Annotated in this window: 63 protein-coding genes and 1 tRNA gene (1 of these 64 cut by a window edge); 55 read left to right on the top strand and 9 right to left on the bottom strand. The window is 59.8% G+C overall.

The features are described from left to right. Positions 1–585, bottom strand: the 5' portion of a protein-coding gene (locus tag LHU53_RS18000) for a MarC family protein (protein WP_227334169.1). Its footprint begins 21 nt before the window's first position; only the first 585 of its 606 coding nucleotides appear in the window; the start codon lies at positions 583–585; its stop codon lies beyond the left edge, outside the window. 186 nt (positions 586–771) lie between these two features. On the opposite strand from LHU53_RS18000, the gene LHU53_RS17995 reads away from it, so the two are divergent. The 8 genes from LHU53_RS17995 to LHU53_RS17960 all read left to right on the top strand — a co-directional run bounded on the left by LHU53_RS17995 (position 772) and on the right by LHU53_RS17960 (position 8,246). Next, positions 772–1,953 (top strand): FAD-binding oxidoreductase, encoded by a 1,182-nt coding sequence (locus LHU53_RS17995; protein ID WP_227334168.1) that lies wholly within the window; start codon positions 772–774, stop codon positions 1,951–1,953. 73 nt (positions 1,954–2,026) lie between these two features. After that, entirely contained in the window at positions 2,027–2,311 is a 285-nt protein-coding gene (locus LHU53_RS17990) for a 2Fe-2S iron-sulfur cluster-binding protein (RefSeq protein ID WP_227334167.1), read from the top strand. Then, on the top strand, positions 2,308–3,639 hold the full coding sequence (locus tag LHU53_RS17985; RefSeq protein WP_227334166.1) for an FAD-dependent oxidoreductase: 1,332 nt from the start codon (positions 2,308–2,310) through the stop codon (positions 3,637–3,639). The genes LHU53_RS17990 and LHU53_RS17985 overlap by 4 nt, the downstream gene beginning before the upstream one ends. Positions 3,640–3,679: 40 nt before the next feature. Next, a complete protein-coding gene (locus tag LHU53_RS17980; RefSeq protein WP_227334165.1) occupies positions 3,680–4,525 on the top strand; it encodes a transporter substrate-binding domain-containing protein in 846 nt (281 codons plus the stop codon). Positions 4,526–4,574: 49 nt separating this feature from the next. Continuing rightward, positions 4,575–5,231, top strand: coding sequence for an amino acid ABC transporter permease (locus LHU53_RS17975; protein WP_227334164.1), 657 nt, complete (start codon positions 4,575–4,577; stop codon positions 5,229–5,231). Between the two features lie 11 nt (positions 5,232–5,242). After that, positions 5,243–6,028, top strand: coding sequence for an amino acid ABC transporter ATP-binding protein (locus LHU53_RS17970; protein WP_304621940.1), 786 nt, complete (start codon positions 5,243–5,245; stop codon positions 6,026–6,028). A gap of 118 nt (positions 6,029–6,146) precedes the next feature. Then, positions 6,147–6,929, top strand: a complete 783-nt coding sequence (locus LHU53_RS17965; RefSeq protein ID WP_227334163.1) for a PhaM family polyhydroxyalkanoate granule multifunctional regulatory protein — start codon at positions 6,147–6,149, stop codon at positions 6,927–6,929. 42 nt (positions 6,930–6,971) lie between these two features. After that, positions 6,972–8,246: an FIST N-terminal domain-containing protein gene (locus LHU53_RS17960; protein WP_227334162.1), complete on the top strand. Its 1,275-nt coding sequence runs from the start codon at positions 6,972–6,974 to the stop codon at positions 8,244–8,246. Between the two features lie 284 nt (positions 8,247–8,530). On the opposite strand, the gene tgt is transcribed toward LHU53_RS17960, so the two are convergent. Further along, on the bottom strand, positions 8,531–9,736 hold the full coding sequence (gene tgt / locus LHU53_RS17955) for a tRNA guanosine(34) transglycosylase Tgt (protein ID WP_227334161.1): 1,206 nt from the start codon (positions 9,734–9,736) through the stop codon (positions 8,531–8,533). Between the two features lie 152 nt (positions 9,737–9,888). Here tgt and LHU53_RS17950 point away from each other — a divergent pair, with 152 nt between their 5' ends. Continuing rightward, positions 9,889–12,123, top strand: a complete 2,235-nt coding sequence (locus LHU53_RS17950) for an esterase-like activity of phytase family protein (protein ID WP_227334160.1) — start codon at positions 9,889–9,891, stop codon at positions 12,121–12,123. Here the strand turns inward: LHU53_RS17950 and queA are convergent. Further along, on the bottom strand, positions 12,120–13,202 hold the full coding sequence (queA, locus tag LHU53_RS17945; RefSeq protein ID WP_227334159.1) for a tRNA preQ1(34) S-adenosylmethionine ribosyltransferase-isomerase QueA: 1,083 nt from the start codon (positions 13,200–13,202) through the stop codon (positions 12,120–12,122). The genes LHU53_RS17950 and queA overlap by 4 nt on opposite strands. Before the next feature lie 171 nt (positions 13,203–13,373). Between queA and LHU53_RS17940 the strand changes: the two genes are divergently transcribed. Further along, the gene (locus tag LHU53_RS17940) at positions 13,374–14,030 is read left to right on the top strand and encodes an OmpA family protein (RefSeq protein WP_227334158.1); all 657 of its coding nucleotides are present in this window, start codon (positions 13,374–13,376) and stop codon (positions 14,028–14,030) included. A gap of 48 nt (positions 14,031–14,078) precedes the next feature. On the opposite strand, the gene LHU53_RS17935 is transcribed toward LHU53_RS17940, so the two are convergent. Beyond that, on the bottom strand, positions 14,079–14,816 hold the full coding sequence (locus LHU53_RS17935; RefSeq protein WP_227334157.1) for a Crp/Fnr family transcriptional regulator: 738 nt from the start codon (positions 14,814–14,816) through the stop codon (positions 14,079–14,081). Positions 14,817–15,064: 248 nt separating this feature from the next. Between LHU53_RS17935 and LHU53_RS17930 the strand changes: the two genes are divergently transcribed. Next, a complete protein-coding gene (locus tag LHU53_RS17930) occupies positions 15,065–15,451 on the top strand; it encodes a response regulator (protein ID WP_227334156.1) in 387 nt (128 codons plus the stop codon). Between the two features lie 7 nt (positions 15,452–15,458). Here LHU53_RS17930 and LHU53_RS17925 read toward each other — a convergent pair whose 3' ends face one another. Continuing rightward, complete coding sequence (locus LHU53_RS17925) at positions 15,459–16,097, bottom strand: response regulator transcription factor (RefSeq protein WP_227334155.1); 639 nt, start codon at positions 16,095–16,097, stop codon at positions 15,459–15,461. Between the two features lie 98 nt (positions 16,098–16,195). Here LHU53_RS17925 and LHU53_RS17920 point away from each other — a divergent pair, with 98 nt between their 5' ends. From LHU53_RS17920 to LHU53_RS17895, 6 genes are all read left to right on the top strand, one after another. Continuing rightward, positions 16,196–17,638 carry a CHASE3 domain-containing protein gene (locus LHU53_RS17920; protein WP_227334154.1) on the top strand — a complete coding sequence of 481 codons (1,443 nt, stop codon included), beginning with the start codon at positions 16,196–16,198 and terminating at the stop codon, positions 17,636–17,638. Positions 17,639–17,903: 265 nt separating this feature from the next. Beyond that, on the top strand, positions 17,904–19,013 hold the full coding sequence (locus tag LHU53_RS17915; protein ID WP_227334153.1) for an acyltransferase: 1,110 nt from the start codon (positions 17,904–17,906) through the stop codon (positions 19,011–19,013). A gap of 78 nt (positions 19,014–19,091) precedes the next feature. Beyond that, a complete protein-coding gene (gene recG, locus LHU53_RS17910) occupies positions 19,092–21,233 on the top strand; it encodes an ATP-dependent DNA helicase RecG (RefSeq protein WP_227334152.1) in 2,142 nt (713 codons plus the stop codon). 67 nt (positions 21,234–21,300) lie between these two features. Beyond that, the gene (locus tag LHU53_RS17905; protein WP_227334151.1) at positions 21,301–22,254 is read left to right on the top strand and encodes a LysR substrate-binding domain-containing protein; all 954 of its coding nucleotides are present in this window, start codon (positions 21,301–21,303) and stop codon (positions 22,252–22,254) included. Positions 22,255–22,276: 22 nt separating this feature from the next. Beyond that, the gene (ubiA, locus tag LHU53_RS17900; RefSeq protein ID WP_227334150.1) at positions 22,277–23,143 is read left to right on the top strand and encodes a 4-hydroxybenzoate octaprenyltransferase; all 867 of its coding nucleotides are present in this window, start codon (positions 22,277–22,279) and stop codon (positions 23,141–23,143) included. Positions 23,144–23,202: 59 nt separating this feature from the next. Next, positions 23,203–23,583 carry a diacylglycerol kinase gene (locus tag LHU53_RS17895; RefSeq protein WP_227334149.1) on the top strand — a complete coding sequence of 127 codons (381 nt, stop codon included), beginning with the start codon at positions 23,203–23,205 and terminating at the stop codon, positions 23,581–23,583. A 1-nt stretch (position 23,584) separates the two neighbouring features. On the opposite strand, the gene proC is transcribed toward LHU53_RS17895, so the two are convergent. Continuing rightward, the gene (gene proC / locus LHU53_RS17890; RefSeq protein ID WP_227334148.1) at positions 23,585–24,400 is read right to left on the bottom strand and encodes a pyrroline-5-carboxylate reductase; all 816 of its coding nucleotides are present in this window, start codon (positions 24,398–24,400) and stop codon (positions 23,585–23,587) included. Positions 24,401–24,634: 234 nt separating this feature from the next. On the opposite strand from proC, the gene LHU53_RS17885 reads away from it, so the two are divergent. The 27 genes from LHU53_RS17885 (at position 24,635) to LHU53_RS17755 (ending at position 41,247) form a co-directional block, all read left to right on the top strand. Beyond that, positions 24,635–26,248, top strand: coding sequence for a glycerol-3-phosphate dehydrogenase/oxidase (locus LHU53_RS17885; protein ID WP_227334147.1), 1,614 nt, complete (start codon positions 24,635–24,637; stop codon positions 26,246–26,248). Between the two features lie 170 nt (positions 26,249–26,418). After that, positions 26,419–26,787 carry a 50S ribosomal protein L14 gene (rplN, locus tag LHU53_RS17880; RefSeq protein WP_075585457.1) on the top strand — a complete coding sequence of 123 codons (369 nt, stop codon included), beginning with the start codon at positions 26,419–26,421 and terminating at the stop codon, positions 26,785–26,787. Positions 26,788–26,796: 9 nt separating this feature from the next. Beyond that, on the top strand, positions 26,797–27,117 hold the full coding sequence (rplX, locus tag LHU53_RS17875; RefSeq protein ID WP_227334146.1) for a 50S ribosomal protein L24: 321 nt from the start codon (positions 26,797–26,799) through the stop codon (positions 27,115–27,117). Between the two features lie 2 nt (positions 27,118–27,119). Beyond that, a complete protein-coding gene (gene rplE, locus LHU53_RS17870) occupies positions 27,120–27,659 on the top strand; it encodes a 50S ribosomal protein L5 (RefSeq protein ID WP_227334145.1) in 540 nt (179 codons plus the stop codon). A gap of 8 nt (positions 27,660–27,667) precedes the next feature. Beyond that, entirely contained in the window at positions 27,668–27,973 is a 306-nt protein-coding gene (rpsN, locus tag LHU53_RS17865; RefSeq protein WP_227334144.1) for a 30S ribosomal protein S14, read from the top strand. 18 nt (positions 27,974–27,991) lie between these two features. After that, positions 27,992–28,387, top strand: coding sequence for a 30S ribosomal protein S8 (rpsH, locus tag LHU53_RS17860; RefSeq protein WP_227334143.1), 396 nt, complete (start codon positions 27,992–27,994; stop codon positions 28,385–28,387). A 26-nt stretch (positions 28,388–28,413) separates the two neighbouring features. Beyond that, positions 28,414–28,947, top strand: a complete 534-nt coding sequence (rplF, locus tag LHU53_RS17855; protein WP_227334142.1) for a 50S ribosomal protein L6 — start codon at positions 28,414–28,416, stop codon at positions 28,945–28,947. 11 nt (positions 28,948–28,958) lie between these two features. Beyond that, a complete protein-coding gene (gene rplR, locus LHU53_RS17850) occupies positions 28,959–29,324 on the top strand; it encodes a 50S ribosomal protein L18 (protein WP_227334141.1) in 366 nt (121 codons plus the stop codon). Between the two features lie 17 nt (positions 29,325–29,341). Further along, the gene (rpsE, locus tag LHU53_RS17845) at positions 29,342–29,866 is read left to right on the top strand and encodes a 30S ribosomal protein S5 (protein ID WP_227334140.1); all 525 of its coding nucleotides are present in this window, start codon (positions 29,342–29,344) and stop codon (positions 29,864–29,866) included. A 13-nt stretch (positions 29,867–29,879) separates the two neighbouring features. Continuing rightward, positions 29,880–30,062 (top strand): 50S ribosomal protein L30, encoded by a 183-nt coding sequence (gene rpmD, locus LHU53_RS17840; RefSeq protein ID WP_078365254.1) that lies wholly within the window; start codon positions 29,880–29,882, stop codon positions 30,060–30,062. 10 nt (positions 30,063–30,072) lie between these two features. Continuing rightward, entirely contained in the window at positions 30,073–30,504 is a 432-nt protein-coding gene (gene rplO / locus LHU53_RS17835; RefSeq protein ID WP_227334139.1) for a 50S ribosomal protein L15, read from the top strand. Between the two features lie 23 nt (positions 30,505–30,527). Continuing rightward, a complete protein-coding gene (gene secY, locus LHU53_RS17830) occupies positions 30,528–31,838 on the top strand; it encodes a preprotein translocase subunit SecY (protein ID WP_227334138.1) in 1,311 nt (436 codons plus the stop codon). Between the two features lie 11 nt (positions 31,839–31,849). Next, entirely contained in the window at positions 31,850–32,068 is a 219-nt protein-coding gene (infA, locus tag LHU53_RS17825; protein ID WP_223907181.1) for a translation initiation factor IF-1, read from the top strand. 34 nt (positions 32,069–32,102) lie between these two features. Then, positions 32,103–32,216 (top strand): 50S ribosomal protein L36, encoded by a 114-nt coding sequence (gene rpmJ / locus LHU53_RS17820; protein WP_012348927.1) that lies wholly within the window; start codon positions 32,103–32,105, stop codon positions 32,214–32,216. A gap of 24 nt (positions 32,217–32,240) precedes the next feature. After that, entirely contained in the window at positions 32,241–32,606 is a 366-nt protein-coding gene (gene rpsM, locus LHU53_RS17815) for a 30S ribosomal protein S13 (protein WP_227334137.1), read from the top strand. Between the two features lie 18 nt (positions 32,607–32,624). Continuing rightward, a complete protein-coding gene (gene rpsK, locus LHU53_RS17810) occupies positions 32,625–33,029 on the top strand; it encodes a 30S ribosomal protein S11 (protein WP_227334136.1) in 405 nt (134 codons plus the stop codon). Positions 33,030–33,106: 77 nt separating this feature from the next. Beyond that, entirely contained in the window at positions 33,107–33,730 is a 624-nt protein-coding gene (rpsD, locus tag LHU53_RS17805) for a 30S ribosomal protein S4 (RefSeq protein ID WP_227334135.1), read from the top strand. A 97-nt stretch (positions 33,731–33,827) separates the two neighbouring features. Then, positions 33,828–34,817 (top strand): DNA-directed RNA polymerase subunit alpha, encoded by a 990-nt coding sequence (gene rpoA / locus LHU53_RS17800; protein WP_227334134.1) that lies wholly within the window; start codon positions 33,828–33,830, stop codon positions 34,815–34,817. 61 nt (positions 34,818–34,878) lie between these two features. Continuing rightward, positions 34,879–35,271 (top strand): 50S ribosomal protein L17, encoded by a 393-nt coding sequence (rplQ, locus tag LHU53_RS17795; RefSeq protein WP_227334133.1) that lies wholly within the window; start codon positions 34,879–34,881, stop codon positions 35,269–35,271. 18 nt (positions 35,272–35,289) lie between these two features. Continuing rightward, positions 35,290–35,366: transfer RNA gene (locus LHU53_RS17790), tRNA-Met, on the top strand. 727 nt (positions 35,367–36,093) lie between these two features. Beyond that, positions 36,094–36,714 carry a flavin reductase family protein gene (locus LHU53_RS17785; RefSeq protein ID WP_227334132.1) on the top strand — a complete coding sequence of 207 codons (621 nt, stop codon included), beginning with the start codon at positions 36,094–36,096 and terminating at the stop codon, positions 36,712–36,714. 691 nt (positions 36,715–37,405) lie between these two features. Next, positions 37,406–37,822 carry a YccF domain-containing protein gene (locus LHU53_RS17780; protein ID WP_255632092.1) on the top strand — a complete coding sequence of 139 codons (417 nt, stop codon included), beginning with the start codon at positions 37,406–37,408 and terminating at the stop codon, positions 37,820–37,822. A gap of 180 nt (positions 37,823–38,002) precedes the next feature. Beyond that, entirely contained in the window at positions 38,003–38,569 is a 567-nt protein-coding gene (locus tag LHU53_RS17775) for a cysteine hydrolase family protein (RefSeq protein WP_227334131.1), read from the top strand. A 12-nt stretch (positions 38,570–38,581) separates the two neighbouring features. Further along, positions 38,582–38,851, top strand: a complete 270-nt coding sequence (locus LHU53_RS17770) for a DUF1272 domain-containing protein (RefSeq protein WP_227334130.1) — start codon at positions 38,582–38,584, stop codon at positions 38,849–38,851. Continuing rightward, the gene (locus tag LHU53_RS17765; RefSeq protein ID WP_227334129.1) at positions 38,848–39,759 is read left to right on the top strand and encodes an EamA family transporter; all 912 of its coding nucleotides are present in this window, start codon (positions 38,848–38,850) and stop codon (positions 39,757–39,759) included. Before LHU53_RS17770 ends, LHU53_RS17765 begins: the two co-directional genes overlap by 4 nt. After that, the gene (locus LHU53_RS17760) at positions 39,744–40,727 is read left to right on the top strand and encodes a GlxA family transcriptional regulator (RefSeq protein WP_227334128.1); all 984 of its coding nucleotides are present in this window, start codon (positions 39,744–39,746) and stop codon (positions 40,725–40,727) included. Before LHU53_RS17765 ends, LHU53_RS17760 begins: the two co-directional genes overlap by 16 nt. 49 nt (positions 40,728–40,776) lie before the next feature. Then, the gene (locus LHU53_RS17755; protein ID WP_227334127.1) at positions 40,777–41,247 is read left to right on the top strand and encodes an OsmC family protein; all 471 of its coding nucleotides are present in this window, start codon (positions 40,777–40,779) and stop codon (positions 41,245–41,247) included. Positions 41,248–41,395: 148 nt separating this feature from the next. Here LHU53_RS17755 and LHU53_RS17750 read toward each other — a convergent pair whose 3' ends face one another. Further along, positions 41,396–41,704, bottom strand: a complete 309-nt coding sequence (locus LHU53_RS17750) for a cupin domain-containing protein (protein WP_227334126.1) — start codon at positions 41,702–41,704, stop codon at positions 41,396–41,398. A 108-nt stretch (positions 41,705–41,812) separates the two neighbouring features. Between LHU53_RS17750 and LHU53_RS17745 the strand changes: the two genes are divergently transcribed. Both LHU53_RS17745 and LHU53_RS17740 read left to right on the top strand, forming a co-directional pair. Then, positions 41,813–42,475 (top strand): hypothetical protein, encoded by a 663-nt coding sequence (locus tag LHU53_RS17745; RefSeq protein ID WP_227334125.1) that lies wholly within the window; start codon positions 41,813–41,815, stop codon positions 42,473–42,475. A gap of 53 nt (positions 42,476–42,528) precedes the next feature. Continuing rightward, on the top strand, positions 42,529–43,635 hold the full coding sequence (locus LHU53_RS17740) for a low specificity L-threonine aldolase (protein ID WP_227334124.1): 1,107 nt from the start codon (positions 42,529–42,531) through the stop codon (positions 43,633–43,635). Positions 43,636–43,690: 55 nt separating this feature from the next. Here LHU53_RS17740 and LHU53_RS17735 read toward each other — a convergent pair whose 3' ends face one another. After that, positions 43,691–44,665 (bottom strand): YcjF family protein, encoded by a 975-nt coding sequence (locus LHU53_RS17735; protein WP_227334123.1) that lies wholly within the window; start codon positions 44,663–44,665, stop codon positions 43,691–43,693. Positions 44,666–44,967: 302 nt separating this feature from the next. Between LHU53_RS17735 and LHU53_RS17730 the strand changes: the two genes are divergently transcribed. From LHU53_RS17730 to LHU53_RS17690, 9 genes are all read left to right on the top strand, one after another. Then, positions 44,968–45,981: a sulfate ABC transporter substrate-binding protein gene (locus LHU53_RS17730; protein ID WP_370632344.1), complete on the top strand. Its 1,014-nt coding sequence runs from the start codon at positions 44,968–44,970 to the stop codon at positions 45,979–45,981. A gap of 53 nt (positions 45,982–46,034) precedes the next feature. Beyond that, the gene (gene ssuE / locus LHU53_RS17725; protein ID WP_227334122.1) at positions 46,035–46,625 is read left to right on the top strand and encodes an NADPH-dependent FMN reductase; all 591 of its coding nucleotides are present in this window, start codon (positions 46,035–46,037) and stop codon (positions 46,623–46,625) included. A 116-nt stretch (positions 46,626–46,741) separates the two neighbouring features. Then, positions 46,742–47,704 carry a sulfonate ABC transporter substrate-binding protein gene (locus LHU53_RS17720; protein WP_227334121.1) on the top strand — a complete coding sequence of 321 codons (963 nt, stop codon included), beginning with the start codon at positions 46,742–46,744 and terminating at the stop codon, positions 47,702–47,704. 17 nt (positions 47,705–47,721) lie between these two features. Then, positions 47,722–48,594, top strand: a complete 873-nt coding sequence (gene ssuC, locus LHU53_RS17715; RefSeq protein ID WP_227334120.1) for an aliphatic sulfonate ABC transporter permease SsuC — start codon at positions 47,722–47,724, stop codon at positions 48,592–48,594. 58 nt (positions 48,595–48,652) lie between these two features. Then, positions 48,653–49,549 (top strand): ATP-binding cassette domain-containing protein, encoded by an 897-nt coding sequence (locus tag LHU53_RS17710; RefSeq protein ID WP_227334119.1) that lies wholly within the window; start codon positions 48,653–48,655, stop codon positions 49,547–49,549. 59 nt (positions 49,550–49,608) lie between these two features. Beyond that, positions 49,609–49,824 carry a molybdopterin-binding protein gene (locus tag LHU53_RS17705; RefSeq protein ID WP_227334118.1) on the top strand — a complete coding sequence of 72 codons (216 nt, stop codon included), beginning with the start codon at positions 49,609–49,611 and terminating at the stop codon, positions 49,822–49,824. Between the two features lie 40 nt (positions 49,825–49,864). Then, positions 49,865–51,211, top strand: a complete 1,347-nt coding sequence (locus LHU53_RS17700; protein ID WP_227334117.1) for an LLM class flavin-dependent oxidoreductase — start codon at positions 49,865–49,867, stop codon at positions 51,209–51,211. 188 nt (positions 51,212–51,399) lie between these two features. Continuing rightward, the gene (locus LHU53_RS17695; protein ID WP_227334116.1) at positions 51,400–51,699 is read left to right on the top strand and encodes a helix-turn-helix domain-containing protein; all 300 of its coding nucleotides are present in this window, start codon (positions 51,400–51,402) and stop codon (positions 51,697–51,699) included. Between the two features lie 29 nt (positions 51,700–51,728). Next, positions 51,729–53,087 carry a type II toxin-antitoxin system HipA family toxin gene (locus LHU53_RS17690; RefSeq protein WP_227334115.1) on the top strand — a complete coding sequence of 453 codons (1,359 nt, stop codon included), beginning with the start codon at positions 51,729–51,731 and terminating at the stop codon, positions 53,085–53,087. A 72-nt stretch (positions 53,088–53,159) separates the two neighbouring features. Here the strand turns inward: LHU53_RS17690 and LHU53_RS17685 are convergent, their stop codons facing one another. After that, a complete protein-coding gene (locus tag LHU53_RS17685; RefSeq protein WP_227334114.1) occupies positions 53,160–53,885 on the bottom strand; it encodes a hypothetical protein in 726 nt (241 codons plus the stop codon). Between the last annotated feature and the right edge of the window lie 464 nt (positions 53,886–54,349).

Genomic DNA, 54,349 nt, shown 5'->3' with positions numbered 1-54,349 from the left:
GACGAAGGTGCGGATGCCGCGCAGCATCATCTCGATCGACAGCGCCACCAGCACCAGACCCATCAGCCGCTCCAGCGCCACCACAAAACGGTCACCCGCCACGCGCTGGATGCGTTCAGCCAGCACCAGCACCACCGCACTCACCGTCATGGTGACGCACAGCGCGGCGATCCAGGTCAGGCGCTTTTCAGGTGCTTGCGACACCAGCAGCAGCACGGTGGCCAGCGCTGACGGCCCGGCAATGGCCGGAATGGCCAGCGGCACGATCAGCGGCTCGGTTGGCGCCTCTGGGGTGTCGGTGCCCTTGGGTGGCGGAAAAATCATCCGCAGCGCTATCAAAAACAGGATCACCCCGCCGCCAATCTGCAAGGACAGTTCGCTCAGGTTCATCACGCGCAAAAAACTCTCGCCAACAAACATGAAGGTCAGCAGCAGCACAAACGCGATCAGCACCTCGCGCAGGATGACGCGGGCGCGCCGTTCGGGCGCCACGTGTTGGAGCGCGTTGGCAAAGATCGGGATGTTGCCGATCGGGTCGGTGATCAGGATCAGCAGGATCGTGGCCGAGACAAAGGTGTAGTTCATGTGGCGTGCACCGCCGCCCGCGCGGCCAGCCCGGTGACCGCGATCGGGTGGCGCAACGGGGCGCAGAAAAAGGGGATCAACAGGCGGTTCATGGCTCACAGGATAGCAGGGCAGCGGCCGGCCTGGCGGCGGGCCGGATGAGGCGCAAGCGGTTAAGCTTCGCCCACGTCAACGCTGCCATGTACCTTGCTTACCCCTGAAATCTCCCGCTCCCACGGCGCGCGCCATGTCATCGTCATCGGCGCGGGCATTGTGGGCGCGGCCACCGCGTTTTTCTTGAGCCGTGCCGGAGCCCACGTGACGGTGTTGGATACCAGCACCCCGGCGGCGGGTGCCTCGGGGGCGTCGGATGGCGCGGTGTCGGTGGCCAGCAAACGCCCCGGTCCGATGATGGAGTTGGCCTGCGCCTCGCGCGCCATTTACCGTCAGCTGGTGCAGCACGGCGTGCTCACCGACATCTACCACGCCCGCCCCACCTACCTGTTTGCCCGCACCGACGAAGAGGTGGCCGTGATTGCCCAGCAAGGCGCCGATTTGATGGAGCTTGGCGAGCGTGTTTTGCCGCTGACGCATGCGCAGCTGATGCAGCGCGTGCCGGGCTTGGGCCGCCATGTGCTGGCAGGCATGAAGGTGCCCGACGACGGCCATGCGCTGGGTTACCGCGTGGTGGACCGGTTGCTGCAGGTGGCGAATGCGCCGGTGCGCCGCTTCACGCCGGTGCAGCGGCTGGTGGTGTCGGGCGGGCGGGTGGTGGGGGTTTTGACGCCGGACGGTCCCTGGGTGGCCGATGCGGTGGTGGTGGCCGCTGGCCTGGGCACGGCGGCGCTGGTGGGGCTGGACAACATCCTGATCCCGCGCAAGGGGCAGCTCATCGTCACCGACCGGGCTTCGTTGTCGGGGGCCGCCCTGCCAGGGCCGCTGATGTCGGCGGGTTATCTGGCGGCCAAGCGTCGTATGGTGCTGAGCCAAAGCAGCGCCAGCCTGGTGATCGACCCGCTGGTCACCGGCCAGTTTTTGATTGGCAGCAGCCGCGAAACCGGTTTTGCCGACCGCCAGACCGACATCCACACCGTGTCCACCCTGCTGCGCGAGGCGCTTGCCGTGGTGCCGGCGCTGGCCCAGCGGCGGGTGATCCGCACCTTTGCCGGGATCCGCATCGGCACCCAGGATGGCCTGCCGATCGTCGGGCGGCACCCGACGTTGCCTGGCCTGTTCATCGCTACCGGCATGGAAGGCGACGGCATCTGCCTGGCGCCAGTGGTGGGCTCGGCGGTGGCCGACATGGTGCTGGGGTTGCCTGCCAAAGTGGATGTGTCGGTGCTGGACCCAGCGCGTTTTGGCGACTTGCCGCTGTCTGACCCGCTCTGATGCCTGCTAAAGCCGCCCGGTTGACGGGTGACGGCATGCTGTTATCCTTGCAAATAGATTTGTCCAAATGAACATGCCAGCCCCCACATCCCACACGCTGTACTGGAACCAGTTGCCCGTGCCGTTTCACCCGGGTGAAACCATCGCGGCGGTCTTGTCGCGCGGTGGTATCCGGCAGTGGGGTGAGGCGGTGGGTGGCTTGCAGGCGCGTTATTTCTGCGGCATTGGCAATTGCCAGGCCTGTCTGGTGTGTGTGGACGGCGCCAGCCCGGTCGAGGCTTGCCTGACGCCTGCGCAAGATGGCATGCGCCTGACGCCCGCGCTTGCCACCAGCGATGTGGTCTGGAGCGCCCGATGACCACCCAGCCGGAGGTGCTGATCGTCGGCGCCGGGCCCGCGGGTCTGGCCGCATCGGTTGAATTGGCCAGCCATGGCGTGACCAGCCTGCTGGTGGAGCAGCGTGACCAGGTGGGCGGCGCCATTTACCGGCGTCATGCCGGCACCGGCAGCGTCACGTTGGTGATGCCCGAGCACCACCGCCGCAGGCGGGACGGGCTGATGCAAGGCCTGACGGACGCTGGCGAGCGGGTCACGCGTTGGATGCAATCGGTGCTGCTGGGCGTGGACCGCGATGGGCGGTTTTTGATCGACAACCGGCGGCTGGGGCGGGTGCAAAGTGTTCGCCCCAAGGCTGTGATTCTGGCCGTGGGCTCGGTCGAGCAGGTGAACCCACGTGAGGGCTGGGAGCTGCCCGGCGTGGTGACGGTGGGTGGTTTGCAGGTGCAGTTCAAGGAAACCGGCCGGACGCCCACCGGCCCGATTCTGCTGGCGGGCAGCGGCCCGCTGCTGCTGGCGCTGGCCGCGCAGCTGGCTGCGGCGGGGAACCCGCCGCAGGCGGTGCTGGAGCACGCCCAGCCCCTGGCGTCGATGTGGTGGCAGGGGCGCGCGGTGGTGCAGGCGCTGCGCAGCTGGCCCCAATTGCAGGAGGCCGCGCTGTACGCCCGGGAGCTGTGGCGTGCCCGCGTGCCGTATTTGATGGGCTGGCAGGTGGCCTCGGTGCAGGCCAAAGGCGCCGGTCTGTGGGTGACCGGGCAACACCACAGCGGTTTGCGCCGCCAGTTCCAGGTGCAGCATCTGGGCTTGCATGACGGGCTGCGCCCCAACACCACCGGTTTGCCCGCAGCTGGGCAGACTGACGCGGCCTGCATCGTGTTTGCCGGGGATTGCCGCGAGGTGCTGGGCGCTGGCGCCGCGGTGGACGACGGCAGAAAAGCGGCGCAGCAGGTGCTGCGTTATTTGGGCCACGCGCTGGCGGATGACCTGCGGCTGGACCAGGCCATCGCGACCGCACGGCGCACGCAAAGCGCGCTGGCCGAGCTGTTTCAGGCGCCGTCCAACATGCCCACCGCCAACACCGTGGTGTGCCGCTGCGAGGGTTTGCAACGCGCTGACTTTGACCGCCTGCAGACGGCAGGCTCGGCGCGTGAGCTGCGTCTGGTGGGCCGTTTTGGCATGGGCGCCTGCCAGGGCCGTTACTGCGCTGGCGCGGTCAGCGCCCTGGCGCGTGAGCATGGCGTGGTGTTCGATCCGGGTGCGCTGCACGGTGACACGCCGCGCTGGCCGCTGCGCCCGGTGGCGTTGACGGCGCTGGCCGCGTACGCGGATGACGACGTTGTTTCAAGTTAACCCCCGGCATCAAGGTGCCTTTTTTGAGAAGGAGAGACTGATGAAGACACATCCACGCCGCCGCGTCGTTCTGGGCGCCGTCGCCCTGGCTGCTGCCGTGTGCGGCGCGCCCGCCTGGGCGCAAGGCACGGCCGACATGGCCACCTGGGACCGCATCGCCAGCACCAAAACCCTGCGCATCGCCGCGGTGGCCGGGGGCGCGCCGAACTACCACAAAGACCTGGCCTCCGGGCAGTGGAGCGGCATCATGATCGACCTGGCCAACAACCTGGCGACCAAACTGGGTGCCAGGCTGGTGATTTCCGAGACCACCTGGGGCAATGCGGTGCTGGACTTGCAGTCCAACAAGATCGACATCTTTTTTGGTCTGAACCCGACGCCGCAGCGCGAGAAAGTCATTGCTTTCTCACAACCGCTGTACAACAACGCCTACAGCCTGATCGCCAAAAAGAGCTACACCCCCAAGACCTGGGAAGAGATGGACACGCCGGAGGTGACCATCGCGGTGGATGTGGGGTCGTCCTACGACAACCTGGTGACCGCCATGTACAGCAAAGCGAAGATTTTGCGCTTTGACAAGTCGGCAGACGCCACGCTGGCGGTGCAGACCGGCCGCGCCGATGTGCAGCCGCTGGTGGTGACGCTCTCGGCTGGCATCGTCAAAAAGAACCCGGGGATCGGCCAGGTGGTGGTGCCCCAGCCCATCAAAGGCACGTCCACCAACGCCGGGCTGCGTTTGGAGCCTGACCAGCGCTGGCGCGCCTACGTGGATGAGTGGATCGCCGAACTGCGCCGCACCGACGCCATCAACCCGATCGTGCTGGGCAACCTGGACAAACTCATGAACATCAAGCGCGAAGAAATCCCGGCCAACGTGAGTTTTTGATGCACCACGTTGATGCGGCGTTGACACAGCACTGAAGCGAGGAATGGGCGTGTACGAGTGGAATTTTGCTTATCTCTGGCAATACCGCCAGCTGTTTGCCAATGGCTTGATGGTCACGGTGGGCTACAGCCTGCTGTGCATCGTGCTGGGCTTGGCCGTGGGTCTGGTGGCCGGTATCGGCGGGCTGACCAAATCGCGGCTGATCCACTTGCCGTTGAAGTGGTACGTGGAGCTGTTTCGCGCCACGCCGGTGCTGGTGCTGATCATCTGGTTTTACTACGCGCTGCCGGTGCTCATCGGCGTGACGATGACGGCCTCGGTGGCCGCGGTGCTGGCCTTGTCGCTGTATGGCGGGGCGTTTTATGCCGAGATCATCCGCGGCGGCATTGTCTCAATTGACCCCGGCCAAAGCGACGCCGCACGGGCCCTGGGCATGACGCGCTTTCAGGTGATGCGCCGGGTGGTGTTGCCGCAAGCGCTGCGCCGCATGACGCCGCCGTTGATGAACCAGTCCATCATGCAGCTGAAAAACACCTCGCTGCTGTCGGTGCTGGCGCTGCCGGATCTGGTCTACCAAGGCCAGGCAGTGGCGCATGAAACCTACCGCCCGCTGGAGGCCTACACGCTGATCGCGCTGATGTACATCGCCATTCTGTTGCCCGCCAGCAAGCTGGTGCGGCGTCTTGAATCCCGACGCGCCGAGTAGCAAGCCAGACAATGAAGCACGCGAGACGCAAAGCCATGATCGACATCCAGGGACTCCAAAAAAGCTTTGGCGACCATGTCGTCCTCAAAGACATCCACATGCACATCGACAAAGGCGCGGTGGTGGCGCTGCTGGGGCCGTCGGGCTCGGGCAAGTCCACGCTGCTGCGCTGTGTGAACCTGCTGACCCTTCCCGACAAGGGCAGCATCCGCGTCGGCACCCACGAGATGACGTATTCGGGCGACGCCACGCGCCTGCCAGGCGACCGCGCGCTGGCGCGTTTTCGGGCCAACACCGGCATGGTGTTCCAGCATTTCAACCTGTTCCCGCACATGACGGCGCTGCAAAACGTGATGGAAGGCCCGCTCACCGTGCTGCGCACCCCCAAGGCGCAAGCGCGCGAACAGGCCCTGGCGCTGCTGGCCAAAGTGGGCTTGCAGGACAAGGCCGAGCAACACCCGGCGCAGCTCTCGGGCGGGCAAAAGCAGCGCGTGGCCATTGCCCGGGCGCTGGCCATGCAGCCACAGGTGATGCTGTTTGACGAAGTCACCTCGGCGCTGGACCCCGAGCTGGTGGGTGAGGTGCTGGGCGTGATCCGCGACCTGGCGCTTGATGGCATGACCATGATCCTGGTCACCCACGAGATGTCGTTTGCCCGCGAGGTGGCGGACCAGGTGGTTTTCATGCGCGACGGCGTGGTGCTGGAAAGTGGCCCCGCCGCCGAGGTCATCGACCGCCCGCAACACGCTGCCACCCAACAGTTTTTTGCCAGATACCACGCCGGGATGGTGGCCTGAACCGGCGTCATGGTGGCACCGCGCAAACTTCGCTCGATCAGGGCGTGAATCGACGCACAGTGCGTGGCGCGTTGGGGTAAGCTGCTGGTTCTTCCAGCCACACCCACAGGAGACCTTCATGAGCGACACATCCAGCGCCGGTTTTGCCCAGTTTGTACCGGGCTTTGACTTTTTGCAGAACCTGGCCAAGAGCACCTCGCAGGCCATCCCGCAGATGCCCAACATGGCCAACTGGATTGCGCCCACCCTCAGTGTGGAGGAGCTGGATAAACGTATCTCCGAACTCAAGGCGGTGCACTTCTGGCTGGACCAGAATTCGCGCGCGCTGGCCGCCACCGTGCAGGCGCTGGAAGTGCAAAAGATGACCCTGGCCACCCTGAAGGGCATGAACTTCAGCATGACCGACATGGCCAACGCCTTCAAACTCAAGGCCGCCGATACCGTGGCGTCCAGCATGCAAAAAGTCTCCGACACCGCCGCCGCTGCGGTGCAGACGGTGAGTGACGTCGCTGGCAAAACCGAAGAGATCGCCAAAAGCGTCACCGACGTGGCCAAGCCCGCCGCCGCGGCAGCCGTGGCAGGCATGGCCGACCCGATGCAGCTGTGGACATCGCTCACCCACCAGTTCCAGTCGATTGCCGCCAGCGCCATGGCCGAGGCTGGCAAGGTCAGCGCCATGGACATGGGCAAGAATATGCTCAAAGGGGCTGCCGCAGGGGCAGCCAAGGGCCTGGCCAAGCCAGCGGGCAAAGCGGCTCCCGCGCCGCGGGCCGCAGCCAAAAAAAGTGCGTCCAGAAGTGCACTGACCCCCACTGCCGCCCAACCTTCGGCCAAAACCGCGGCCAAAACGGCGACCAAAAAAGCAGCCACCGCAGCACCCAAGGCGGCCCGACGCCGCTAGCTTGTTGAGACACAGGGCGCGCACCCGCCCGAGGAGCCGATCGTGAAACTGTTCCCCTACGCACACGCCACCCACCCACGCTGGGAGATGGCCGCCGGCTTGGTGCTGGCGCAGTTGCGTGCCCAGATGACGCTGCACGGTTATGCCCGCAACCCGACGCTGGCCTTGCTCTACATCACCGACCGGTATGCCCAAGATGCGCAGGACATCCTGGCGCACCTCAGCGCCGAGCTGCCTGAGGTGACCGATTGGGCTGGCACGGTCGGCGTGGGCATTGCCGCCAACAACGTTGAATATGTGGACGAGCCTGCCATGGCCGTTATGCTGTGTGAGCTGCCCACCGACCAGTACCGCGTGTTCTCGGGCGTGGCGCCGCTGGGCATGGCGTTTGAGGCGCATTCGGCGCTGGTGCACGCCGACCCGCACACCACCGATCTGGCCGACCTGATTGCCGAGATGGCCGCGCGCACCGACTCGGGCTACCTGTTTGGCGGCCTCTCAAGCAGCCGGGGCAAGTCAGTGCAATTTGCGGTGGCGGGTGACGGCAATGTCAAAGGCCAGGGCGCCGCCAGCGGCGTCTTCAGCGGTGGCTTGAGTGGTGTGGCCTTTGGGCCTGGCGTGGCGATGGTCTCGCGCGTCACCCAAGGTTGCCTGCCGGTGGCCAAAGCGCACCACATCACCGGGGCTGAGCGTAATCTGGTGCTGACGCTGGACGGTGAACCCGCGCTGGAGGTGCTGATGCGCGAGCTGGGCGTCAGCCTGGAGGAGCCGCATGACGCGCTGCAGGCGGTGCGTGCCACGCTGGCGGGCATCACCGAGCGCGGCGCGTCGGGGCCATCCAGCGACTCGCCCACCATCACCCGCACCGGCAACTTTGGCAGCGATGTGTTGGTGCGCAACATCATCGGGCTGGACCCGATGCGCTACGGCGTTGCAGTGGCCTCCCCCGTCAAGGTCGGCATGGAGCTGGCCTTTTGCCAGCGCAACATACAGGCCGCCCGCGCCGACCTGATGCGCATCTGCGCTGAAATCCGCGAGGAACTCGAGCCGCAAGAGCTGGCGCTGGAATCGGCCACCGCGCTGGCCGCCAGCGAGGCCGAGGCCGCACCACACCCCGAGCGCGGCATCGCCGGGGCCATTTATGTGAGCTGCGCCGGGCGGGGTGGCGAACATTTCGGCGGGCCGAGCGCCGAGCTGCAGATCATTCGCCGTGCGCTGGGCGACGTGCCGCTGGTCGGCTTTTTTGCCGGCGGCGAAATCGCCCGCAACCACCTGTATGGCTACACCGGGGTGTTGACCGTTTTTACCGGGAATTGACGTGACATAACCGGTTGTCATGCCGGGCCCCGACCCGGCATCCATGCGTCCAAGTCACATCCGCGGTCGTGGCGATTCAGGTTCAGCGGGATGACCTGACCGGCTCAGAAAAAATCCAGCGGCTCAAAGTCATTTGCGCGACTTTTTGCTGTTTTAACCCGCGCTTCAAGCGGGTGGCGTCCTGCACCAGTTTCAGTTCTTGTGCAAGCCGTGGCAGCCAATGGCGTTGAAACATCCTTGCAATCCGGGAGTTTCATTCCATGATCTGCAAGGATAAATTCGACCTACACCCCGCGCGAGCGGTCTGCCTTGAACTGGGCGCGGAAGGCGCCAAAGGTGCCCGTTTCCAGCGCGGCCCGCATCTCCGCCATCAAATTCAGGTAGTAATGCAGGTTGTGGATGCTCGAGAGCATCGGGCTGAGCATTTCGGCGCAGCGGTCCAGGTGGTGCAGGTAGGCACGGCTGAAACCGCCACTCACTGTTCCGTCGGCCCGGGTCTGGCCCTTGCAGGCGTAACAGGTGCAGGTGGCGTCCAACGGGCCGTGGTCGGTCTTGTGGCGGGCGTTGCGGATTTTGAGGTCACCATAACGCGTGAACAGGGTGCCGTTGCGCGCATTGCGCGTGGGCATGACACAGTCGAACATGTCCACACCTTGCGCCACACCTTCGACCAGGTCTTCGGGTGTGCCCACACCCATCAGGTAACGTGGTTTGTGGGTGGGCAAGCGGTGTGGGCTGTGCGCCATGATGCGTAACATCTCGTCTTTCGGCTCGCCCACGCTGACGCCACCCACGGCGTAACCGGGGAAATTCATCGCCACCAACGCTTCCAGTGACTCCTGGCGCAGGTGCTCAAACATGCCGCCTTGCACAATGCCAAACAAGGCGTTGGGGTTTTCCAGCCGGGCAAACTCGTCCTGGCTGCGTTTGGCCCAGCGCAGGCTCATTTCCATGCTGGTGCGCGCTTCACGCTCGGTGGTGATCTGGCCCTTGGTTTTGGGCTCCACCGACAAATACGGTGTGCATTCGTCAAGTTGCATCACGATGTCGGAGTTGAGTGTGGTCTGGATCTGCATCGAGACTTCGGGCGACATGAAGAGTTTGTCGCCGTTGACCGGGCTGGAAAAGTGCACCCCTTGTTCGGTGATTTTGCGCATGGCGCCCAGGCTCCAGACCTGGAAACCGCCTGAGTCGGTCAGGATCGGTTTGTTCCAGCGCTCAAAACCGTGCAGGCCGCCAAAACTCTTCATCACGTCTTGCCCCGGGCGCATCCACAGGTGGAAGGTGTTGCCCAGGATGATCTGCGCGCCCATGTCTTCCAGGCTGGAGGGCATCACGCCCTTGACGGTGCCGTAGGTGCCCACGGGCATGAAGATCGGCGTTTGCACCACACCGTGGTTCAGGGTCAGGGTGCCACGGCGGGCGTGGGAGCCCGCGTAGCCAGTTTCAGCATTGGCGGGGTCGGTATGGAGCAGGTCGAATGTGAGCATGGGGCTATTGTCTTTGATCGTGGCATCGTCGCGTGCCGGGTGCAGGTCAGCGGGCCAGTGTCACCAAATCGTCACGTGATCGACATAGGATTTTCTCTTGAGCAGGTGACAGCAGGCGCTGTGTCACCCGCCTTTTACTTTAGGAATAACCCATGTCACGTTCACGTTCCCCGATCCAGGTCGCCCTGGTGTTGGCTTGCGCACAAGCCTTGATGCCCGTTCTGGCACAACCCGCCGCCACAACGGGTAGCTATTTCAACCGCGTGGCCACTTTTGAGGCCTACCGCAATGTGCCCGAAGGCCGCGCCGTCAGCAAAAAGTCGGTGGCCGAAATTGTGGCGGCCAGTGCCGATGGCCGTTGGCTGGCCTACACCGACGGTGAACAGCAGGGTATTGGTTTCATTGACATCAGCAAGCCTTCTCAGCCCAAACCAGCCGGTTTTGTGCCGGTCGATGGTGAGCCGACCTCGGTGGTGTTTGCCCATGGCAAAGTGCTGGCTGCGGTGAGTTCTACCCGCCAGTTTGACCAACCCGAAGGTCATCTGGCGGTGCTGGACTTTGCCAGCCGCAAGCTGGTGGCCCAATGCCCGCTGCGTGGTCAGCCTGATTCGATTGCCCTGGATGCTGGCACCCAACATGCGGTGATCGTGATCGAGAACGAACGTGATGAAAAGCGCAACAAGGGCGCCATTCCCCAGTTGCCCGGTGGCAACCTGAGCATCGTGCCGCTCAATGCCCAAGGTTTGCCGGATTGCACACGGCTGCACCCGGTGTCTCTGGCCGGTTTGGCCGAGATTGCGCCGAGTGACCCGGAGCCCGAGTTTGTCAAGGTCAATCGCCAAGGCGTGGCCGTGGTGTCCTTGCAGGAGAACAACCACCTGGTGCTGGTCGATGTGGCCAAACGGGCGGTTCTCAAACATTTCTCTGCGGGCACGGTGAACCTCAAAGAGGTCGACACCCAGCGTGACGGCAACATCCAACCAACTGACTCCCTGACCGGTGTGCTGCGTGAGCCCGATGCAGTGGCCTGGCTGGATGACAAACGGTTTGTCACCGCCAACGAAGGTGACTACAAGGGTGGTTCGCGCAGTTTCTCCATCTTTAACACCGCCGGCACCCTGGCCTGGGACAGTGGCAACTTCCTGGACCATGAGGCGATCCGCCTGGGCCACTATCCAGAAGCACGTTCGGGCGCCAAAGGCAACGAGCCTGAGAGTGTGGAAGTGGGTATGTTCGGCAAGGATCGTCTGATTTTTGTGGGTTCGGAGCGCTCCTCACTGGTAACGGTGTGGCGTGACCGGGGCGCTGGCCAGTCACCGCAGTACCTGCAGGCCTTGCCCGCAGGCAGTGGCCCCGAAGGTGTGCTGGCCATCCCGCAACGCAATCTGCTGGTGGTGGCCAGTGAAAACGACGGTGCGGCCCGCTCGGGCGTGATGATTTACCAGCGGGGTGCCGAGCTGCCCGCCTATCCCACGCTGATGTCGAGTGACAGCGCCAGCGGCACACCGATTCCTTGGGGCGCGCTTTCTGGTTTCTCTGCTGATCGCCAGAAAGCGGGACGTTTGTGGGCGGTGACCGACAGCGCTTATGCCACAACACGCATCCTGCAGATCGACGCCAACTTCAGCCCTGCGCTCATCACCGCAGCGATCACCGTCACCAAGGATGGCAAACCGGTGGGTTTTGACGGTGAAGGCATCGCGCAGCGCGCCGACGGCGGTTTCTGGATCGCGTCCGAGGGGGACCCTGACAAGAAGTCAGGTCCCCTGAAAGACATGCTGGTCCGGGTCAATGCCAAGGGTGAAGTGCAGGAGGAGATCACCTTGCCCGAGAGCCTGAGCCGCCACGCTGTGCGTTTTGGCCTGGAAGGGGTCGCCACCACCGGTGAAGGTGCGCAAGAACAGGTGTGGCTGGCGGTACAGCGGGAGTGGAAGGACGACCCCAAGGGGATGGTGAAGATTCTGCGCTACACCCCGGCCACCCAAACCTGGGGTGTGCTGCATTACCCACTCGACACCACGGCGGTGGCCGGTGGCTGGGTTGGGCTGTCGGAGATCACAGCCGTCGGTAACGACAGCTTTGTGGTGATCGAGCGTGACAACCAGTTTGGCGACCAATCCCTCAAAACACTCAAAGCCTTCTCTGTGGCTGGGTTGCAACCTGCCGCACCAGGCGACAGCAAGGTGCCGGTGGTGCACAAGCGCCTGGTGCGTGATCTGGTGCCTGATTTGCAAAAGCAGCACGGCCATGTGCTCGACAAGGTCGAGAGTTTTGCGGTGGACGTAACCGGTCAGGCCTTTGCCGTGACCGACAACGACGGTGTGGAGGGTGGCGCCAGTGGTGAAACGCAGTTCTTGCGTTTGGGCCAGTTGCCTGGCCTGCGTTAAGGCTGGCGGGTCAGCAGCATGGCGTCGCCATAACTGAAGAATCGGTACTTTTCCTGGATGGCGTGGGCATACAGCGCCATGATGTGCTCATAACCCGCAAAGGCGCTCACCAACATCATCAGGCTGGACTTGGGCAGGTGGAAGTTGGTGATCAACGCGTCCACCAGTTTGAACTCAAAGCCTGGGGTGATGAAGATACGGGTGTCGCCAGTGCTGGTGCCCGATTGCGCCCAGGACTCCAGCGTGCGCACGGTGGTGGTGCCCACGGCCACGATGCGTCCACCACGTGCCCGGCAATCGGCAATCGCCTGCTGGGTGGCCGCAGGCACCTCGTACCACTCGCTGTGCATCTGGTGTTCGGACAGGTTCTCGGTCTTGACCGGTTGAAACGTGCCGGCACCCACATGCAGCGTGACCTGGGCGCGTTGCACCCCCAGCGCGTCAATCTGCGCCAACAAGGCCTCGTCAAAATGCAGGGCTGCGGTGGGTGCGGCTACGGCACCTGGGTTTTTGGCGAACACCGTCTGGTAACGCCGTGCGTCTTCTTCCGAGTCGGTATGGGTGATGTAGGGTGGCAAAGGCACATGCCCATGACGGCTCATCAGGGTGTAGGGGTCGTCACCCGCGTCGTTGGACAACACAAAGCGAAATAACGCGCCTTGTTCATCGGGCCAGCGGCCCAGTAGGGTGGCGCTTAAGTGGTCCTGGCTGCCGGGTGCACTCACCAGGGCCACGGTGGTGCCAACCTCGGGTTTTTTGCTGACGCGCATGTGGGCTGCCACCTGGTTGCCACCCAGCACCCGCTCCACCAGCAGTTCGAGCTTGCCGCCGGTCGGTTTTTCGCCAAACAGTCGGGCGTTCATGACCTGGGTGTCGTTGAAGACCATCAGGTCGCCGGGTTGCAGCAACGCAGGCAAATCCCTGAACACACGGTCTACCGGGCTGGCGCTGCGGCCATCCAGCAGGCGCGAGCCGCTGCGCTCGGGGGCTGGGTGTTGGGCAATCAACTCGGGTGGCAGCTGGAAGTCAAAGTCACTGAGGGTGAAGCTGCGCTGGGCGCTTGGGGACGGTATGTTCATGGTGCTTGAGGGGCGGACAGGCCCCGTGCCAAGTGGATGGAGCGTGAGATTGTCGCAGTGCCCTGGTTTGGGATGCGGCAGCCCGGCGGGGCTGTGTTGGCCAGCGCACGTTGTGAAATAGGTGTGGATGGTATAAGTTATGTTTTTCTAACAACTTCCCAAGGAAACACCATGAACATCTCAACATCTTCTGCTCGCCTGACCACCGTCGGTCTGACGGCTGTGGCTTTGTTGATCGGCGGCTGTGCCAATATGTCAGATGCTCAGCGCAGCGCCGCCATCGGTGCTGGCGTGGGCGCGCTGGCAGGGGCTGCCATTGGTGACAGCTCCAAATCAGCCGCCATTGGTGCCGGTGTGGGTGCGCTGGGTGGCTATATCTGGTCGAACCAGATGGCACAGAAAAAAGCCGCCATGGAGCAGGCCACTGCCGGTACCGGCGTGGCCGTGACGCAAACCGCTGACAACCAGCTCAAGCTGAACATTCCGAGCGACATCTCGTTTGACACCGGTCGCGCCAACATCAAGCCCAATCTGCAGCCGATCCTGAACCAGTTTGCTCAAGGCTTGTCCAGCCAGCCCAACACTGAAATCCGTATCATCGGCCACACCGACAGCACCGGCTCGGATGCCGTCAACAACCCGCTGTCGATCAACCGTGCAGCCAGCGCACGCGACTACCTGGCCGCACGTGGGGTGGATTCACGCCGCATCCAGATTGATGGCCGGGGTTCGCGTGAACCGATTGCGGACAACAGCTCCGAAGCAGGCCGCGCCAAAAACCGCCGTATCGAGATCTTCCTGGCCGAACGCGCGAACGCTGCACGTTAAGGACGAATCTGACAAAAGCGCGGGCTGCTCTGTGGCCCGCGCTTTTTTTTATGCTGCCAGCGGTAAGGGCAGAGGCATCGTGCTTTGGTATTGTTTCTTGGCTGCGGCATAACACTCGCAGGCCCCACGCTCCAGGCGCTGCCGATCCAGCACGGTGACATGACCTCGGCGATAACGGATCACGCCGCTGAGCTGCAGTTTGTGCGCCGCAGTGGTGATGCTTTCACGCCGCACCCCCAGCAGGTTGGAGAATTGTTCATGGGTCATGGCCAGCTCAGGTTGGGGTGAGCGGTCCAGACCAATCAGCAGGCGTCGGCAGAATTTCTGCTCGACGGAATGGAAGTGGTTGCACACGGCCAGCTGTGCCATTTGTGCAACCTGGGCATGGGCGTAACGCAGCAGCAAGGGCAAGGCCGGTCCGCCTTGCGACAGTTCGTGCCGCACCGCATGGGCGTTCAAGCGGTAACCGTGCCCGGCACTTTGCACCACAGCCTGGGTGGCGATGGTGCTTGCGCCCATCAGCACATCGATGCCAATGACACCGTCGTTGCCCACCGCACCAATTTCGGTGGATGCGCCGTCGCGTGTGATGTACAGCAAGGACACGATGGCCGTGGTCGGAAAGTACACATACGCAGGGGTGGCGCCAGAGGTGTACAAGGATTTGTCCAGAGGCAGGTCGACGAACTCGAGTTGGTTGCGCCAGCGAGCCCACACCGACTCGGGTAACGCGGCCAAGAAGTGGTTTTGCCGTGGATCGCCAGTGGGGCGTGAGGGGATGTGCATCGTGCTCTCCTGGTGGTTGGTGTCGGTTTGGATGATGCCCACCGACCTGTTTCCGGGCTATCAGCCACCACCCCCAAGCGCTGTGGGCCTTGTCCTACAAAGTGACTAGCCTAGCGCCTCCTTTCAGCTACTGATATCGTGCAAGTTGCGGTCTTGTCCTACAGCGTTCTGGCCAACTTTCCGATATCCTGGGTGCCGAAAACCAACCTATGGGCGGTTGTTTTGCCAAACGAGAGGTCGTTTTTGTTGTGAGCTTGCGCATTTTTCTCGTTGAAGACAGTTTGACGATCCGTGTCAGTTTGATGGACATGCTGACGGACCTTGCGGATGCCTGCCTGGTGGGTGTTGCGGAGCAACAGGCCGATGCGATTCAGTGGCTGAGCGAACATCCTGACGGATGGGATGTGGCCATTGTGGATATTTTCCTCAAGCGCGGATCAGGTTTGCCTGTGCTCAGTGCCTGCGCTGGCCGCTCTCCCAAACAACGGGTGCTGGTGTTGTCCAACTACGCCACGTCTGAGATGCGTGCGCAGGCTTTGCGTTTGGGGGTGGACCGCGTGTTTGACAAGTCGCAGGATGTGGACGCGTTGATCGACTACTGCCGCCAAGTGGGTCTGGATGTGAAGCTGCCCTGAGCCGCTCTCAATCCAGCAGCCCGTTTTTCAGGGCGTAGTAGGTCAGATCACTGTTCGAGGCCAAACCCATTTTCTCCAGGATGCGGGTGCGGTAGGTGCTCACGGTTTTGGCGCTCAGGAACAAGGATTGGGCAACATCACCCACGGTTTCACCTTTGGCCAGGCGCAGCAACACCTGCAGCTCGCGCGCGGACAGTTGTTCATGCGCTGCAGCGTCGTTTGGCCGGTTCAGTTGGCCAGCCAACAGGTCGGCAATCTGAGGCGTGATGTAGCGGTTGCCACCCGCAATGCGACGTACTGCCGCCAAGACGTCTTCGGGTTCGCATTGTTTGTTGAGGTAGCCGCTGATGCCACGGCGTAACAAGGACACGGCGTAGTGCTCCTCGGGGTAACCGCTCAAGATCAGGATGCCCAAGTCGGGCGCGTGGGCTTGGATCCTGGCCAACACGTCCATGCCCGACTGTTTGGGCATGGAGATATCCAGGATCAGGACATCAAGCTGGTGTTGACGCACCACCTCCAGCGCCTGGGCGCCATCACCAGCTTCGGCGACGACCTCAATGTCGGGCTGGTCCGTGAAGAAGCCTCGCAGGCCGCTGCGTACCAAGACATGGTCGTCGATGATGGCAATTTTGATGTTTGTCATGATGCGGTAGGTGGCCAATTATGATGGCGGCGCAGCTCAAATCCGTAGCGCCCTGCGGTCAAGCGCAATTTGCATCAGGGCTGGCAGTGAGACGAACGATGCGTACATACGGGAACGGGTTCAGTGTGATTGACAGCGTCCGCCAACACGTCTGGACAAAGACGGCCCGCAAATGGTTATCCAAGCAGCCAGTGATTTTGGGCTTGGCGGTGATGGTCGCTATTTTGTTGATCGTGGCGAATGAGCTCAATTTTGACGCCGCCAGTGAAGCTTCTCACACCAATGCTGTTGTCGCCGAGCGACAGACCAGGATCTACGATGTGCAGCGTCTGTTGCTGGACGCTGAAACCGGGCAACGGGGTTACATGCTCACCGGCGATCCGAGGTATTTGCAGCCCTATACCCATGCCGTGACCGAAGTTGATGCGTCGCTCAACAGCCTGCGGGCGCTCGTTATGTCCAATGCCCAGATGATGTCCGAATTCGCCGTGTTTTCGCGCGCCATTTCTCGCAAACTGGCAGAGCTGGAGCTCACGATCAAACTGCGCCAATCTGGCGCTGAACATGAACCCTGGCAGACCGTGATGAAAACCGGACTGGGGCGTCAGTACATGGAGGCCGTGCGAGCTGCCTCAGATGCGTTGCTGAAATCGGCAGCCCAAGATTTGACACGGCAAACTGCCAAGCTCCAGAAAAGCTTGCAGGCGTCGCGTCTGAGCTTTTTGATCTCGGCGCTTTTTTGCTTGCTGGCGTTTGGACTGTATTTGCGTGGCTCGACCAAGTTGCATGAGGCCTCGCAAAGGCGCGCCCAAGATCTGCAGCACGAAAAAGTAAAACTGGAAGGCTTGGTGGCACTGCGCACCGCTGAACTGGAGCGGCTGGCTAACCATTTGATCAATGTGCAGGAGCGCGAGCGCGAGCGTTTGGCCCGGGAATTACATGACGAGCTGGGCTCCTTGCTCACGGCGGCAAAGTTCGATGTGGCGCGTGTCAAATCCAGGTTGCCAGCCGACCCACCCGACCTGCACGAACGACTGAGTCATTTGACGAGCACGCTCAATGCCGGGATCGCCATCAAGCGAAAAATCATCGAGGATTTGCGCCCCTCGTCCTTGTCCAACCTGGGCTTGCCTGCGGCGCTGGAGATTTTGGCGCAGGAGTTCAGAGCCAACACACAGTTGACGGTGGAGACCAGTGTGGACGACGTTGAGTTGGACGAGGCGCAACAACTGGGGGTGTACCGCCTGGTGCAAGAGGCCTTCACCAACATTGCCAAACACGCCCATGCCAATCGGGTGCAGGTGCTGGTGAAAAATTACTGGAACCATATTGAGGTGGTGGTGAACGACGATGGTGTCGGTTTTGACGCAGGGCAAAGCAAGAACGCGACTCATGGTTTGTCGGGCATGCGACAGCGCATGCATGCGCTGCAAGGTCGCCTCGAACTCAACTCGGCCCCCGGACAAGGGACCACCATCAAGGCCATTTTGCCGCTGGGTTTACCCGCTGTTGCGGACGTGGCGCCTCATCCGGTCGCTTGAATGCCGCCGCAGGAGGTGCCCATCAGGTCGAGGCTGAGGGGCTGATGCCCGGTCCAGGCCAGGATGTTCATCAAGTAAAGTAGACCCTTTTGCGAAGGTGCTTGCCCTGCTTGGGCCAGCCAAGGGTCAGAGGACGTGCTGCCGGAGTTGGGTGGTGGTGTTGTGCGCTCGGTTGTGCGTGGTGGCTACCGGCTCAGTTTGGCCCAGGTCGGCCACCGTGCACCAGCCTTGAGCACCGTTTGCAAGCAGCCTCTTTCCCCATCACATGTCTTCACTTCTTACCCTCGCCCGCCCGGCGTCCCGGCAGCGTCTGCCCTTGGTGGATGCGTTCAAAGCGGTTGCCTCGCAGCTGATCGTCTTGCACCACCTTGCCTTTTACGGCCCGCTGTCCGATGGCGCCTATCTGCTGGCCCCCGATCTGGTGGCCTGGTTCAGCCAAGATGCACGTATGGCGGTGCAGGTGTTCTTGGTGGTGGCCGGTTTTCTGGCGGCGCGCAGCCTGGCGCCCGAGGCGGTACTGGTGACGCCCAATCCGTTGGCCCAGTTGTGGCAGCGCTATGTGCGCGTGGCCTTGCCCTACATCGCAGCGCTGCTGGTGGCCATGGCCTGCACCCAACTGGCTGGCCACTGGATGCAGCATGACTCCTTGCCCGATTCACCCACATTGTGGCAGTTTGTCAGCCATGTGTTGCTGCTGCAGAGTGTGTTGGATATGGACTCACTCTCGGCCGGGGTCTGGTATGTGGCGATTGATTTCCAGCTGTTTGCCTTGCTGCTGCTGCTGCTCTGGGCGGCGCGCCGCTGGCCCGACGCGCCGTCTACACAACGGCGGCGCCTGGCGCGGGCGTTGGTGTGGGCGCTGGGGCTGGCGTCCCTGTTTTATTTCAACCGCGATGCCGACTGGGACAACTGGGCGCTGTACTTTTTTGGGGCCTACGGCCTGGGTGCTTTGGCGTACTGGTTCAGTCAACTGCCTTCGGGGCGGGCGCGGCGCTGGCGCATGTGGGCGCTGGTGCTGTTGACGCTGCTGGCGCTGGTGGTTGAGTTCCGCACGCGTATTGCCTTGGCGCTCACGGTGGCGCTGGTGCTGGCCTGGTCGCTGCGCAAGGGCTGGCTCTACAGCTGGCCACGCAGCCCGGTGCTGGCCTACCTGGGCCAGATTTCCTACTCGGTGTTTTTGCTGAATTTCCCGGTGGCCCTGGTGGTCAATGCCTGGTTCACGCGTTATGGCTCAGACCATGTCTGGGTGCAGACGGCAGGGGTGCTGGTGGCCTGGCTGGTCTGCAACTTGGCCGGTGCGGCTTTTTACCATCTGGTGGAGCAAAAACTCAGTCGACTCGGGCGGCCCAGCGCGCCGCAGACCTTGTCCGCCTGAGGTGGCTGCGCGCTCAGGCTGTTGCCCCGTGAGTGCACGGGGCCATAGCGGCACTTGCAGCGCGTGCAAAATCAGCACATGCCCAAGCCGTCCGTCACCTCTGCCAACGCGCCGCCGACCAAGCCGCTGAGCGGCCCGCAGAAAGCCCTGCGCAAGCTGGGTCTGGATCGGCCGATTGACCTGGCACTGCATCTGCCGCTGCGTTACGAGGACGAGACCCGCCTGGTCAAACTGCGTGATGTGCGTGAGGGGGAGTTGGCCCAGGTCGAAGGCACGGTGCGCCACAGCGAGGTCAGAATCACCGGTAGCCGCCAGCTGCTGGTCACGCTGGACGACGGCACCGGCACCTGTCTGCTGCGGTTTTTCACTTTTTACCCCTCGCAGCAGAAGGCCCTGGCGGTGGGCAGCCAGATCCGGGTGCGGGGTGAAATCCGCGGTGGTTTTGCCGGGCTGACGATGATGCACCCGACGTTTAAACCTGCTGGTGGGCCACTGGCCACCGCGTTGACGCCGGTGTACCCGACGGTGGCCGGTTTGCCCCAGGCCTACCTGCGCCGCGCCGTGGACGCCGGGTTGGCGCGTGCCGAGTTGGTCGACACCATTCCCTCCGTCTATTTGAGCCAAATTGGCCTGCAGCCCAAGTGGAATATGCGTCAATTGCTCTCTTTTTTGCACCACCCGACGCCCGACGTGACACTGGCCGCGCTGCAGGACCACAGCCACCCGGCCTGGCAGCGGCTCAAGGCCGAGGAGTTGCTGGCGCAGCAACTCTCGCAATTGCAGGCCAAACGCGAGCGCGCGGTCTTGCGCGCACCCGCGCTGACAACGGACGATACGCTTTCTTGTCCCCCTCTCCCCCCGGGAGAGGGTAGGGGTGAGGGCCACCCCGCGCGCCAGCCGCTGTATGAGCGCCTGCTGGCGACCTTGCCTTTTGAGCTGACCAGCGCCCAGCGCCGCGTCTGTGAAGAAATCACCCATGACCTGCACCAGACCGTGCCCATGCACCGCCTGTTGCAAGGTGATGTCGGTTCCGGCAAAACCGTGGTGGCGGCATTGGCGGCCGCGGTGTGTATCGACGCCGGTTGGCAGTGTGCGCTGATGGCGCCCACCGAAATTTTGGCGACACAACACTTTGCCAAACTGGTGGGCTGGCTGCACCCACTGGGCATCACCGTGGCCTGGCTCACCGGCAGCCAGAAGGCCAAAGAGCGGCGCGAGATGCTGGCGCTGATTGCCAGTGGACAGGCGCAGCTGGTGGTGGGCACCCATGCAATCATCCAGGACAAGGTGCAATTCCACCGGCTGGCGCTGGCCATCATCGACGAGCAGCACCGCTTTGGTGTGGCCCAGCGCCTGGCCCTGCGTGGCAAGCTGGTCGATGCGCTGGAACCTCATTTATTGATGATGACCGCCACACCGATCCCGCGCACGCTGGCCATGAGTTATTACGCCGATCTGGACGTGTCCACCATCGACGAGCTGCCCCCAGGGCGCACACCGATCATCACCAAGGTGGTCAACGACGCCCGCCGCGATGAGGTGGTGGCACGCATCCGGGGCCAGATTGCCGAGGGGCGGCAGATTTACTGGGTCTGCCCGCTGATCGAGGAGAGTGAGGCGCTGGACCTGCGCAACGCCACCGAGACCCATGCTCAGCTCAGCGCCGCGCTGCCCGGGGTGATGGTGGGCCTGCTGCATTCCCGCATGCCGGTGGCCGAGAAGCGGGCGGTGATGGGCCTGTTCACCGGCGGCCAGATGGGTGTGCTGGTCAGTACCACGGTGATCGAGGTCGGGGTGGACGTGCCCAATGCCAGCCTGATGGTGATCGAACATGCCGAGCGTTTCGGCCTGAGCCAATTGCACCAGCTGCGCGGCCGGGTCGGGCGCGGCGCGGCAGCATCCGCCTGTGTTCTGCTGTACTCCACCGGCGATGCACCCCGCCTGAGCGAAACCGCACGTGAGCGGCTGCGCGCCATGGCCGAGAGCAACGACGGCTTCGAGATCGCCCGGCGTGATCTCGAGATCCGCGGCCCGGGTGAGTTCATGGGTGCGCGCCAGTCGGGCGCGGCGCTCTTACGATTTGCCGATGTGGTGGCTGACGCAGGCCTGCTGGCCTGGGCGCGCGAGCTGGCGCCCCTGATGCTCGACCAGCACCCGGCACTGGCAGCGCAGCATGTGTTGCGCTGGCTCGGTGGCAAGGCCGAGTTTCTGAAGGCCTGAGTGCGGGCCGCCCTGCCTGTTGATCCAGCCCAAAACCAAGCGACGGTTCTGATAAGACAATAGCGCCATGACCCTGACTGAACTCAAATACATCGTGGCGGTGGCACGAGAGCGCCACTTTGGCAAAGCTGCCGAGGCCTGTTATGTGTCGCAACCGACCCTGTCGGTGGCGGTGAAGAAGCTCGAAGAAGAACTGGATGTGAAGCTGTTTGAGCGCAGCGCCAACGAGGTGTCGGTCACCGCGCTTGGTGAGGCCATCGTGCGCCAGGCGCAAAGTGTGCTGGAGCAGGCCGCCGCGATCAAAGAGATCGCCAAGCGCGGCCAAAACCCGTTGGCCGGTGCGCTGACCCTGGGCGTGATCTACACCATCAGCCCCTATTTGTTGCCTGCGCTGGTGCGCCAGGTGATTGAGCACACGCCCGAGATGCCCTTGATGCTGCAGGAGAACTTCACCGTCAAGCTGCTGGAGATGCTGCGCACCGGCGAGATTGACTGTGTCATCCTGGCGGAGCCCTTTCCCGACGCCGGGCTGGCGCTGGCGCCGCTGTACGACGAGCCCTTCATGGCAGCCGTGCCCACCCACCACCCGCTGGCCAGCCAGGGCAGTGTGACCAGTGAGCAGCTCAAGAACGAGACCATGCTGCTGCTGGGTGCGGGCCATTGTTTTCGCGACCATGTGCTGGAAGTCTGCCCCGAGTTCGCGCGTTTTTCGGCCAATGCCGAAGGCATCCGCAAAAGTTTTGAGGGCTCGTCGCTGGAAACCATCAAACACATGGTGGCGGCTGGCATGGGTGTCACCCTGGTGCCGCGCCTGAGTGTGCCCAAGGAGGCGCTGGAGCCCAGCTCCAAGCGCAAGCGCGACGAAGAGCCGTTCATCAAATACCTGCCGTTTGCGGGTGACCCGCCAACACGCCGGGTGGTGCTGGCCTGGCGGCGCAGTTTCACCCGCTACGAGGCGATTGCCGCGCTGCGCAACGCCATTTATGCCTGCGAATTGCCCGGTGTCACGCGGCTTTCCTGAACCAGTTGAAGAGGGTGTGCGAGTGAGTTTTCTGCAGAAGAAGTTGAGTCTTTACCTGGATCTGATCCGCTGGAGTCGGCCTGCGGGCTGGCTGCTGTTGTTGTGGCCCACCCTGGGTGCATTGTGGGTGGCGGCGGGCGGCTTTCCCGGCTGGCATTTGTTGGCGGTGTTTGTGGCGGGCACGGTGTTGATGCGCAGCGCGGGTTGCTGCATCAACGATGTGGCTGACCGCGAGTTTGACCGGCACGTCAAACGCACCGCCAACCGGCCGGTCACCAGCGGGGTCGTGTCGGTGAAAGAGGCGCTGGGCGTGGGTGCGGTGCTGGCGCTGGTGGCGTTTGCGCTGGTGCTGACCACCAATGGGCTCACGGTGGCGCTGTCGTTTGCCGCGCTGGCGGTGACCTTGATTTACCCGTACGCCAAGCGCTGGGTGTCGATGCCGCAGGCGGTGCTGGGCGTGGCGTTTGGCATGGGGATTCCGATGGCGTTTGCCGCGGTGCAAGGCCAGGTGCCGACGCTGGCCTGGGTGCTGATGCTGGGCAATCTGGCCTGGGTGCTGGCCTACGACACCGAATACGCCATGGTGGACCGCGACGATGACCTGAAGATCGGCATCAAAACCTCGGCCATCACGCTGGGCCGGTTCGACGTGCCAGCGGTGGTGGTGTTCTACCTGATCTTCATCGTGCTTTGGACTCTGGCGTTGCGACCCGAGGGGCTGGGCGCGATCTACATGGTGGGGATCGGCCTGGCGCTGGCGCAGGTGGTGTGGCATTTCACCCTGATCCGTGGGCGCAGCCGGGACGGCTGTTTCAAGGCGTTCCGGCTTAATCACTGGCTGGGGGCCACCGTGTTTGCCGGGGTGATGCTGGGCTACGCGCTGCGTTGATTGACCCGCTCAGCCGATCTGTCACGTCGCCAACCAACGAACCCACCCGGACATCTCGCATGCAAGACTCTGCAGAAACCGCCTTCAAGGGCAAAACCGGCTGGCGCCGGATTGTGAGCGCTGCGGGGTATTCCGTGGACGGCTTGAAGGCCGCCTGGTCGGGTGAGGCGGCCTTTCGCCAGGTCTGCCTGCTGGCTGCCATTGGGGTGGCTGTGATGCTGTGGCTGCCGTTGCCAGCGCTGTCGCGCATGGTCCTGGTTTTTGCCCACCTGTTCAGCATCGTGGTGGAGTTGCTCAACTCTGCCGTGGAGGCGGCGGTGGATCACACCTCGCTTGAGCGGCACCCGCTGGCCAAGCGCGCCAAGGATCTGGGCAGTGCGGCCCAGATGGTCAGCCTGGTGATCATCGCCCTGGTGTGGGGCTTGGCCTTGCTGGGGTAACTCAGGCCGCGCCGAATTCGTTGCCGAGTTTTTTGGCGCGCTCGCGGGCGGCGTACATGGCATCGATGAACAGGGCGCGCACGTCGTTGTCTTCCATGCTGGCAATGGCCGCAGCCGTGGTACCGCCTTTGGAGGTGACGCGCTGACGCAGCACCTGAGGTGATTCAGCCGAGGTCTTGGCCAGCCCACTGGCACCGGCGAACGTGGCCACAGCCAGCTGGTGCGCCTGTTCGCGGCTCAAACCCATCTCGGTGCCGGCCATGGTCATGGCTTCCATGAAATAGAACACATAGGCCGGGCCGGAGCCCGACAGTGCGGTGACCACGTCCAGCTGGTCTTCGGCGTCCATCCAGAGAAACTCGCCCGTGGTGGCCATCACCTGCTCAACGCGTGCCCGGTCTGCCGCCGAGGCACCTGCGCGGGCAAACAGCCCGCTGATGCCCTGGCCCACCAGCGCGGGCGTGTTGGGCATGGCACGCACGATGCGGTCGCTGCCCAGCCATGCGGCCATGCTGTCGGTGCGAATGCCGGCCGCCACACTCAGGTGCAGCGCATGCGCCGTGAAAGGCGCCGTGGCCAGAGCCGCGTCCTTGAAGGTTTGCGGTTTGACCGCCCACACCACGAGGCCGGCAGCGGTCAGGGCGTCGCTGGCTTGCGCTTGCGCAGTCACGTCAAAACTCTTCAGCAGCTGGTCACGCGTGTCCGCCGAGGGCTCGACCACGTCGATGTTTTGCGGTGACACGCCCTGTTGGATCAGTCCGCCGATGATGGCTTGGGCCATGTTGCCGCCGCCAATAAATGCAATGCGCTCGCTCATAGTGGTGTGCGGTTCCAGACCGCTTGTCAATTGTGAAAGCGCCGAGTCTAATCAATTGCGCTGACAACCTGTCAATTTTTCGTTACACTTGGTCTGAGGCATCGCATGCGCGAGCCCGACATGGGGCCGCCAAGGTGTTAGCGGGCGTCACGGCGGGGATCTGGCTGGGTGCCAAGTCCAGCGCATGGATCTGGCGAATAATGCAGGCGTTCATTGTCCTCATTCACGCCAAGCATGCCCACTTTACCGTCGCCCTTGCCCACCCACCGTGCCGATCTGCTGCAGCGCCTGGGACAGCCGGAGCCATACGACATCGCCATCGTGGGTGGTGGTGCGACCGGCCTGGGCGTGGCGCTGGACGCCGCCGCACGCGGCCTGCGCGTGGTGTTGATCGATTCGCACGACTTCGCCGAAGGCACCTCATCGCGCTCGACCAAGCTGGTGCACGGTGGTGTGCGTTATCTCGGGCAGGGCAATATCGCCCTGGTGCAAGAGGCGCTGCACGAGCGCACGCTGCTGTTGAAGAATGCGCCGTATCTGGCGCAACCCCTGCCGTTTGTTTTGCCTGCTTACAACTGGTGGGAGCTGCCGTTTTACGGCACCGGGCTGAAGATGTACGACGTGCTGGCCGGGCGCGCGGGTTTGGGGCACACCGAGCTGCTGAGCCGCGCGCAAACGCTCAGACACCTGCCGACCTTGCGCCCGCTAGGCCTGAAAGGTGGCATCAAATACTGGGACGGGCAATTCAACGACGCCCGTCTGGCCATCGTGCTGGCGCGCACGGCGGCCGCCCACGGCGCGCTGCTGGTCAACTATTGCCGCGCTACCGAGTTGATGTACGAACACGGCAAAGTGTCTGGGGTGGTAGGTCAAGATCAGTTGTCAGGCCAGCTTTTTCACATCCGCAGCCGCTGCGTGGTGAATGCGACCGGTGTCTGGGTGGACGAGTTGCGTCAGAAAGACGGTGCCGCGGTGCCAGGAAGCGCGGGTGGTGCGACTCAACCCATGGTGGCGCCCAGCCAAGGTATTCATATGGTGGTGGATCGCAGTTTTCTGGATGCCAAGGTGGCGCTGATGGTGCCCAAAACGGAGGACGGCCGGGTTTTGTTTGCCGTGCCCTGGCTGGGCAAGGTCATCCTGGGAACCACCGATACACCGCGCCATGATTTGTCCCGCACGCCGCTGCCGTTTGCCGAAGAAGTCGACTTCATCCTGCGCGAATCGGCCCGTTATCTGCGCCGGGCACCATCGCGCTCAGATGTTAAAAGTGTTTGGGTTGGCCTGCGCCCGCTGGTCAAACCGGTGCAGGATGACGGCAACAACACCAAGGCGTTGAGCCGCGAGCACACCATTGTGGTCAGTCGCAGTGGCCTGGTGACCGTGACGGGTGGCAAGTGGACGACCTACCGCGCGATGGCCGAAGATGTGCTCGAAAAGTGTGCGCAACAACGCCTGATAACGCCGGGCAAGCGCGGTCTAACTGCTGGCTTGCGTTTGGTGGGGGTGAGTACCACCGATGCGGTTCGGTCAATGGCAGATGAGCCGGGTTGGCATTCCTATGGTTCGGAGCAGGCCTACATCCAGTCGCTGCCCGGTGCAGACGATGAACTCAGTCGAGGTTTCACGCAAGCCATGGTGCGTTTTGCCGCCCGCCATGAATACGCGATGACAGTCGAAGACGTGCTGGCACGCCGTTCGCGCCTGCTGTTTCTGGATGCACGCCTGGCCAGCGAACTGGCACTACGGGTGGGAGAAGTTTTGCAAACCGAAACGGGCGTCGATCCCCAAGTGGACGCCTTCAAAGCGCTGGCGATGCAATATTTGCTGAAATCCAGCAAAAACATTTGACCTGCCTCTGCTTTTGGTGCATAATGCAGGGCTTCGCTTGAAAAAGTACGAAGTGTCTGCCCAAAGCTGACGGTGTGAGTGGTTCACGCCGAGTGCAACGGGCCCAAGACTGACTGGCAAGACATTTGCGTTGTGCAAATGAATTTCTGGTGCAAGTTGGGAATAAACAAATGATCCAAACCGAATCTCGACTCGAAGTCGCCGACAACACCGGCGCGAAGTCCGTTCTGTGCATCAAGGTGCTGGGCGGATCCAAGCGTCGCTACGCCAGCGTTGGCGACATTATCAAAGTGAGCATCAAAGAAGCTGCGCCGCGTGGACGCGTCAAAAAAGGCGATGTTTACAGTGCTGTGGTGGTTCGCACTGCCAAGGGCATCCGTCGCAGTGATGGCTCGCTGGTCAAGTTTGACGGCAATGCTGCCGTGCTGCTCAATGCCAAGTTGGAGCCGATTGGCACCCGCATCTTTGGACCGGTGACGCGTGAGTTGCGCACTGAAAAGTTCATGAAGATCGTGTCCTTGGCCCCTGAAGTTTTGTAAGGACATCTCATGAACAAAATTCGCAAAGGCGACGATGTCATCGTGCTCACCGGGCGCGATAAAGGCAAGCGCGGCAAAGTGTCGCTGCGCACAGACGACGCTCACCTTGTGGTGGACGGTGTCAACACGGTCAAGAAGCATGCCAAGCCCAACCCGATGAAGGGTGAGGCTGGTGGTATTGTTGAAAAAACCATGCCGATCCATCAGTCCAATGTGGCCATCTTTAATGCGGCAACAGGCAAGGCTGATCGGGTTGGTATCAAGACGCAGGCTGATGGCAAACGTGTACGCGTTTACAAGTCCAGCGGCGAAGAAATCAAGGTGGCATGAACATGGCTCGTTTGCAACAACTCTATCGCGAAAAATTGGCGCCTGAACTGGTGGCCAAGTTTGGTTACAAGTCGCCCATGGAAGTGCCTCGCCTGACCAAGATCACCTTGAACATGGGTGTGAGTGAAGCGGTCGCTGACAAAAAAGTGATGGATCACGCTGTGTCTGATTTGACAAAGATTGCAGGTCAAAAGCCTGTGGTGACGATGTCCAAGAAGGCGATTGCGGGTTTCAAGATCCGTGAGAACCAGGCTATTGGTTGCATGGTGACGTTGCGCGGTGCGCAAATGTATGAATTCCTGGATCGCTTTGTCACTGTGGCTCTGCCGCGTGTTCGCGACTTCCGTGGTATTTCCGGTCGGTCTTTTGATGGCCGCGGCAACTACAACATCGGCGTCAAAGAGCAGATCATTTTCCCTGAGATTGAGTATGACAAGGTTGATGCCTTGCGCGGCCTCAACATCAGCATCACAACAACGGCCAAAACTGACGACGAGTGCAAAGCACTGCTCGCAGGTTTCCGTTTCCCCTTCAAGAACTGAGGTGATCTGTGGCTAAGATGGCTTTAATCGAGCGCGAGCTCAAGCGAGACAAACTGGTTGCCAAGTATGCCAAGAAGCATGCGGAACTGAAGGCGATCGCTGGCGATGCCAAGCGTACGGACGAAGAGCGTGCTGCTGCTCGTCTCGGCTTGCAAATGTTGCCGCGCAATGCCAACCCAACGCGTCAGCGTAACCGTTGTGCAATCACGGGTCGTCCACGTGGCACCTTTGCACAGTTCGGCTTGGCTCGGGCAAAAATTCGTGAAATGGCCTTTGCTGGGGAAATCCCTGGCATGGTCAAGGCTAGCTGGTAAGCGGCAGGAGACATAGATATGAGTATGAGTGATCCTATTGCCGATCTGTTGACGCGCATTCGCAATGCGCAGATGGTTGCCAAGACGTCTGTTCGCGTGCCTTCCTCCAAGGTGAAGGTGGCGATTTCCCAAGTCCTGAAGGACGAAGGTTATATCGATGACTTCAAGGTCAATACGGTTGATGGCAAGCAAGAGCTTGAAATCTCCCTCAAGTACTACGCCGGTCGCCCGGTGATTGAGCGCATTGAGCGCGTCAGTCGCCCTGGTTTGCGTGTGTATCGTGGCAGCGATGCCATTCCCCAAGTCCAGAACGGGCTGGGTGTCGCCATTGTCACAACACCCAAAGGTGTGATGACTGATCGCAAGGCGCGTGCTACCGGTGTCGGTGGTGAAGTGCTTTGCTACGTCGCCTGATGCGTGACATTTAGGAGTAATAAAACATGTCTCGTATTGGAAAAATGCCGGTTGCCATTCCTGCTGGAGTGGAAGTGGTTTTGTCTGAGCATCAAGTCAGTGTCAAGGGCGCCGGTGGTCTGCTGTCTTTGACCCAAAACAACCTGGTCAAGGTGACCAATGAAGGTGGAAAAATCAGCTTCACCGCGGCCAATGAGTCCCGCGAAGCAGATGCCATGTCGGGTACGTTCCGTCAGTTGGTTAACAACATGGTGGTGGGTGTCAGCAAGGGTTTCGAGAAAAAGCTGACGTTGATTGGCGTGGGTTACAAGGCTCAGGCTCAAGGCAACAAGCTCAATCTGGTGGTGGGTTACTCGCACCCGGTGAACAAGGATATGCCTGAAGGTATCACTGTCGCTACGCCTACACCTACTGAAATATTGATCAAAGGTGCTGACCGTCAGCGTGTCGGTCAGGTGGCTGCTGAGATCCGTGCGATTCGTCCGCCTGAGCCTTACAAAGGCAAAGGCATTCGGTACGCGGACGAAAAAGTCGCGATCAAAGAAACCAAGAAGAAATAAGGAGCTGCACTATGTTGACCAAAAAAGAACAGCGTCTTCGCAGAGCCCGTCAGACTCGTATTCGGATTGCCAATCAGGGTGTTGCCCGTTTGACAGTCAATCGCACCAACTTGCATATCTACGCAAGTGTGATTTCTGGCGACGGATCCAAAGTCATCGCAACGGCTTCCACAGCCGAGGCCGAAGTTCGTCAGTCCTTGGGTGGTTCTGGCAAAGGCGGTAACGTGGCTGCCGCACAAGTGATTGGTAAGCGTGTGGCTGAAAAAGCCAAGGCTGCCGGTGTCGAGAAAGTTGCCTTTGATCGGGCAGGGTTTGCGTACCACGGCCGCGTCAAAGCGTTGGCTGATGCGGCACGCGAAGCTGGCTTGCAGTTCTAAGCAGATCGGAAATTAAGATGGCTAAAGTACAAGCGAAGATGCAGGGTAAGGCTGAGGGTCCTGAGGACGGTTTGCGCGAGAAAATGATCGCGATCAACCGGGTGACCAAGGTCGTCAAGGGTGGTCGTATCCTTGGCTTTGCAGCACTCACGGTGGTGGGTGATGGCGACGGCACGGTTGGAATGGGCAAGGGGAAATCCAAGGAAGTTCCCGCTGCTGTGCAGAAGGCGATGGAAGAAGCGCGCCGCAACATGACCAAAGTGGCCTTGAAAAACGGCTCGATTCACCACAAGGTGATGGGTCAGCACGGTGCAGCCTCGGTCATGATGGCCCCGGCTCCCAAGGGAACCGGCATCATTGCCGGCGGTCCGATGCGCGCTGTGTTTGAAGTCGTCGGTATCACCGACATCGTCGCCAAGAGCCACGGCTCCAGCAACCCCTACAACATGGTTCGTGCCACGCTTGACGCGCTGTCGCACGCCACAACGCCATCGGTGGTCGCTGCTAAACGCGGCAAGACTGTCGAAGAGCTGTTTGTCTGATCGGAGATTCCCTATGACAACCGAAAAAAAAGTAACAGTTCAACTGGTACGTAGCCCGATTGGATGCGCTGCATCGCACCGAGCAACCGTCCGTGGGCTGGGTCTTCGCAAGATGCGCAGTACCAGCGAGCTGGTGGATACGCCTGAAGTGCGTGGCATGATTAACAAGATCAGTTACCTGGTCAAGGTGCTCTAAGAGGTTCATGATGGAATTGAATGGCATTAAGCCCGCCGATGGCGCGAAGCATTACAAGCGTCGTGTCGGTCGTGGCATCGGTTCGGGTCTCGGCAAAACTGCCGGTCGCGGACACAAGGGTCAGAAATCACGTGCTGGCGGCTACCACAAGGTTGGCTTTGAAGGCGGTCAGATGCCTATGCAGCGGCGTTTGCCCAAACGTGGTTTCAAATCAGCTTTGTTGAAGTTCAACGGCGAAGTGACGCTGACAGCGCTGAATTTGCTCGATGTTGCTGAGGTCAACCTGGTTGTGCTCAAGCAAGCTGGCTTGGTTGGCGAACTGGTCAAGGTGGTGAAGGTCATCAAGACTGGCGAGATCACCAAGGCTGTCAAGCTGTCGGGTATCGGCGCGACTGCGGCTGCCAAGCTGGCGATTGAAGCCGCTGGTGGGTCGTTGGTTTAATTCAGCTCGCGAGAAAACTGCACGTGGCAACCAGTTCAGCATCCGCAGCGAAAGCAGATAAGTATGGCGACTTGCGTCGCCGACTGATTTTTCTGCTGTTGGCGTTGGTCGTCTACCGGGTAGGCGCACATATTCCGGTGCCAGGTATCGATGCGGCTCAACTGCAACAGTTTTTCAAGGGCCAGCAAGGCGGTATCCTGGGCATGTTCAACATGTTCTCCGGGGGGGCATTGTCCCGTTTTACCATTTTCGCCCTGGGAATCATGCCCTATATTTCTGCATCGATCATTATGCAGCTGATGGGGTATGTTCTTCCTGCCTTTGAGCAGTTGAAGAAAGAGGGCGAGGCTGGTCGGCGAAAAATTACGCAGTACACCCGTTACGGCACGCTGGGTTTGGCGCTGTTTCAGTCACTTGGTATCGCTGTTGCTTTGGAGAGTTCTGCTGGTTTGGTTATCTCTCCAGGTCTTGGTTTCCGGGTAACTGCTGTGGTTTCGCTGACTGCTGGTACCTTGTTCCTCATGTGGTTGGGTGAGCAAATCACTGAGCGTGGACTGGGTAACGGGATATCGATCATTATTTTTGGTGGTATTGCTGCCGGTCTGCCTAGTGCCATCGGTGGGTTGCTGGAACTGGTCAGAACCGGTGCCATGAGCATTATTGCTTCGTTGTTCATCGTTGTTTTGGTCGCACTGGTGACGTACTTCGTAGTTTTTGTGGAACGTGGTCAGCGAAAGATTCTTGTGAATTACGCCCGGCGGCAGGTTGGCAACAAGGTTTATGGCGGTCAGTCCTCCCATTTGCCGCTGAAGCTGAACATGGCTGGTGTGATACCGCCCATCTTCGCTTCATCCATCATCCTGTTGCCTGCGACTGTTGTTGGTTGGTTCAGTGCCGGTGATTCAATGCGCTGGTTGAAGGATATCGCTGGGTCGTTGTCGCCAGGTCAGCCGCTTTATGTCATGTTCTATGCTGCCGCCATTATTTTCTTTTGCTTTTTCTACACTGCACTGGTGTTCAATAGCAAGGAGACGGCGGACAACTTGAAGAAGAGTGGTGCATTTGTGCCCGGTATTCGTCCGGGTGAAAACACCGCCAAGTACATTGACAAGATATTGCTTCGGTTAACTTTTATCGGTGCGATCTATATCACGCTGGTTTGTTTGTTGCCAGAGTTCTTGATCTTGAAGTACAACGTGCCTTTCTATTTCGGTGGAACATCGTTGCTTATTATTGTTGTGGTGACAATGGATTTCATGGCCCAGGTTCAGAACTATCTGATGTCTCAGCAGTATGAATCTTTACTAAAGAAGGCTAATTTCAAGGCTTCTTGAGATGATGATTTATGGCAAAAGATGACGTTATTCAGATGCAGGGTGAGATTGTTGAAAATCTTCCCAATGCGACATTCAGGGTGAAGCTTGAAAATGGACACATCGTGCTGGGTCACATTTCAGGGAAAATGAGGATGCATTACATCCGAATTCTTCCTGGTGACAAAGTCACGGTGGAGTTGACACCTTACGACTTGTCCAGGGCTCGGATTGTGTTCCGCGCAAAATAGGTAACATCAGTTTGAAATTGTTTAGGAGAATGAAATGAAGGTTTCGGCTTCGGTTAAGAAAATTTGCCGTAACTGCAAGATTATTCGGCGCAAGGGTGTTGTTCGCGTGATTTGTACTGATCCGCGTCACAAACAGCGCCAGGGTTAATTGCAAGAGTTATAGAGGAACAAAATGGCACGTATCGCTGGTATCAATATTCCGCCACAAAAGCACTCTGAAATTGGTTTGACAGCCATTTTCGGTGTCGGGCGCAGTCGCGCACGCAAGATCTGTGAAGCCTGTGGGATCGATTACTCCAAGAAGATCAAAGATCTCTCGGATGCAGAGTTGGAGAAGTTGCGCGACGAAGTCGGCAAGTTCACCATTGAAGGTGACTTGCGTCGTGAGACCACGATGAACATCAAACGACTGATGGACATCGGTTGCTACCGTGGTTTCCGCCATCGTCGCGGCTTGCCATTGCGTGGCCAGCGTACGCGCACCAACGCCCGCACCCGCAAGGGTCCGCGCAAGGCCGCACAGTCGCTCAAGAAATAAACTGATTGAAGGATAACCATGGCAAAAGCTCCCGCCAATAACGCTGCGCAACGTGTCCGCAAGAAAGTTCGTAAGAACGTTGCCGACGGAATTGCGCACGTGCATGCATCGTTTAACAACACCATCATCACGATCACTGACAGGCAGGGCAATTCGTTGTCTTGGGCGTCTTCTGGTGGACAGGGTTTCAAGGGTTCACGCAAGTCGACGCCATTTGCCGCACAGGTTGCGTCAGAGGTCGCCGGTCGCGCTGCGATTGAGCAAGGCATCAAGAATCTTGATGTTGAAATCAAAGGTCCAGGGCCTGGTCGCGAGTCGTCTGTCCGCGCACTGGCTGCATTGGGAATCCGGATCAACATGATTGCTGATGTGACGCCTGTCCCGCACAACGGTTGCCGCCCTCAAAAGCGTCGTCGTATCTAAAATTTCCCTCCCAAGCCCACCGCCGCGGTCATGCCGCGGCTCCCGCATTTGCGGAAGATGATTAAAAGGATATTCAAGTGGCACGTTACCTAGGCCCCAAAGCCAAACTCTCTCGCCGTGAAGGCACTGACCTGTTTTTGAAGAGCGCACGTCGCTCTATCGCCGACAAGGCCAAGTTCGACTCCAAGCCCGGCCAACATGGTCGCACCTCTGGCGCCCGCACGTCCGATTTCGGTTTGCAGCTGCGTGAAAAACAAAAAGTCAAGCGCATGTATGGCGTACTGGAAAAGCAGTTCCGCCGCTATTTCGAAGAGGCCGATCGGCGCAAAGGCAACACGGGCTCGAACCTGTTGGCTTTGCTGGAAACGCGGCTCGATAACGTCGTTTATCGCATGGGATTTGGCTCAACACGTGCAGAGGCGCGTCAGTTGGTCTCCCACAAGGCTATTCTGGTGAATGGTAAGCCGGTCAATATCCCGTCGTACATGGTCAAGGTGGGAGATGTCCTCGCCGTGCGTGAAAAATCTGCGAAGCAAAACCGCGTGGTTGAGGCTTTGCAGTTGGCGCAGCAGGTCGGTATGCCCGCTTGGGTTGATGTCAACCTTGAAAAAGCTCAAGGCGTTTTCAAGGCGGTTCCGGATCGGGACCAGTTTGCGGCTGATGTGAACGAGTCGTTGATCGTCGAGTTGTACTCGCGCTAACCCGGTTCTTGGGTTTGAGATGCAGGCCCCTTGGGGCCTCTGTTCGTCTAGTCAGCCTTACCGATGTAACGAGTCGGGGGTATTGAGAGGAAATTTCATGCAAAGTAGTTTGTTAAAGCCAAAGACGGTCCAGGTGGAGCAGCTGTCAGCGCATCGGGCAAAAGTGGTTTTGGAGCCGTTCGAGCGTGGCTATGGGCACACCCTCGGTAATGCCTTGCGTCGTGTGCTGTTATCGTCCATGCCGGGGTATGCGCCCACAGAGGTCACGATTGCGGGTGTGCTGCACGAGTATTCTTCGATTGATGGCGTGCATGAAGATGTTGTCAACATTTTGCTCAACCTGAAGGGCGTTGTTTTCAAGTTGCATAACCGTGATGAAGTGACACTGAGTCTTCGTAAGGATGCTGAAGGTGTTGTCTCTGCGGGTGACATCCAAACGCCCCATGACGTGGAGATTGTCAATCCGGACCATGTGATCGCAAATTTGGCAGCTGGCGGCAAGCTCGATATGCAGATCAAGGTTGAAAAGGGTCGTGGTTACGTACCCGGCACGGTGCGTCGTCACGGCGATGAGTCATCCAAGTCGATTGGGCGTATTGTTCTCGACGCCTCGTTTTCCCCAGTTCGGCGGGTGAGTTACACGGTCGAGAGCGCTCGCGTGGAACAGCGCACCGATCTGGATAAGCTGATTCTTGATATCGAGACCAACGGTGCTATTTCTGCTGAAGACGCAGTCCGTGCATCTGCCAAGATTCTGGTCGAACAACTGGCTGTCTTTGCACAACTCGAAGGCGGTGACATTGATGCCATCGTTTCGCCGTCATCGCGTGGTAACGCGCAGTTTGATCCGGTCTTGTTGCGCCCGGTTGACGAGCTTGAGTTGACGGTTCGGTCGGCTAACTGCCTCAAGGCAGAAAACATTTATTACATCGGTGATCTGATCCAGCGTACGGAGAACGAGTTGTTGAAGACGCCGAACCTGGGACGCAAGTCTCTGAACGAGATCAAGGAAGTTTTGGCTTCGAGAGGCCTGACCCTTGGCATGAAGTTGGAAAGCTGGCCTCCGGCTGCCCTCGAAAAGCGTTGATTCAACGCGCCCCAGGCAGTACCTGATACGGCTGTCTGATATATAAATTAAGGAAATTACCATGCGTCACGGACTTGGATTACGTAAACTCAACCGCACTTCCTCTCATCGGTTGGCGATGCTTCGCAACATGATGAACTCGCTCATTGAGCATGAGGTTATCAAGACAACTTTGCCGAAGGCAAAGGAACTCCGCCGAGTGGTAGAGCCCATGATTACGTTGGCCAAGGAGCCAACCGTTGCGAACCGTCGGTTGGCGTTCGATCGTCTGCGTGATCGTGACAGCGTGGTTAAACTTTTCAACGACCTTGGCCCCCATTTCAAGGCCCGTCCAGGTGGATACACACGAATTTTGAAAATGGGCTATCGCGTTGGTGACAACGCGCCAATGGCCCTTGTTGAACTGGTTGATCGTGGTACTTCGGCGCAGGCGCCTGAAGCAGCTTCGGAATAGGTTATAATCTTTAGATACCGCGCGATGGAGCAGTCTGGTAGCTCGTTGGGCTCATAACCCAAAGGTCGGAGGTTCAAATCCTTCTCGCGCAACCAATCAAATCAAGCACCTAGCTTGAACAAACGCCCACTTCAAGTGGGCGTTTTGCTTTGTAGCCCGAAATAGCCCATCCGTAGCCAAACTGCAACTATTCATCTAATTCTCGATTCAACTTTTGACCATGGGTTCATAGCCTAGTTTCACTTGTTAGAAATCTTATAGACCATTGGGTGGGGTGACTGCGGACATAGCGAGGTTAGCTTTCATCAATCACGTTCGTATGTGGCTACTTCCTTGAGTCTTGGCTCCCTCTTCGGACCAGTTGCTATCGGTCGCCAGTGGCCGGTATGGAGCATCTGAAATTTGCCTATACAAGATGCCAGGACCCTGACTGTTGTCAGCAACTGCATAGTGCCCATAATGGGCAGCCACCGCGTGAAGAAGCAGTCATTCGAATTGGTGCATTGGAATCGTTAAGCCGACACACAAAGTCCTGGGGCTATTTTGCCGACTGTGTGGCTCTAGTGCAGCGGAAGTGGGTCTACAGAAACTCAAATTTCCCGGCTGATACCTGACACTCGACATGAACCAAGAAAACAGGCAGATCGGGGATATTCACCCTGACTTTTTTGGCCCACTCCGGTCTTTAGATAGGACAGTGCGGGATACCGCACCTCCATGCACTCTATTCGTCTGCTTGGGCAGCAGCCATCCATGGTCGAATCGGCTTGGTTGCTTTTTGCCGGGCTCAGTTCATCAATTCTTCTTCAATGAGCGGGACGTATGTCTGACACTTTTCACTTTTATGAACCCCGTCACGGTCATGGTCTGGCCCATGATCCGTTCAATGCCATCGTTGGGCCACGACCGATTGGCTGGATGTCGACGCGCAGCACAGCCGGGGTTACCAACTTGGCGCCCTACAGTTTTTTCAACGCCTTCAACTACACGCCGCCGATCATCGGATTTGCCAGTGTCGGTTACAAGGACAGCTTGTGCAATATCGAAGACACCGGGGAGTTTGTCTGGAATCTGGTGACGCGCCAATTGGCCGAGGCCATGAACCAGACCAGTGCCAATGTGCCGTCTGAGACCAGCGAGTTTGAGCTGGCCCAATTGACGCCTGTAGCGTCACGCCTGGTTGGTGCGCCTCGCGTGCAGGAGAGCCCAGTGTCTTTTGAATGTCGACGCACCCAAATCATTCAATTGCAAACGGCCACCGGTGAGGCTGTGCCGACCTGGCTGGTGCTGGGTGAGGTGGTGGCGGTGCATATTGACCGAAGGCTGCTCAAGGACGGGATCTACGACACGGCGGCGGCAGAGCATGTGCTACGCGGTGGTGGGGCGGCAGATTACTTCACGATTGGCGCGGAGCAGTTGTTTCGGATGGTGCGACCGGGGTGAAGTGTCAACGTCGCTGAAACTGACCGTCGGTGTCACTGATTGGGCGCAATGGTCTCAGTCTTTTTGCCCTTGGCAGTCAAAGTCAGTAACAGGGAATTACAGCGCGTCGACCGCAAATCACTCTTGATAAAACATGTTGTCAACAGTGACTGCGGGCAGTGTCACGCCGCGCATCACCTGTGGGCGTCAGTGTCAAGGGTGGTCGGAGTGTTCATCAGAAATGTGCCCCCGAAAGAAGCCGATCATCAAGCAGCGTAGTTTTTGCACTGCCACAAAGCCATGCCAAACCGCGTGTGAGTACCGAATCCGAGAGTTAAAGACAACGAAGACGACGGCTACCGTGTAGGCCATCGTCGCCAGCGACCAGCCACATCACACCTGGAGTGGCGGTGTGCGCTCCAGCTAGTGAGCAGCGACAACGACCACCAGCCATCCCATGGCCAGGTACAGCCCCGGGGGCAACCAGGGTTGATTCAGCCGGTTCGGGACTTTCAGAGTGATGCGCATGGCTGAGGCTTTTGGCGCTACCTCACCCAGGGGGTGTGGTCAATGGGGCATGGGAAACATGGTCTATGGCTGACAGGGTCCCCGACATGGCGGGGGATTGTCAGGGTGGGACTTGATGACGTCAGCCGTTGTCTCAATGGGCCGTTATGCTTATCCAATCAATTCAGACGACGCGGGAGCTGAAATGGGTGTCATCGGCAATATTCTGTGGTTCATTTTTGGTGGTTTTGTGATGGGCCTGGGCTGGTGGCTGGCGGGCCTGCTGGCAGCCATCACCATCGTCGGCATTCCCTGGGCCAAGGCCTGTTTCGTCATGGGTCAATTTGCCTTTTTGCCGTTCGGCAAAGAGGCCATCAGTCGCAAGGCCTTGACCAGCAAAGACGATATCGGCACCGGCGCCCTGGGCTTGATTGGCAACATCATCTGGTTTGTCTTTGCAGGTATTTGGCTGGCCATCGGGCATTTGGGTTCAGCGCTTTTGTGCTTCATCACCATCATTGGCATTCCCTTTGGCATCCAGCATCTGAAACTGGCCATCATCGCCCTGGCGCCCATTGGCCAGACCATCGTGAACAAGGAAGTCGCCGCACGCGCCAGGTAGGTAGAGGTTGCTTGCCTTGGTCAGATGACCTCAGGTTACCCTCACCGTGAACTCGGTTGAGACAAGTTGGCGCCGTTTGGATATTTGGCGGATTTTGTCCCATGTTTGTCCGTCTCAGGTCTTACCCGTTATGTGGCGTTTGGGTAGGATGAGTCATCATCACCTAACGTCTTTCAAAAAATGTCCTCTGCACAAACTTCCAAGTCAGCGCTCATCATCATTGATGTGCAGCAGTCCTTCACCCAGATGCCTTTCTGGACTACTGATGATGTGTCAGCCTTTCAAAGCGCCTTGCTGAAACTGGAGCAGGGTTGTCGGGCGCGACAGGTTCCGGTGGTGCACATCTTTCATTGCGGAACCTCGGGCGCCTTTGCGCCGGCGTCCGGTTTCGTCCAGCCCTTGGCCTGGCTGCCTGGCGAGCCGGCGGTCCGTTTTGACAAACACACCCACAATGCCTTCACCGATACCGGTCTGGACCTTTGGTTGCGGCGCCGCGGTATCCAAAAACTCATCATCACCGGCATCCGCACCGAACAGTGCTGCGAAACCACCGCCCGCGTGGGGTCCGACTTGGGCTACAACGTCGATTTTGTGACCGAGGCCACCCTGACTTTCCCGATGACCCATGCGGGCAGTGGCGTCACTTTCTCGGCCCAAGACATCAAGACCCATACCGAACTGGTCCTGCAAGACCGTTTTGCACGCATTGTGGATGTGCAGACCTGCCTGACTGACTTGATGGCGTAGAGGAGGGCGACCATGCTGCAATTGCGTCCGAACTGTGAATGTTGCAATACAGACCTGCCACCTGCAGCATTGAACGCCCGTATTTGTTCATTCGAATGCACGTTCTGTTCGGCTTGTGCTGATGGGCCGTTAAGGGGCATTTGTCCCAACTGCGGTGGCGAGCTGGTCCGCCGCCCGGTTCGTCCTGCCAATAAGTTGGCCAACAGCCCGGCCTCCACAGAGCGTGTGTTCCAGCCGCATGGTTGCTCCCAATCAGTGATGACTGCACAGGCCGCTTCATGAAATCTCCGATGACCTTGCCCGCGAAACATCTGGCATTGGCCTTGGTGGTCATCCTGGTCTGGGGCGTCAACTTTGCGGTCATCAAAGTTGGCTTGGTTGGGGTGCCCCCCTTGCTGTTGGCGGGCCTGCGTTTTGTGCTGGCGGCCTTCCCGGCCTTGTTGTTCCTCAAGCCTCCCAAGGTGCCATTGCGACTTTATGTGGCCTTTGGACTCACCATGTCCGTGGGTCAATTTGCCTTTCTATTCACCGCCATCCATGTGGGCATGCCGTCGGGTCTGGCCTCCCTGGTGTTGCAGTCGCAGTCGTTTTTCACACTGGCATTAACAGCGCTGTGGTTCAAGGAGAAATGGCACGCCAACCAGCTGGTAGGACTGTTGCTGGCCGCTGGTGGTCTCCTGTTGATTGGCAGTGCCCATGGGGCCAGCATGCCGCTCATGGGTTTCCTGCTGACCGTGGCCGCTGCCGTGATGTGGGCCTGTGGCAACCTGGTCAGCCGTGCAGTGGGCCGCCACGGGCCGATGAACCAACTGGCTTTTGTGGTCTGGGCCAGCCTGGTACCGCCGATACCGTTGTTTGCCCTGTCCGCCGTTTTGGAAGGGCCACAGGCAATGACGTTGGCGTGGCAGAACTTTGGACTGTCCAACCTGGCAGCACTGGCCTACATCGCCTGGGCGGCCACCTTGTTTGGCTACTCGGTGTGGAATTTCCTGATGTCACGTTACCCGGTGAACCGCATCGCGCCGTTCACCCTGCTGGTCCCGCTGGTGGGCCTGAGCACCGGCTGGCTGGTGTTTGGTGAAACCCTCAAACCGGTTCACTTTCTGGGAGGCGCGTTGTTGATGTTGGGTCTGGTGGTCAATCTGTTTGGCGCTTCCTTGATGCGACGACTGAAATGGAAACCCGCCTGACGCTTTCCATTTGGCTGGTGGTGACACCCAATGTGCTGCTGCTGGACTATGCCGGTCCGGCGGAGGCGCTGCGCATGGCCAGGGACATGGGGGCCAACTTCAGCTTGCATACCTGCTCCCCACAGACGTCTGTAGCAACCACGCTGGATGTCGGCCTGTCCGGGCTGGAGCCACTGCCTGAGAAGTTGCCCCGAAACAGCTTGCTCATCGTGGTGGGAAATGGCAAGGAGGAAGTCGACCATCAAAGCGCTGCTGCCCATGCTGTCGTGCTGTGGCTCAAACAGGTGCCGCTGGCCGATACACGGCTGGCCAGCATTTGCTCTGGTGCCTTGCTGCTGGCCAAAGCCGGTTGCCTGGTCGGCCACCGATGCACCACCCATCACAGCTTGCTCGATGCGCTCAGAGCAGCTGAACCAGCCGCCGAGGTGGAGATGGACCGCATCTATGTTGACGACGGGCGAACCTTGACCAGTGCCGGGATTTCCACAGGGATTGACCTGGCACTGCACATCATCGAGCAATACGCCGGGGCCGAGTTGGCGGCCCGGGTGGCGCGGCGGCTGGTCATTTACCAACGTCGTGGACCCAATGACCCGCAGCTTTCCCCATGGCTGGCCTGGCGCAACCATATGCACCCTGCGGTCCACCGGGCCCAGGATGCGGTTGCCCGAGACCCGGCCAAAACCTGGACTTTGGAGGAGTTGGCGGCACAGGCCTGTGTGAGTGCCCGGCATTTGAGCCGCTTGTTTGCAGTGCACGCTGGTATCAGCATCGTGGCCTACCAGCAGCAACTGCGCATTGCCTTAGCCAGAGATTTACTGAAAAAAGCGCCTGAATTGTCTGTAGAACGGGTGTCTGAACAGTGTGGCTTTGGCTCCACCCGTGACTTTCGACGGGTCTGGCAGCGTTACGCTGAGGGCACGCCGGGACAGGTTCGAGTCCAGGCACAGCGCCAAACAGGACCCTGACGAGCCTGCGTGCGCCCTGATGGTTGACGGCGTCAATAAGGAGAATGACATGGCCCAATATGTTGCTGACATCCTATGGCTGCGCGGTGAGCAGGATTTTTTGAGCAACCGTTACAGCAGGCGGCATGTGATGCGCTTTGACGGCGGGGTGGAGGTTCCAGGCTCATCGTCGCCACACGTTGTGCCCATTCCCATGTCTGACCCATGCGCCGTCGACCCGGAGGAGGCTTTTGTGGCATCCCTCTCAAGCTGTCACATGCTGTGGTTTCTGTCCATTGCCGCCAAACGACGGTTTTGTGTTGAGCGCTACGCCGATTCAGCGGTGGGCACCATGGCGAGAAACGAAGCTGGAAAAATGGCCATGACGCTGGTGACCTTGCGCCCGGACGTGACGTTTTCTGGTGCGATGCAGCCGACACGGGCGCAAATCGACCAAATGCATCATGAGGCGCATGAAGAATGTTTCATCGCCAACTCGGTGAAAACGGAAGTTCGCTGCGAGCCGAGGTACGGAGATTGACGAGCGCTCTCCAGCCACAGTCAGCGTCACCGCCATGTTGCCTCGTGTCGGATTCGAGGACGTGCAAACCATCTGGGCCTGGTTGACGAGACCCAGGATGTTGTTTATCGTGACCGACTGTGAGGTCAAAAACGTTGGCTACCAACCATCACGGATGCAGGTGGACCGCAAGCCAGACGGCACCATCAGACACCTGTTTCACACTGTGCGGTGTGTTGGCTGGCAGAAAAACGTAGTCTCCCGCCCTGAGTGATTCGGTCTTGCCGTCAATTTCTATTTCCGCCGTCCCTTGGAGCAGCAGAACCCACTCGTCTTGAGTCTGGACGTAGCGGTTCGGCGGTATGGCTGACGAACTGGCAATGCGCTCGATCACCAGGTTCCTGCAGCGAAGCAGCGTGTCAAAGCGCTCACCGGTGGTCGGAGGATTTGCGTTGTCGTAAATATTCTGGATGGACACTGGGTTTCTCGGCGTGATGAAACGGTGGGAGGACTGTCATTATTGGAATAGCATTCGACAGTGACCATATCACTGCCATTCAACATCACCAAGTAGGAAGCACACCGCATGCAAACATTGTTCGAAGCTGCCAATCACATTGCTCAGGAAATTGAGCGTACCCGCCAGCATCTGATCAATCTGGAGCAGGCGCTTGAAGGCCTGAAGCCTCTGATTACCGTTGATGCGGCGACTACCACGGTGACCTACACCCTCGCATCCCAGGCGCAGCCTGTCGAAGACCTCTCGGTGGTCAATGCCACGGTCAAGACCAAGAGAAAGGCCAAGTCCAAGCCAATCGCAGAAGTCAAACCTGAAGAAACCAAGGCGGCCAAGACCAAAGTACCCAAAGTCAAGGCAAACAAAGCCAGGGCAGTTGAGGCCATGGTTGATGCCGTATCGGTTCCGGTCAAGTTGCCAGCCACCGGTGCCGAGTTGTGGCTCAAGTGCCTGGGTCGCAAGAAATTTACGGTTGCCCAGCTGGCTGACGCCGCTTTGAAGAAGCTGAAATTGGACGACTCCGCCCGAGAAGTCATCACAACGCGCGCCAAAGCCTGGACCTACATCACCACCAAAAAGGGGGCCCTGGTTGTGGCGGGCACACGTGATGGGTCCAAGTTGTACCAACTGGCGTCGGCCGATGACGCAACCCCGGTTCCGAGCGTTCCAGTTGTGGCGCCTTTGGAAGCTGTCGAGGATGCGCCTGTGGCTCCAGTCAGCGCTGAAGCTTGAACCCAACAAACTGGCCACCTGGGCCACACCGATACCCGTGAGCCAATGAACCCATGACAACCTCCATCCAGAACGCCGATGGCGCACCAGCGGCAGCCACAGGCAGGCAGCAGTTTGCCAGCGACAACTATGCCGGTGCCTGCCCCCAGGCCCTGCACTGGTTGTGCGAAGCCAATGCCAGCGGGCACGAACCGGCCTACGGTGATGACCGCTGGACCCAGCGCGCCACCGACATGTTGCGTCAACTCTTCGAGATCGAATGCGACGTGTACTTCGTCTTCAACGGCACCGCCGCCAATTCGTTGGCCCTGGCGTCGCTGTGCCAGAGTTACCACTCGGTGATCTGCAGCCCGGTGGCGCACATCGAAACCGATGAGTGTGGTGGCCCGGAGTTTTTCTCCAATGGCTCCAAGCTGTTGGTGGCCGAAAACGAGTCACCAGCAGCCCAGTTGGGCAAGCTCACGCCCGAGGCGATCACCAGCCTGGTCACCAAACGCAGCGACATCCATTACCCGCGTCCCAAGGTTGTGTCGATCACCCAAGCCACAGAAATGGGCACGGTTTACAGCGTCGATGAGGTGCACGCCATTTCACGGGTGGCCAAAGAACACCAGTTGCGGGTGCACATGGACGGCGCGCGTTTTGCCAACGCGGTGGCCCATCTGGGGTGTTCACCGGCTGACATCACCTGGCGGGCTGGTGTCGATGTCTTGTGTTTTGGTGGCACAAAAAACGGCTTGCCGGTGGGTGAGGCGGTGGTGTTTTTCGACCACAAACTGTCCGAAGACTTTGCCTGGCGCGTCAAACAAGCGGGTCAGTTGGCCTCCAAGATGCGTTTCATCTCTGCCCCCTGGGTCGGCTTGCTGGAACACGAGGTGTGGTTGCACAACGCCCGCCATGCCAATGCCATGGCGCAGAAGCTGTACGCCGGGTTGCGGGCGATTCCCGGCATCACCACCTTGCACCCGCCCCAGGCCAACGGGGTGTTTGCGCATCTGCCGCCGACTGCGGTGTTGGCCATGCACGCCAAGGGTTGGAAGTTTTACCAGTTCATTGCCGGTGGCGGATGCCGGTTCATGTGTGCGTGGGACACAACGGAGGCATCGGTGGAGGCCTTGTTGGCCGACTTGCGCGCAGTCATGGGCGCTTCGATCGGTTGAGCGCGTAGCAACCCGGTCGTGGGCCACATCGACGTCGACGCCTCTTCAACAGGTGTCAGCGCCCTTTGACCAGCGACATGATTTGCCCCATGTCCAGGCTGCTGGCCTTCTGGCGAATTTGCGGCAGGTAGTGCGCCTGCATGTCTTTGGCCGGTTGGATCAGGCTCTGGAAAGTTTCCTGCAGCAGCGCCGTGCTCATTTGCCGCCCACCGGCGTAATACCGTTTGGCCACGTGCCCGAGGGCATAGGTGGTGGCAAACGAGAACGCCACGCTGGCGGTGGCCTTGCCCAGGGACTTGCCCATGCCACCAGCGAGTTGGCCCAACAGCCCGCCCAGCAGTTTGCGGCCAAACTGCTCCAGGTACTGCGAGGTCAAACCCACACCCAGGGTGGCCAAAAAGTCGCGGATATGGCCCTGGTCCAACTCAAAGCCATGGGCCTTGCCGATGCTGTACACCATCTTGATCTGCAGGGGAACGATGCCCATCGACGCCCACGATTGGGGTAACAGCTCCAGCGCGCCGTTCAGAATAGCGTAATTCAGGATGGAGCGGTCCAGCTCCGCCTGATCGGGCCCTGCGACGCCTGGCACGGCGGGTGCAGCCGGTGCCAGGGCAACGGTGTTGGTACTTTGGGGTGCGGCGGCGTCCGCCAGATCGGCCATGGCTTGGCCTTGTTGGTTCAGTGGCCTGGTCACGCCGGCATCCAGGCGCAACACCTGTGCCAAATTCTGTAAAAAGGCCGCCTCGGGCCCGGTGGTGTGGCCGTCGGCGTCACACACGCACACCGCCGTCTCAAAGGCCAGTTGCCGCTGGGACAAATCCGTCAACGTGGCGGCAACGGCTGCCACGTTGACCTGCTTGAGCAGCACCTGACCGTACAGGCCAGCCAGGTGAAGGTCAGTGGCCTGGTCGCCCAGGGTGTCGACCAAGCGGCGGATTTGCTCGCGTTCGCGCTCGTCATGGTGATCGTCAGCAAATGCAGCCAGCAGGGCAATGGTGAGTACGGCGTGTTGTTGTTCAGGGTTCATCGTGATTGAGGGGGTGAATGGACGTGAACATGATTGTGACGGCACTGATGGTCAAAGCATCTCAAAGGCCTTTTGGGAAAAGCGGGGCAGCAGGACGCAGCAGGTGAACGCTGGACGTGTCTAAACGCTGCGATGGCGGCATTCACGCATGGACAATTTCTGAATGCATTGAATCCGCATGAATGAATTTGTAATAAGGAAATGATTATTCAGTCGTTCCAGTTTGAACGCGCGTCTCCCAGAATCCGTTTTATTGCACAGACGCAATGACTTCAGAGGACTCCACCGTGAAAACAACGCTCATACTTTCCCGCCGTATTTTTGGTTTGGCCGTCGCTGCCCTGCTGGCGGCAGGCAGCCTGGCCGCCCAAGCGCAGCCCGCCCCGGTTACGCTGCTCAACGTCTCTTACGACCCAACGCGTGAACTCTATGTCGAGTTCAACGCCGCCTTTGCCAAGTACTGGAAGGCCAAGACCGGCCAGGACGTGACCATCAAACAGTCCCACGGTGGTTCGGGCAAACAGGCACGTTCCATCATTGACGGCCTGGATGCCGATGTGGCGACCCTGGCGCTGGCCGGTGACACCGATGCGCTGGCCAAACATGGTGGCTGGCTGGCGGCAGACTGGCAGAAGAAGTTGCCCCACAACTCGTCGCCCTACACATCGACCATCGTGCTGGCCGTGCGCCAGGGCAACCCCAAAGGCATCAAGGATTGGGACGATCTGATCAAACCCGGTATCAGCGTGATCACGCCCAACCCCAAAACATCGGGCGGCGCCCGCTGGAACTACCTGGCCGCCTGGGAGTTTGCCAAACGCAAATACGGCGGTGACGCCAAGGCCAAGGAATTTGTCGCCAAGTTATTTGCCAATGTGCCGATTCTGGACACCGGCGCCCGTGGCTCCACCATCACCTTTGCCCAGCGCGCCCAGGGCGATGTGCTGATTGCCTGGGAAAACGAAGCCTACCTGCTGGAAAAAGAGTTTGGCGCCAAGTTTGACATCGTGGCACCCAGCTTGAGCATCCTGGCCGAGCCTGCCGTGGCGGTGGTTGACAAAAACGTGGACAAGAAGGGCACCCGTGCCGTGGCGCAGGCTTATCTGGAGTACCTGTACACCGAAGAGGGCCAGGACATCGCCGGCAAGAATTTCTACCGCCCGGCCGTGTCAGAAAAAGCCAAGGCCAAGTACGCCCACCAGTTCGCCAAACTCAACCTGTTCACGATTGACCAGGCCTTTGGTGGCTGGGCCAAGGCGGACAAGGAACACTTTGCCGATGGCGGCAGTTTCGATCAGATTTACACCAAGAAGTAAGCGACCCGTCGCCCGCCTGTACGCTGCCTCACACCAAAGTCCCAGGAAACGCCATGTCTGTTTTATTGATTGCCGGTAGTCCCACAGAGCGCTCGCGTTCGGCGGCGTTGCTGGACGCCGTTGCACAACGTCTGCAGTTTCGCGGTGTACAAAGCGAGAAACTGTTGATCCGCGACCTGTCGCCCCAGGCATTGATCCTGGCCGATTTTGGCCACCCCACCATCAGCCACGCGATTGGTCGCGTCGCCCACGCCGATGTGGTGGTGATTGCCACCCCGGTTTACAAAGCAGCGTACAGCGGGGTACTCAAAGTGTTCCTGGACCTACTGCCACAGACCGGATTACAGGGTAAAACCGTTTTGCCACTGGCAACCGGGGGCAGTCCCAACCACATGTTGGCACTGGACTATGCGCTGCGGCCAGTCTTGCAGTCACTGGGGGCCAAGCAGATCCTGCCCGGCATTTATGCCACCGACGCACAGGTGGCTGTCACCGAGTCTGGTGCGTATGAGGTGAATGCCGACATCGGCTTGCGGCTGGACGAGGCGGTCGACACCCTGATTCGCGAAGTGTTGCCCGCTGCCAAGTTACACACCAAACGTTTTGCACCGGTGCACTTCTCGCAAGTGCGATGTAGCGTGTAAACGCCCCAGCGCTCAGCCCACATCGGGCTGAGCCGTCCCAAGAAGCCTCACTTTTTTTGACCGCTGGTTGGCGGTCAGGGGCAGCTTTTGCCCCAACTTTGTCAAAGGAATTCACCATGTCCACACCACATCATGTTTCGCGTCGCCAACTGCTGGCCGCTGGCCTGGCAAGCGCCGCTTTGGGCAGCAGCGCTCTGGCCTTGGCACAACAAGCCAAGCGCACCCTGCGCATTGGTTACCAAAAAGGCTGGTTGTCCATCCTCAAAGGTCGAGGCACGCTGGAAAGAGAACTCGCGCCCCTGGGCGTGAACGTCACCTGGACCGAATTCAACGCCGGGCCGGTGCAGCTTGAGGCGCTCAACGTGGGCGCCATCGACTTTGGCGACGTGGGTGAAGCACCGCCCATTTTTGCCCAAGCTGCTGGCGCGCCGCTGGTTTATGCCGGGGTCACCGTGCCACGCCCACAGCTCGAAGCCGTCATCGTGCCCAAGGACTCACCGATCAAGACCGTGGCCGACCTCAAAGGCAAGAAGATTGCCTACAACAAGGGCTCCAACGTGCAGTATTTCCTGGTCAAGCTGCTCGAAAAGCACGGCCTCAAATACGGCGATGTGCAGTCCATCTTTTTGCCGCCGCCCGATGCGCGCGCCGCCTTTCAGAAGGGCGCGGTGGACGCCTGGATCATCTGGGACCCGTTCCTGGCTTCGGCCCAGAAAACGCTGGAGGCACAGATCCTGGCCAATGCCCAAGGCGTGGTCAACAACCGGGCTTACTACTTCACCTCGCGCGACTTCGCCACCCAAAACCCCGACGTGCTGAAAATCGCCATCCGCCAGGTCAACTCCGTCGATACCTGGGCTGCCAAGAACAAGGCTGCGGCCTCCAAAGAACTGTCGCAAGTGCTGGGGCTGGACGTGGGCATCACCGACCTCTACCTGAGCCGCGCTGAATTTGGCACCACCGCAGTGACCAGCGCCATCTTGGCTGAGCAGCAGGCCATTGCCGACACATTTTTCGAGCTGAAACTCATCCCGAAAAAGCTCAAGCTGCTGCACGCCGCACCGGTGGATCTGGGCTGAACCCGCAGGAGCGTCTCATGACCTTCGCTCAAACCGAATTGTCCCCAAACCCCATGGGTGTGCACACTGACCAAGGCTGGGCTGGCCGGACGCAAGCTCTCCCCTGGCCCAAAGTGGCCAGTGCCCTGAAGAACGTCTGGCAACGCTTGCTGCCCTGGCTGGTGCCGGTGGTGCTGATCACGCTGTGGCAAATCGCCTCCAGTCTCGGCTGGCTTTCCACCCGCGTGTTGCCTGCGCCGCTGGAGGTGCTCACCGCGTTCTGGACACTCTCTGCATCGGGTGAACTCTGGACCCATGTGCGGGTGAGTGCCGGGCGTGCCCTGACCGGGCTGGCGGTGGGGGGTGGCCTGGGGCTACTGCTGGGTCTGCTGACCGGCTCATCACGCCTGGCCGAAACGCTGCTGGATTCGACCATTCAGATGGTGCGCAACATCCCGGCATTGGCGCTGATTCCGCTGGTGATTTTGTGGTTTGGCATTGACGAGACGGCCAAGCTGTTTTTGATCGCAGTGTCCGTCTTCTTCCCAATCTACCTCAACACCTTTCATGGCATCCGTGGTGTGGACCCTGGCCTGATCGAGATGGGCCGCACCTACGGCCTGAGCCGCTGGCAGCTCTACACCCAGATTGTGTTGCCGGGTGCGCTGTCGAGCATTCTGGTGGGGCTGCGCTTTTCGCTCGGGCTGATGTGGGTGATTCTGATCGTGGCGGAGACCATCTCGGCGCAGGCTGGTATTGGTTACCTGACCATGAATGCGCGGGAGTTTTTGCAGACCGACATCGTGCTGGTGGGCATCCTGCTCTACGCCGCTTTGGGCAAGCTGGCCGACGTGTTTGCCAAGGGGCTGGAGCGCTACTGGCTGCGCTGGCACCCAGGTTACCAGGCGTGACAAATAACTATCACTTCAATAGCTACTCGCTCTTTTTGAATAAGGGCTAGAGGCCAATATGACCCATACTTCTCTACAACAAGACCGTCCGACCATTCAGGCAGCGTTTGTCGAAACCCCCGCTGGTGCGGCAAACCCCCCAGTGCGCCGTGGCGAACCGTTGGTATTACAAGGCTTGAGCAAACGTTTTGGTGAGCGCGAGGTGCTGCGCAACACGCAGTTGCGTGTGGAGCCGGGCCAGTTCATTGCCATCGTTGGGCGCAGCGGCTGCGGCAAAAGCACACTGTTGCGGCTGGTGGCCGGACTGGAGACCGCGAGCTCTGGGCACATCCACATCAACGACCAGCCGCTGGACGGTTTGTCGGATGACACCCGCATCATGTTTCAAGACGCACGCCTGCTGCCCTGGAAACGCGTGATCGACAACGTGGCGCTGGGCCTGCCCAAAGAGCGGCGGGGTGACGCGCTCAAGGTGCTGGAACAGGTTGGCCTGGCGGACCGCGCCACCGACTGGCCCGCACGCCTGTCCGGCGGCCAGCGCCAGCGCGTGTCCCTGGCCCGCGCCCTGGTGCACAACCCGCGCCTGCTGTTGCTGGACGAGCCACTGGGCGCACTCGATGCCCTGACACGTATCGAGATGCACCGCCTGATTGAAGACCTGTGGCAGGCCAGCGGCTTCACTGCTTTGCTGGTGACACACGACGTGCAAGAAGCCGTGGCCTTGGCCGACCGGGTGATCCTGATCGAAGACGGGCGCATTGCGCTCGATGAGGTCATCCATCTGCCACGCCCACGCTCACAGGGGGATGCAACTTTTGCCGCATTGGAAAAACGCATTCTGGACCGCGTGTTGCAAAAACCCGCCGCGCCCGAGCGTGAGTCCTTCACCCACCCCAATGACGGTGAGCCGCTTTGGCCTGGCGTGCCTGCACATGGTGTGCGCTGGGCCGTCTAGAAACATGGCCCCCACGCTTGTCACTTCAATTTTCTAACGGACTTTTTTAGGAGAACCCCATGTCCATTCAAGCCATCAACGTCCGCAACCAATTCCGCGGCAAGGTCAAAGAAATCATCCTCGGCGACGTGGTGTCAGAGATTGATGTCGAAACCCCCTGGGGCATCGTCACCTCGGTCATTACCACGCGCTCGGTCAAAGACCTGGATTTGCAGGTTGGCTCCGAGGTGGTGGCACTGGTCAAGTCGACCGAAGTGTCGATTGCCAAGCTCTGAAACCTGACCCGCCCAACCCACTCTTAAAAGGCCATTCACCATGAGCAAAAAACTCAGACTCGGCGCCTTCCTGCCCGGTGCCGGACAACACCTGGCCGCCTGGCGGCACCCGGATGCAGCATCAGACACCGTGTTTGACTTTGAACACTACAAACGGCTGGCGCAGACTGCCGAGCGCGGTCTGTTTGACGCCTACTTTTTGGCCGATGGCCTGTCGATCAACTTTGGCGGGGACGACGCAGGCAGGCGTGACCGCAGCACCTACTTTGAGCCGGTGACGCTGTTCTCAGCCCTGTCCACCGTCACCAAGCACATCGGCTTTATTGCCACCGCCTCCACCAGCTACGAAGACCCCTACCTGCTGGCGCGCAAGTTCGCCTCGCTGGACCACCTGAGCGCTGGCCGCGCTGGCTGGAACGTGGTCACCTCCACCGACGATGCCACCGCGCGCAACTTCAGCCGCCCACAGCAAGCCGCAGCCGCTGAGCGTTACGACCGGGCCGAAGAGTTTGTCGATGTGGTCACCGAGCTGTGGGACAGCTGGGAGGACGACGCCTTCACCCGTGACAAGGCCAGCGGCCAGTTTTTTGACCCGGCCAAGTTGCACCCGCCACACCACAAAGGCAAACACTTCCAGGTGGACGGTGCGTTGAACGTCTCACGCCCGCCGCAAGGCTACCCGGTGATCGTGCAAGCCGGCCAGTCCGAACCCGGCCTGAATCTGGCCGCACGCACGGCTGAGGTGGTGTTCACCGCCCAGCAGAGTCTGGAAGACGCACAAGCCTTCTACCGCGACCTGAAAGGCCGTCTGTCCAAGTTTGGCCGCACCGCAGACCAGCTCAAGATCATGCCGGGTGTCTCGGTGTACGTGGCACCCACCGAGGCCGAGGCGCAAGCCAAACTGCAGCAACTCAACGATCTGATCCACCCCCAAGCCGGGTTGGCCTTGCTGGCCGGGCTATCCGGTGGCGTGGACTTGTCAGCTTACCCGCTGGACGGCCCGTTCCCCGAGCTGCCCAAAACTGTGGGCTGGGTCAGCCGCCAGCAGATGATGGTGGACATTGCACGCAAACACGGCTTCAGCATCCGCCAGCTCTACCAGTGGGTAGCCACCGCACGCGGCCATTGGACGATTGTGGGCACGCCGGCGCAGGTGGTGGACCAGTTGCAGGCGTGGTTTGAAAACGAAGCGGCCGACGGCTTCAACATCTTGCCGCCCGTGCTGCCCGGCAGCCTGGATGACTTTGTGGACCTGGTCATCCCCGAACTGCAACGCCGGGGACTGTTTCGCACCGAGTACGAAGGCAAGACGCTGCGTGAGAACCTGGGCTTGGCGCGGCCAGAGAATCGGCATGCGGTGCGCGAGCGGGAGCGCAAGGTGGCTTGAGGGGTCAGACAAGCCCATGGGACACGTTGCCCCTGCTTGATCTGGTTGGCGAGGGCTTCGTGGGTAGTTTTATGAGTTACACATCATATTCATCAAGAATTTTGCCAATTTATGATATGAAACGCATATTTTGGATTGACTGAAAATGCGTTTGAGATCAAACTCTTTGGCATCTAGGAAACTTTATGATGCCAAACGCAAACTCATTGCTCACACTCCAGGATGCAGGTGAACGCTGCCAGCAGCTGCGCAAAGCCGCGGGCAAAACCCAATTCGAAGTCGCCGCAGCTGCCGGGCTGCGGCAGGAAACACTTTCCCGCTTTGAGCGAGGCCGCGCAAGCGATCTGTCCTCCACCAAACTCTTGCGGCTGCTGGAGGTGTTGGGCATGCAGATGGCGTTTGTTCCCGCCACCCGGCGGCCCAACTTGAACGAGTTGCTCAAAGAACGCCGTCAGAGCACATCTACTGTGAACAGTGGCCAAGCATGATCAACAGCGCTGCCCTCAACGCATCGCCCATGACCGTAGGCCAGTCCGGGTTGAACGTCTTTGTCAACGGCAAGCACGTTGCGGTGCTGCAAAGCCCGTCAGGCTTTGAGCACTATCTGACCTACCTCAACGGCACCCGTCCAGAGGATTTTGTGTCGCTGCTTATGCCAGTGCAGTCTCCTAGTTGGGAGTGGCCCAGCCTGCATCCCTTCTTTCAGGTGAGCCTGCCCGAGGGCTTTTTGCTGTCCGTCTTAAAAGAGCAACTGGGGCCGCATTTGGGTGCCAGCCCGATTGATCTGCTGTCTGTGGTCGGCCACAACATGATTGGCCGTGTGCAGGTCAGCGCTGGCAACTGTCCTCACCCACAGTTAGCTGCCAATGAGCTTGACGGCCTTTTGCATGGCAACGCCTCCCGCGAAGTGTTCATGGGCCTGATGAGCCAATACGCCGCCTCTGGCGTGTCTGGTGTGGTCCCCAAATTTCTGACCCCCGAAACGCAAGCGCTGTTTCGCAAAGGCACGGTTTCTACCGAGCGGCACATCGTCAAAGCCAGCTCGGACAAACAACCGTTCATTGGCCTCAACGAGCATCTGTGCATGACAGCCGCCAGAGCCACCGGATTTGCCGTGGCCCAAACGGTGGTCTCAGACGACGGCCAAATCTTGGTGGTAGAACGCTTTGACATCGATCCCGTCAGCGGCCAGCGGCTGGGGTTTGAAGATTTTTGCAGCCTGCTCGGACTGAACGCGGATCAAAAATACAACGCCACCTGGGAACGCACAGCCCGCCTGGTGCGTGACTTCGTTCCTGCAACGGGCTTGCGTGCATCCTACGAGCAGTTGGCTGTGACGCTGCTGCTGACTTACGCACTGGGCAACGCCGATTGCCATACCAAGAACCTGGCGTTTTTGTATTCCGGCTATGACGACGTGCGTGTGGCCCCCATCTACGACATGCTGACGATCCTGGCCTACGACAGCTACGCTGACAACCCACCGGGCATGTACATCGACGGGCGCAAGAGCTGGGACAACATGAAGCCGGTCTGGCGACTGCTGCAAGTTTTTCTGGGCATCGATCCACCCCGCCAGCGTGAACTCATCGACAGGGTCAGCACGGCGGTGGCATCCACCATTGCTGAGGTCATCCAGCACATGAAGCACACCCCCGGTTTCGACCCGATTGGCGCACGCATGCTGTGGCACTGGAATGAGGGGCTGAACCGCCTGAACCAGCGCATCAGCATGCCGGTGCCTGACATCAAGGCACTGACCACAGAGGCGGGAGTCGCAGAACCCTCGCCACCGCAAAAGTTTGCTGCGCCCAGGTATGGCGAGTCGCCGTTGTTGGCGGCCAAGCGCAGGGCAAAGCCAGTGCGGCCATCTTGACTCTGCTTGTTTGTCGCGGCCACTCAATCGCCATACAGCTCGCACACCCATTTCAGCGTGGTTGGTTACTCGCTACGTTTTAATCCGCGAACCTATCAATGATTGGAATAGAAGTAGGATTTCAACCTTAGTGCGAGATCCTCCAATCATGGAGAGAAGTGTGTCAAAGCGCATTGTCAACTTTTCACCATTGCGAGGGTTAAGCAATACAAATCTTCGCCACTCATCGCCTCGCCCTTCAACGGAAGCCGAATAGCTCAGTAACCAATACATCGCCACCTGACGGTAGTCGGCGGAGGAAAAGCGCTTCGCCGTGCATTTAACCTCGATTAGGGTGTCTCCAAGTGCGAAGTCACCATGGCCACTAGACACCCACTCGAGGCCAGGGATTGAAGGGCGAACTACGATTGGATCTCCTTGCGCTTTACTCATTGCGAAGAGCGTGTCTGATAGGTTTTTTCCGACTGTCTCCGCAATTGTTTTGTCATGAAGCTCAAGGTTTTTAGGAAGCTTGGCGTCAAAATATGCACGCTGACGATTGAGAGTCTCGGTAAAGCAATATTCCCAGTCTATGGACGTCGCACCTTGAAGGAGTTGTTCCCCGACGGTGTAGGCCAATTCAAATAGCATTGCCTTCTGAAGTTTGGAGCTTTGCAGCAGCCAAGGCGGTATCCGCTTAATTGGTACTGGCGCTATTTGAGTATTGATATGTGCAACGGTGCCTGTTGTCAGTTGTGGAAATACTTCATCGAGCATTCCTGGAATGTCACGCGCTACGGTCCTGGGGTCAGGCTGCATCAGAGAGCTCCTTCGCCCACTCCATGAATACAGCAGGAAAGCGCGGTTCGTCTCCACGCAAATGCTTGCTCAGCTTTGACTTATCCTTCACCTCATCTAATGGAACCTCGACACCCAGTTCCCAACTGGTAGCGGCAGCTCGTTTTGACTGCAGCCGGGCCTTGTCTCCCTCATCTCCAAATGAATAGGAGAACAACCAAAAGAGTCGCTGGCATTCCACAGTCATCTGCGGCCATCGATTCCTCAAAAAGTTGAAGACTGCTCGGTCCTTCCATCCTCGCCAGCAGTCTATGCACGCTCTTCGTACGGTGTCGAGTTGTGTCCCATCAAAGGTGGATCGTAAGCGTCCAGCCGTGCCACCTTGACGGCGCGTCCTGAATCAGTCGCCGTTTATTTCGTCGACGATTTCATCATCGGCGTAGAACTTCCCAATGGCTTTGTCGAGTCTCTTGAGTAACGCGTTC

Origin of the sequence: Rhodoferax sp. U2-2l (assembly GCF_020594515.1) — a bacterium.
In the GTDB taxonomy this organism is placed as follows: domain Bacteria; phylum Pseudomonadota; class Gammaproteobacteria; order Burkholderiales; family Burkholderiaceae_C; genus Rhodoferax.
The sequence above is the reverse complement of the archived record's forward strand: the minus strand, read 5'-3'. Positions and strand labels throughout refer to the sequence as shown.

Excerpts from the sequence above, each read along its gene's own strand:
- rpmD (WP_078365254.1), top strand. The coding sequence starts at position 29,880 with ATGACAACCGAAAAAAAAGTAACAGTTCAACTGGTACGTAGCCCGATT.
- LHU53_RS17690 (WP_227334115.1), top strand. The coding sequence starts at position 51,729 with ATGACCGTAGGCCAGTCCGGGTTGAACGTCTTTGTCAACGGCAAGCAC.
- queA (WP_227334159.1), bottom strand. The coding sequence starts at position 13,202 with ATGAACATACCGTCCCCAAGCGCCCAGCGCAGCTTCACCCTCAGTGAC.
- LHU53_RS17970 (WP_304621940.1), top strand. The coding sequence starts at position 5,243 with ATGAAGCACGCGAGACGCAAAGCCATGATCGACATCCAGGGACTCCAA.
- LHU53_RS17720 (WP_227334121.1), top strand. The coding sequence starts at position 46,742 with ATGTCCACACCACATCATGTTTCGCGTCGCCAACTGCTGGCCGCTGGC.
- LHU53_RS17965 (WP_227334163.1), top strand. The coding sequence starts at position 6,147 with ATGAGCGACACATCCAGCGCCGGTTTTGCCCAGTTTGTACCGGGCTTT.
- LHU53_RS17765 (WP_227334129.1), top strand. The coding sequence starts at position 38,848 with ATGAAATCTCCGATGACCTTGCCCGCGAAACATCTGGCATTGGCCTTG.
- LHU53_RS17760 (WP_227334128.1), top strand. The coding sequence starts at position 39,744 with ATGGAAACCCGCCTGACGCTTTCCATTTGGCTGGTGGTGACACCCAAT.
- recG (WP_227334152.1), top strand. The coding sequence starts at position 19,092 with ATGCCCAAGCCGTCCGTCACCTCTGCCAACGCGCCGCCGACCAAGCCG.
- rpsM (WP_227334137.1), top strand. The coding sequence starts at position 32,241 with ATGGCACGTATCGCTGGTATCAATATTCCGCCACAAAAGCACTCTGAA.
- LHU53_RS17735 (WP_227334123.1), bottom strand. The coding sequence starts at position 44,665 with ATGAACCCTGAACAACAACACGCCGTACTCACCATTGCCCTGCTGGCT.
- LHU53_RS17740 (WP_227334124.1), top strand. The coding sequence starts at position 42,529 with ATGACAACCTCCATCCAGAACGCCGATGGCGCACCAGCGGCAGCCACA.
- LHU53_RS17705 (WP_227334118.1), top strand. The coding sequence starts at position 49,609 with ATGTCCATTCAAGCCATCAACGTCCGCAACCAATTCCGCGGCAAGGTC.
- LHU53_RS17895 (WP_227334149.1), top strand. The coding sequence starts at position 23,203 with ATGCAAGACTCTGCAGAAACCGCCTTCAAGGGCAAAACCGGCTGGCGC.
- rpsE (WP_227334140.1), top strand. The coding sequence starts at position 29,342 with ATGGCTAAAGTACAAGCGAAGATGCAGGGTAAGGCTGAGGGTCCTGAG.
- rplR (WP_227334141.1), top strand. The coding sequence starts at position 28,959 with ATGTTGACCAAAAAAGAACAGCGTCTTCGCAGAGCCCGTCAGACTCGT.
- rplF (WP_227334142.1), top strand. The coding sequence starts at position 28,414 with ATGTCTCGTATTGGAAAAATGCCGGTTGCCATTCCTGCTGGAGTGGAA.
- rplQ (WP_227334133.1), top strand. The coding sequence starts at position 34,879 with ATGCGTCACGGACTTGGATTACGTAAACTCAACCGCACTTCCTCTCAT.
- infA (WP_223907181.1), top strand. The coding sequence starts at position 31,850 with ATGGCAAAAGATGACGTTATTCAGATGCAGGGTGAGATTGTTGAAAAT.
- LHU53_RS17905 (WP_227334151.1), top strand. The coding sequence starts at position 21,301 with ATGACCCTGACTGAACTCAAATACATCGTGGCGGTGGCACGAGAGCGC.
- rpsK (WP_227334136.1), top strand. The coding sequence starts at position 32,625 with ATGGCAAAAGCTCCCGCCAATAACGCTGCGCAACGTGTCCGCAAGAAA.
- rplE (WP_227334145.1), top strand. The coding sequence starts at position 27,120 with ATGGCTCGTTTGCAACAACTCTATCGCGAAAAATTGGCGCCTGAACTG.
- LHU53_RS17785 (WP_227334132.1), top strand. The coding sequence starts at position 36,094 with ATGTCTGACACTTTTCACTTTTATGAACCCCGTCACGGTCATGGTCTG.
- LHU53_RS17990 (WP_227334167.1), top strand. The coding sequence starts at position 2,027 with ATGCCAGCCCCCACATCCCACACGCTGTACTGGAACCAGTTGCCCGTG.
- rpmJ (WP_012348927.1), top strand. The coding sequence starts at position 32,103 with ATGAAGGTTTCGGCTTCGGTTAAGAAAATTTGCCGTAACTGCAAGATT.
- rplN (WP_075585457.1), top strand. The coding sequence starts at position 26,419 with ATGATCCAAACCGAATCTCGACTCGAAGTCGCCGACAACACCGGCGCG.
- LHU53_RS17755 (WP_227334127.1), top strand. The coding sequence starts at position 40,777 with ATGGCCCAATATGTTGCTGACATCCTATGGCTGCGCGGTGAGCAGGAT.
- LHU53_RS17980 (WP_227334165.1), top strand. The coding sequence starts at position 3,680 with ATGAAGACACATCCACGCCGCCGCGTCGTTCTGGGCGCCGTCGCCCTG.
- LHU53_RS17940 (WP_227334158.1), top strand. The coding sequence starts at position 13,374 with ATGAACATCTCAACATCTTCTGCTCGCCTGACCACCGTCGGTCTGACG.
- LHU53_RS17915 (WP_227334153.1), top strand. The coding sequence starts at position 17,904 with ATGTCTTCACTTCTTACCCTCGCCCGCCCGGCGTCCCGGCAGCGTCTG.
- rpoA (WP_227334134.1), top strand. The coding sequence starts at position 33,828 with ATGCAAAGTAGTTTGTTAAAGCCAAAGACGGTCCAGGTGGAGCAGCTG.
- LHU53_RS17935 (WP_227334157.1), bottom strand. The coding sequence starts at position 14,816 with ATGCACATCCCCTCACGCCCCACTGGCGATCCACGGCAAAACCACTTC.
- LHU53_RS17770 (WP_227334130.1), top strand. The coding sequence starts at position 38,582 with ATGCTGCAATTGCGTCCGAACTGTGAATGTTGCAATACAGACCTGCCA.
- rpsH (WP_227334143.1), top strand. The coding sequence starts at position 27,992 with ATGAGTATGAGTGATCCTATTGCCGATCTGTTGACGCGCATTCGCAAT.
- LHU53_RS17985 (WP_227334166.1), top strand. The coding sequence starts at position 2,308 with ATGACCACCCAGCCGGAGGTGCTGATCGTCGGCGCCGGGCCCGCGGGT.
- proC (WP_227334148.1), bottom strand. The coding sequence starts at position 24,400 with ATGAGCGAGCGCATTGCATTTATTGGCGGCGGCAACATGGCCCAAGCC.
- LHU53_RS17780 (WP_255632092.1), top strand. The coding sequence starts at position 37,406 with ATGGGTGTCATCGGCAATATTCTGTGGTTCATTTTTGGTGGTTTTGTG.
- LHU53_RS17745 (WP_227334125.1), top strand. The coding sequence starts at position 41,813 with ATGCAAACATTGTTCGAAGCTGCCAATCACATTGCTCAGGAAATTGAG.
- LHU53_RS17685 (WP_227334114.1), bottom strand. The coding sequence starts at position 53,885 with ATGCAGCCTGACCCCAGGACCGTAGCGCGTGACATTCCAGGAATGCTC.
- LHU53_RS17700 (WP_227334117.1), top strand. The coding sequence starts at position 49,865 with ATGAGCAAAAAACTCAGACTCGGCGCCTTCCTGCCCGGTGCCGGACAA.
- ssuC (WP_227334120.1), top strand. The coding sequence starts at position 47,722 with ATGACCTTCGCTCAAACCGAATTGTCCCCAAACCCCATGGGTGTGCAC.
- rplO (WP_227334139.1), top strand. The coding sequence starts at position 30,073 with ATGGAATTGAATGGCATTAAGCCCGCCGATGGCGCGAAGCATTACAAG.
- LHU53_RS17950 (WP_227334160.1), top strand. The coding sequence starts at position 9,889 with ATGTCACGTTCACGTTCCCCGATCCAGGTCGCCCTGGTGTTGGCTTGC.
- LHU53_RS17695 (WP_227334116.1), top strand. The coding sequence starts at position 51,400 with ATGCCAAACGCAAACTCATTGCTCACACTCCAGGATGCAGGTGAACGC.
- LHU53_RS17775 (WP_227334131.1), top strand. The coding sequence starts at position 38,003 with ATGTCCTCTGCACAAACTTCCAAGTCAGCGCTCATCATCATTGATGTG.
- tgt (WP_227334161.1), bottom strand. The coding sequence starts at position 9,736 with ATGCTCACATTCGACCTGCTCCATACCGACCCCGCCAATGCTGAAACT.
- LHU53_RS17925 (WP_227334155.1), bottom strand. The coding sequence starts at position 16,097 with ATGACAAACATCAAAATTGCCATCATCGACGACCATGTCTTGGTACGC.
- LHU53_RS17885 (WP_227334147.1), top strand. The coding sequence starts at position 24,635 with ATGCCCACTTTACCGTCGCCCTTGCCCACCCACCGTGCCGATCTGCTG.
- rplX (WP_227334146.1), top strand. The coding sequence starts at position 26,797 with ATGAACAAAATTCGCAAAGGCGACGATGTCATCGTGCTCACCGGGCGC.
- ssuE (WP_227334122.1), top strand. The coding sequence starts at position 46,035 with ATGTCTGTTTTATTGATTGCCGGTAGTCCCACAGAGCGCTCGCGTTCG.
- LHU53_RS17710 (WP_227334119.1), top strand. The coding sequence starts at position 48,653 with ATGACCCATACTTCTCTACAACAAGACCGTCCGACCATTCAGGCAGCG.
- LHU53_RS17920 (WP_227334154.1), top strand. The coding sequence starts at position 16,196 with ATGCGTACATACGGGAACGGGTTCAGTGTGATTGACAGCGTCCGCCAA.